The 55,820-nt window shown below is 70.0% G+C and carries 52 protein-coding genes and 2 tRNA genes (2 of these 54 cut by a window edge); 30 read left to right on the top strand and 24 right to left on the bottom strand.

Annotation, left to right across the window (positions count from 1 at the left end; translation table 11 throughout):
- Positions 1 to 945, bottom strand: partial view of a dicarboxylate/amino acid:cation symporter gene (locus FHY02_RS05805; RefSeq protein ID WP_183920886.1) — the 5' portion only. The gene continues 378 nt to the left of window position 1, outside the view; the window shows 945 of its 1,323 coding nt (coding positions 1-945); its start codon is at positions 943 to 945; the stop codon falls past the left edge of the window.
- Between the two features lie 73 nt (positions 946 to 1,018).
- Between FHY02_RS05805 and FHY02_RS05800 the strand changes: the two genes are divergently transcribed.
- A complete protein-coding gene (locus tag FHY02_RS05800) occupies positions 1,019 to 2,308 on the top strand; it encodes a Xaa-Pro peptidase family protein (protein WP_183920885.1) in 1,290 nt (429 codons plus the stop codon).
- 4 nt (positions 2,309 to 2,312) lie between these two features.
- Here FHY02_RS05800 and FHY02_RS05795 read toward each other — a convergent pair whose 3' ends face one another.
- Positions 2,313 to 3,059 carry a PEPxxWA-CTERM sorting domain-containing protein gene (locus FHY02_RS05795; protein ID WP_183920884.1) on the bottom strand — a complete coding sequence of 249 codons (747 nt, stop codon included), beginning with the start codon at positions 3,057 to 3,059 and terminating at the stop codon, positions 2,313 to 2,315.
- A gap of 159 nt (positions 3,060 to 3,218) precedes the next feature.
- On the opposite strand from FHY02_RS05795, the gene alaS reads away from it, so the two are divergent.
- From alaS to FHY02_RS23265, 4 genes are all read left to right on the top strand, one after another.
- Complete coding sequence (gene alaS, locus FHY02_RS05790) at positions 3,219 to 5,897, top strand: alanine--tRNA ligase (protein ID WP_183920883.1); 2,679 nt, start codon at positions 3,219 to 3,221, stop codon at positions 5,895 to 5,897.
- Between the two features lie 282 nt (positions 5,898 to 6,179).
- Positions 6,180 to 8,216 (top strand): S9 family peptidase, encoded by a 2,037-nt coding sequence (locus FHY02_RS05785; RefSeq protein WP_183920882.1) that lies wholly within the window; start codon positions 6,180 to 6,182, stop codon positions 8,214 to 8,216.
- A gap of 69 nt (positions 8,217 to 8,285) precedes the next feature.
- The gene (locus FHY02_RS05780) at positions 8,286 to 9,356 is read left to right on the top strand and encodes a catalase family protein (protein WP_183920881.1); all 1,071 of its coding nucleotides are present in this window, start codon (positions 8,286 to 8,288) and stop codon (positions 9,354 to 9,356) included.
- Positions 9,357 to 9,428: 72 nt separating this feature from the next.
- Positions 9,429 to 10,076, top strand: coding sequence for a methyl-accepting chemotaxis protein (locus FHY02_RS23265; RefSeq protein WP_221190038.1), 648 nt, complete (start codon positions 9,429 to 9,431; stop codon positions 10,074 to 10,076).
- A 175-nt stretch (positions 10,077 to 10,251) separates the two neighbouring features.
- Here the strand turns inward: FHY02_RS23265 and FHY02_RS05770 are convergent, their stop codons facing one another.
- The 4 genes from FHY02_RS05770 to FHY02_RS05755 all read right to left on the bottom strand — a co-directional run bounded on the left by FHY02_RS05770 (position 10,252) and on the right by FHY02_RS05755 (position 15,839).
- Positions 10,252 to 11,121: an acyl-CoA thioesterase II gene (locus tag FHY02_RS05770; protein ID WP_183920880.1), complete on the bottom strand. Its 870-nt coding sequence runs from the start codon at positions 11,119 to 11,121 to the stop codon at positions 10,252 to 10,254.
- A gap of 8 nt (positions 11,122 to 11,129) precedes the next feature.
- The gene (locus FHY02_RS05765) at positions 11,130 to 12,257 is read right to left on the bottom strand and encodes an acyl-CoA dehydrogenase family protein (protein WP_183920879.1); all 1,128 of its coding nucleotides are present in this window, start codon (positions 12,255 to 12,257) and stop codon (positions 11,130 to 11,132) included.
- A 100-nt stretch (positions 12,258 to 12,357) separates the two neighbouring features.
- On the bottom strand, positions 12,358 to 13,545 hold the full coding sequence (locus FHY02_RS05760; protein ID WP_183920878.1) for an acyl-CoA dehydrogenase family protein: 1,188 nt from the start codon (positions 13,543 to 13,545) through the stop codon (positions 12,358 to 12,360).
- Positions 13,546 to 13,820: 275 nt separating this feature from the next.
- Positions 13,821 to 15,839: a 3-hydroxyacyl-CoA dehydrogenase NAD-binding domain-containing protein gene (locus FHY02_RS05755; RefSeq protein ID WP_183920877.1), complete on the bottom strand. Its 2,019-nt coding sequence runs from the start codon at positions 15,837 to 15,839 to the stop codon at positions 13,821 to 13,823.
- Between the two features lie 262 nt (positions 15,840 to 16,101).
- Between FHY02_RS05755 and FHY02_RS05750 the strand changes: the two genes are divergently transcribed.
- The 5 genes from FHY02_RS05750 to FHY02_RS05730 all read left to right on the top strand — a co-directional run bounded on the left by FHY02_RS05750 (position 16,102) and on the right by FHY02_RS05730 (position 20,156).
- Positions 16,102 to 17,838 (top strand): class I adenylate-forming enzyme family protein, encoded by a 1,737-nt coding sequence (locus FHY02_RS05750; protein WP_183920876.1) that lies wholly within the window; start codon positions 16,102 to 16,104, stop codon positions 17,836 to 17,838.
- 24 nt (positions 17,839 to 17,862) lie between these two features.
- Positions 17,863 to 18,606: a Crp/Fnr family transcriptional regulator gene (locus tag FHY02_RS05745; RefSeq protein ID WP_409314156.1), complete on the top strand. Its 744-nt coding sequence runs from the start codon at positions 17,863 to 17,865 to the stop codon at positions 18,604 to 18,606.
- Positions 18,607 to 18,652: 46 nt separating this feature from the next.
- Entirely contained in the window at positions 18,653 to 19,873 is a 1,221-nt protein-coding gene (locus FHY02_RS05740) for an AI-2E family transporter (protein ID WP_183920875.1), read from the top strand.
- A gap of 53 nt (positions 19,874 to 19,926) precedes the next feature.
- Positions 19,927 to 20,003, top strand: a tRNA-Asp gene (locus tag FHY02_RS05735).
- Between the two features lie 76 nt (positions 20,004 to 20,079).
- Positions 20,080 to 20,156, top strand: a tRNA-Asp gene (locus FHY02_RS05730).
- A 255-nt stretch (positions 20,157 to 20,411) separates the two neighbouring features.
- On the opposite strand, the gene FHY02_RS05725 is transcribed toward FHY02_RS05730, so the two are convergent.
- From FHY02_RS05725 to FHY02_RS05710, 4 genes are all read right to left on the bottom strand, one after another.
- Entirely contained in the window at positions 20,412 to 20,618 is a 207-nt protein-coding gene (locus tag FHY02_RS05725; protein WP_183920874.1) for a DUF2842 domain-containing protein, read from the bottom strand.
- The gene (locus FHY02_RS05720; protein ID WP_183920873.1) at positions 20,615 to 21,166 is read right to left on the bottom strand and encodes a 5-formyltetrahydrofolate cyclo-ligase; all 552 of its coding nucleotides are present in this window, start codon (positions 21,164 to 21,166) and stop codon (positions 20,615 to 20,617) included. The genes FHY02_RS05725 and FHY02_RS05720 overlap by 4 nt, the downstream gene beginning before the upstream one ends.
- Before the next feature lie 186 nt (positions 21,167 to 21,352).
- Complete coding sequence (locus tag FHY02_RS05715; protein ID WP_132909244.1) at positions 21,353 to 21,658, bottom strand: cell division protein ZapA; 306 nt, start codon at positions 21,656 to 21,658, stop codon at positions 21,353 to 21,355.
- The gene (locus FHY02_RS05710) at positions 21,658 to 21,834 is read right to left on the bottom strand and encodes a hypothetical protein (RefSeq protein ID WP_183920872.1); all 177 of its coding nucleotides are present in this window, start codon (positions 21,832 to 21,834) and stop codon (positions 21,658 to 21,660) included. The genes FHY02_RS05715 and FHY02_RS05710 overlap by 1 nt, the downstream gene beginning before the upstream one ends.
- A gap of 136 nt (positions 21,835 to 21,970) precedes the next feature.
- Between FHY02_RS05710 and gap the strand changes: the two genes are divergently transcribed.
- Genes gap through FHY02_RS05695 form a run of 3 tightly spaced genes read left to right on the top strand, consistent with a single transcriptional unit; the run spans position 21,971 to position 24,630 of the window.
- Positions 21,971 to 22,972 carry a type I glyceraldehyde-3-phosphate dehydrogenase gene (gene gap / locus FHY02_RS05705; protein ID WP_183920871.1) on the top strand — a complete coding sequence of 334 codons (1,002 nt, stop codon included), beginning with the start codon at positions 21,971 to 21,973 and terminating at the stop codon, positions 22,970 to 22,972.
- A gap of 12 nt (positions 22,973 to 22,984) precedes the next feature.
- A complete protein-coding gene (locus tag FHY02_RS05700; RefSeq protein WP_183920870.1) occupies positions 22,985 to 23,515 on the top strand; it encodes an MOSC domain-containing protein in 531 nt (176 codons plus the stop codon).
- The gene (locus tag FHY02_RS05695) at positions 23,440 to 24,630 is read left to right on the top strand and encodes a phosphoglycerate kinase (RefSeq protein WP_183920869.1); all 1,191 of its coding nucleotides are present in this window, start codon (positions 23,440 to 23,442) and stop codon (positions 24,628 to 24,630) included. The genes FHY02_RS05700 and FHY02_RS05695 overlap by 76 nt, the downstream gene beginning before the upstream one ends.
- Before the next feature lie 130 nt (positions 24,631 to 24,760).
- On the opposite strand, the gene FHY02_RS05690 is transcribed toward FHY02_RS05695, so the two are convergent.
- The 4 genes from FHY02_RS05690 to FHY02_RS05675 form a co-directional block, all read right to left on the bottom strand.
- Entirely contained in the window at positions 24,761 to 25,210 is a 450-nt protein-coding gene (locus FHY02_RS05690) for a MaoC family dehydratase (RefSeq protein WP_183920868.1), read from the bottom strand.
- 66 nt (positions 25,211 to 25,276) lie between these two features.
- Positions 25,277 to 26,605 carry an ectonucleotide pyrophosphatase/phosphodiesterase gene (locus FHY02_RS05685; RefSeq protein ID WP_183920867.1) on the bottom strand — a complete coding sequence of 443 codons (1,329 nt, stop codon included), beginning with the start codon at positions 26,603 to 26,605 and terminating at the stop codon, positions 25,277 to 25,279.
- 78 nt (positions 26,606 to 26,683) lie between these two features.
- Positions 26,684 to 28,147, bottom strand: a complete 1,464-nt coding sequence (locus tag FHY02_RS05680; RefSeq protein ID WP_183920866.1) for a hypothetical protein — start codon at positions 28,145 to 28,147, stop codon at positions 26,684 to 26,686.
- A 52-nt stretch (positions 28,148 to 28,199) separates the two neighbouring features.
- A complete protein-coding gene (locus FHY02_RS05675; protein ID WP_183920865.1) occupies positions 28,200 to 28,502 on the bottom strand; it encodes a hypothetical protein in 303 nt (100 codons plus the stop codon).
- A gap of 76 nt (positions 28,503 to 28,578) precedes the next feature.
- Here FHY02_RS05675 and FHY02_RS05670 point away from each other — a divergent pair, with 76 nt between their 5' ends.
- Positions 28,579 to 28,836: a hypothetical protein gene (locus FHY02_RS05670; RefSeq protein ID WP_183920864.1), complete on the top strand. Its 258-nt coding sequence runs from the start codon at positions 28,579 to 28,581 to the stop codon at positions 28,834 to 28,836.
- Here FHY02_RS05670 and FHY02_RS05665 read toward each other — a convergent pair.
- Together FHY02_RS05665 and ychF are read right to left on the bottom strand one after the other, a co-directional pair.
- Complete coding sequence (locus FHY02_RS05665; RefSeq protein WP_183920863.1) at positions 28,803 to 29,171, bottom strand: hypothetical protein; 369 nt, start codon at positions 29,169 to 29,171, stop codon at positions 28,803 to 28,805. The genes FHY02_RS05670 and FHY02_RS05665 overlap by 34 nt on opposite strands.
- Complete coding sequence (ychF, locus tag FHY02_RS05660) at positions 29,168 to 30,268, bottom strand: redox-regulated ATPase YchF (protein WP_183920862.1); 1,101 nt, start codon at positions 30,266 to 30,268, stop codon at positions 29,168 to 29,170. Before ychF ends, FHY02_RS05665 begins: the two co-directional genes overlap by 4 nt.
- A 103-nt stretch (positions 30,269 to 30,371) precedes the next feature.
- Between ychF and FHY02_RS05655 the strand changes: the two genes are divergently transcribed.
- Both FHY02_RS05655 and FHY02_RS05650 read left to right on the top strand, forming a co-directional pair.
- Complete coding sequence (locus tag FHY02_RS05655) at positions 30,372 to 30,968, top strand: TetR/AcrR family transcriptional regulator (RefSeq protein ID WP_183920861.1); 597 nt, start codon at positions 30,372 to 30,374, stop codon at positions 30,966 to 30,968.
- A gap of 227 nt (positions 30,969 to 31,195) precedes the next feature.
- Positions 31,196 to 32,101, top strand: coding sequence for a hypothetical protein (locus FHY02_RS05650; RefSeq protein ID WP_183920860.1), 906 nt, complete (start codon positions 31,196 to 31,198; stop codon positions 32,099 to 32,101).
- A gap of 114 nt (positions 32,102 to 32,215) precedes the next feature.
- Here FHY02_RS05650 and FHY02_RS05645 read toward each other — a convergent pair whose 3' ends face one another.
- The 5 genes from FHY02_RS05645 to FHY02_RS05625 form a co-directional block, all read right to left on the bottom strand.
- Complete coding sequence (locus FHY02_RS05645) at positions 32,216 to 33,754, bottom strand: efflux transporter outer membrane subunit (protein WP_183920859.1); 1,539 nt, start codon at positions 33,752 to 33,754, stop codon at positions 32,216 to 32,218.
- Positions 33,754 to 35,334, bottom strand: a complete 1,581-nt coding sequence (locus FHY02_RS05640; RefSeq protein WP_183920858.1) for an MDR family MFS transporter — start codon at positions 35,332 to 35,334, stop codon at positions 33,754 to 33,756. Before FHY02_RS05640 ends, FHY02_RS05645 begins: the two co-directional genes overlap by 1 nt.
- 1 nt (position 35,335) lies before the next feature.
- Positions 35,336 to 36,517 carry an HlyD family secretion protein gene (locus FHY02_RS05635; protein ID WP_183920857.1) on the bottom strand — a complete coding sequence of 394 codons (1,182 nt, stop codon included), beginning with the start codon at positions 36,515 to 36,517 and terminating at the stop codon, positions 35,336 to 35,338.
- A 190-nt stretch (positions 36,518 to 36,707) separates the two neighbouring features.
- The gene (locus tag FHY02_RS05630) at positions 36,708 to 37,622 is read right to left on the bottom strand and encodes a family 43 glycosylhydrolase (protein WP_183920856.1); all 915 of its coding nucleotides are present in this window, start codon (positions 37,620 to 37,622) and stop codon (positions 36,708 to 36,710) included.
- Positions 37,619 to 38,761, bottom strand: a complete 1,143-nt coding sequence (locus FHY02_RS05625; RefSeq protein WP_183920855.1) for an endo-1,4-beta-xylanase — start codon at positions 38,759 to 38,761, stop codon at positions 37,619 to 37,621. Before FHY02_RS05625 ends, FHY02_RS05630 begins: the two co-directional genes overlap by 4 nt.
- A gap of 245 nt (positions 38,762 to 39,006) precedes the next feature.
- Between FHY02_RS05625 and FHY02_RS05620 the strand changes: the two genes are divergently transcribed.
- Positions 39,007 to 39,729: an FCD domain-containing protein gene (locus tag FHY02_RS05620; RefSeq protein ID WP_311721324.1), complete on the top strand. Its 723-nt coding sequence runs from the start codon at positions 39,007 to 39,009 to the stop codon at positions 39,727 to 39,729.
- Between the two features lie 10 nt (positions 39,730 to 39,739).
- Here the strand turns inward: FHY02_RS05620 and FHY02_RS05615 are convergent, their stop codons facing one another.
- On the bottom strand, positions 39,740 to 40,270 hold the full coding sequence (locus tag FHY02_RS05615; protein WP_183920854.1) for a molybdenum cofactor guanylyltransferase: 531 nt from the start codon (positions 40,268 to 40,270) through the stop codon (positions 39,740 to 39,742).
- Positions 40,271 to 40,496: 226 nt separating this feature from the next.
- On the opposite strand from FHY02_RS05615, the gene FHY02_RS05610 reads away from it, so the two are divergent.
- Positions 40,497 to 41,588 carry a M23 family metallopeptidase gene (locus tag FHY02_RS05610; protein ID WP_183920853.1) on the top strand — a complete coding sequence of 364 codons (1,092 nt, stop codon included), beginning with the start codon at positions 40,497 to 40,499 and terminating at the stop codon, positions 41,586 to 41,588.
- Between the two features lie 2 nt (positions 41,589 to 41,590).
- Positions 41,591 to 42,079, top strand: coding sequence for a polymer-forming cytoskeletal protein (locus FHY02_RS05605; protein ID WP_260172642.1), 489 nt, complete (start codon positions 41,591 to 41,593; stop codon positions 42,077 to 42,079).
- A 304-nt stretch (positions 42,080 to 42,383) separates the two neighbouring features.
- Here FHY02_RS05605 and purB read toward each other — a convergent pair whose 3' ends face one another.
- Together purB and radC are read right to left on the bottom strand one after the other, a co-directional pair.
- Positions 42,384 to 43,697: an adenylosuccinate lyase gene (gene purB, locus FHY02_RS05600; protein WP_183920852.1), complete on the bottom strand. Its 1,314-nt coding sequence runs from the start codon at positions 43,695 to 43,697 to the stop codon at positions 42,384 to 42,386.
- A gap of 82 nt (positions 43,698 to 43,779) precedes the next feature.
- Positions 43,780 to 44,469: a RadC family protein gene (gene radC, locus FHY02_RS05595; RefSeq protein WP_183920851.1), complete on the bottom strand. Its 690-nt coding sequence runs from the start codon at positions 44,467 to 44,469 to the stop codon at positions 43,780 to 43,782.
- A 98-nt stretch (positions 44,470 to 44,567) separates the two neighbouring features.
- Between radC and FHY02_RS05590 the strand changes: the two genes are divergently transcribed.
- From FHY02_RS05590 to recO, 11 genes are all read left to right on the top strand, one after another.
- Entirely contained in the window at positions 44,568 to 47,666 is a 3,099-nt protein-coding gene (locus FHY02_RS05590) for a YdbH domain-containing protein (protein WP_311731777.1), read from the top strand.
- Between the two features lie 8 nt (positions 47,667 to 47,674).
- A complete protein-coding gene (locus tag FHY02_RS05585; protein ID WP_132909268.1) occupies positions 47,675 to 47,863 on the top strand; it encodes a YnbE family lipoprotein in 189 nt (62 codons plus the stop codon).
- A gap of 5 nt (positions 47,864 to 47,868) precedes the next feature.
- A complete protein-coding gene (locus tag FHY02_RS05580; RefSeq protein ID WP_409322248.1) occupies positions 47,869 to 48,249 on the top strand; it encodes a YdbL family protein in 381 nt (126 codons plus the stop codon).
- Between the two features lie 162 nt (positions 48,250 to 48,411).
- Entirely contained in the window at positions 48,412 to 48,744 is a 333-nt protein-coding gene (locus tag FHY02_RS05575; protein WP_183921456.1) for an AtpZ/AtpI family protein, read from the top strand.
- Between the two features lie 28 nt (positions 48,745 to 48,772).
- Positions 48,773 to 49,561, top strand: coding sequence for a F0F1 ATP synthase subunit A (locus FHY02_RS05570; RefSeq protein ID WP_132909269.1), 789 nt, complete (start codon positions 48,773 to 48,775; stop codon positions 49,559 to 49,561).
- 41 nt (positions 49,562 to 49,602) lie between these two features.
- On the top strand, positions 49,603 to 49,830 hold the full coding sequence (locus FHY02_RS05565) for a F0F1 ATP synthase subunit C (protein ID WP_019515901.1): 228 nt from the start codon (positions 49,603 to 49,605) through the stop codon (positions 49,828 to 49,830).
- Positions 49,831 to 49,892: 62 nt separating this feature from the next.
- Positions 49,893 to 50,387, top strand: a complete 495-nt coding sequence (locus tag FHY02_RS05560) for an ATPase (protein ID WP_183920849.1) — start codon at positions 49,893 to 49,895, stop codon at positions 50,385 to 50,387.
- Positions 50,380 to 50,997 carry a hypothetical protein gene (locus FHY02_RS05555; RefSeq protein ID WP_183920848.1) on the top strand — a complete coding sequence of 206 codons (618 nt, stop codon included), beginning with the start codon at positions 50,380 to 50,382 and terminating at the stop codon, positions 50,995 to 50,997. Before FHY02_RS05560 ends, FHY02_RS05555 begins: the two co-directional genes overlap by 8 nt.
- A 381-nt stretch (positions 50,998 to 51,378) precedes the next feature.
- Positions 51,379 to 53,196: a DUF885 family protein gene (locus FHY02_RS05550; RefSeq protein ID WP_183920847.1), complete on the top strand. Its 1,818-nt coding sequence runs from the start codon at positions 51,379 to 51,381 to the stop codon at positions 53,194 to 53,196.
- A 109-nt stretch (positions 53,197 to 53,305) separates the two neighbouring features.
- Complete coding sequence (gene uvrC / locus FHY02_RS05545) at positions 53,306 to 55,225, top strand: excinuclease ABC subunit UvrC (protein WP_183920846.1); 1,920 nt, start codon at positions 53,306 to 53,308, stop codon at positions 55,223 to 55,225.
- A gap of 39 nt (positions 55,226 to 55,264) precedes the next feature.
- Positions 55,265 to 55,820, top strand: partial view of a DNA repair protein RecO gene (gene recO, locus FHY02_RS05540; protein WP_183920845.1) — the 5' portion only. It continues 176 nt past the right edge of the window; the window shows 556 of its 732 coding nt (coding positions 1-556); the start codon lies at positions 55,265 to 55,267; its stop codon lies off the right edge, out of view.

Here is a 55,820-nt window from a genome sequence, read left to right as displayed (position 1 = left end):
GTAGATCATCGACCCGTCGAGGTTGAACGAATAGCCCAGCGGCAGCACGAAGCTGGCGATCCGCGGCGGCACACCGAAGCGGTCGAGTGCCTCGAGCATGCGCGGATAGGCCGCCTCCGACGAGGCGGTGGAGAAAGCCACCAGCAGCGGCTCTCGCACGTGGCGGATCAGCGCCCCGATGCGCGAGCCCAGGAACAGGAAACCGAGACCCAGCAGCGCCGCCCACAGCACCAGCAGGGTAAGATAGAAGCTGCCCATGAAGTAGGCGAGCTGGCCGATCACGTCGGGCCCGCGCTCGGTCAGCGTGCCGGCGACCGCGGCGAACACCGCCAGCGGCGCGACGCGCATGACATAGTCGGTCACCTGCAGCATGACATGGACCAGCGCGTCGATCGCGCGCACCAAGGGCGCCGCCTTCTCGCCCACCGCGGTGATCGCGACGCCGACGAAGACCGACATCACGACGATCTGGAGGATCTCGTTCTTCGCCATCGCGTCGACCATCGAGGACGGCACGATATGGGTGAAGAAGTCCTTGAGGTTGAACGCCGCGGTCTCAAGCCCGCTGGTGCCGCCCGCGGCCGGCAGCGCGAGCCCGACGCCGACGCCGGGCCGGAGCAGGTTGACCATGATCAGCCCGAGCGTCAGCGAAAGCAGGCTGGCCGAGAGGAACCAGGCGAGGCTGCGCGCGCCGATCCGGCCGAGCGCGCGCGTGTCGCCCATCTGCGCGATGCCCGACACCAGCGTGGCGAACACCAAAGGCGCGATGATCATCTTGATCAGCCGCAGGAAGAGCGTGGTGACGATCGAGAAATAACCGGCGACCTCGGTGGCCCGTGTCGCTCCCGCGGGCGTGCCGTCGTCGAGCCACACGTTGAGCACGAGGCCCAGCACGAGGCCGAGCGCGAGCCCGACGAGGATGTAGAGGGTCAGCCGTCTGGCCATTCGTCGCTCCGGTTGATGCGCGCGCGAGGGAAGGGGATTGCGAGCACTCGGTCAAGCGCCCTAGTGCCGGCACATGACGACGCGAAGCCCTTATCGCCCCGCCCGCCGTGACGTGCTGACGGGCGGTGCCGCGCTGCTCGCCGGTACCGGGGCCGTGCCGACCGACGCTGCGGCCGCGGTGGTGCGTGCCGCCGCGCCCGATCTCGCCGCGCTGGGTGACCTCACCACCGACGCGCGCCCGATCGATGCCGCCGAGCGCGCGTCGCGGCTGGAACGAGCGCAGGCGCTGATGCGCGCGCACGGGATCGGTGCGGTGCTGATCGAGCCGGGATCGAGCCTGATCTATTTTACCGGCGTGCGGTGGGGGCGCAGCGAGCGGCTCACCGCCGCGATCCTGCCGGTCGAGGGCGAGCCGTGCATCGTCACGCCCTTCTTCGAGGAACCGTCGGTCCGCCAGACACTGGCGGTGCCGGCCGAGGTGCGCGTGTGGCAGGAAGACCAGGACCCGCTCACGACGGTCGCGGGCTTCCTGCGCGACCGCGGGCTGGCGGCGCGCCCGGTCGGCGTCGAGGAGAGCGTGCGCTATTTCGTCTACGCCGGCCTGGCGCGCGCGCTGCCGGGGGCGCGGCTGGTCAGCGCCAACCCGGTCGTGCGCGGCTGCCGCATGATCAAGACCGCCGCCGAGATCGCGCTGATGCAGCGCGCTACCGAGGTGACGCTCGCGGCCTATCGCTGGACCTATCCGCGGGTCGAGAAGGGCATGACCGGTCAGCAGATCGGCGCGCTGATGACCGCCGCGACCGAGAAGCTCGGCGGCGAACCAGAGTTCGCTCTGGCACTGATCGGCCCCGCCGCGGCGTTGCCGCACGGCAGCCGCGAGGTGATCCGGGTGGCCGATGGGCAGGTGGTGCTGATGGACTGCGGCTGCACCGTCCAGGGTTATCAGTCCGACGTGTCGCGCACCTGGGTCCACGGCAGCGCCTCGTCCGAGCAGCGGCGGGTGTGGGAGGAGGTGAAGGCGGCGCAGGCGCTCGCGTTTCGCACCGCACGGGTGGGGAGCGCGGCGGGTGCGGTCGACGATGCGGTGCGCGGCTATTACGAGCCGCTCGGCTACGGCCCGGGCTACCGCCTGCCGGGCCTCTCGCATCGCACCGGACACGGCATCGGCATGGACGGGCACGAGCCGGTCAACCTCGTCCACGGCGAGATGACCCGGCTCGCGCCGGGCATGTGCTTCTCGGACGAACCCGGCCTGTACCTGCCCGGCAAGTTCGGCGTGCGGCTGGAGGATTGCTTCCACGTCACCGCGGACGGCCCGCGCTGGTTCAGCGAGCCGCCCGAGTCGATCGAGCGGCCCGTCTGAAGCGTCAGGCAGTGGCGGGCACGCCGGTCGCGCGGCGGCGCCGGATCGCGGCGCCGGCGAGGCCGAAGCCGAGCACCATCATCGCCCAGGTCGCCGGCTCGGGCACTGCGGCGCCGACGGGCGTGTAGTCGTAGGTGAGCGTGTAGCGCACCGTGCCGCACATATCGTCGTCGTTGAACGGCGGCAGCGGCCCGTCACTCCCGAGCCGGCAGGCGCCGGAGGCGGGGATCGGCCGAACGTTGACGGGGAGGTTGGTGAAGGCCGTACCCGCCGGATCGCCGTAGAAGCCGTTGTCGAAGCCGTTAAAATAGACGCGGCGGTCGTTCACGAACGATGCCGGATCGAAGGTGGTGGAGCCCGCGCCGCTGGCACTGACCTGGAAAAAGCCGAAGTCCGAGGAGGGCCCTGAGCGGAAGGTCACGTCGCTGCTACCCGCACCGGTGATCGCGACGCTGAGGCCGGGCGTGCCGAAGTTGCTGCTGCCGAGACCCCAGCTGCTGTTGACGGTCCAGTCGACCGCCGCGGTGCTGCCGGTGAGTGAACCGGACGGGGCGGTGAGGATCCAGACACGATATTTGAGGACGCTGACGTCGAGCGTCACCTTGTTCAGGGTGCCCAGAGCGGAGTCGAAGCCCGGGATGCCGAGCATGATCGACTCGGTGTCATATTGGACGATCGTCGCCGCCGTCGCACTCAGCGGTGCGAGCGCAGCACCGCCCGCGGCGGCGAGAAGCCACTTCCGTACGTTCATGTCGTGATATCCCCCTGCTCCTGTCCAGCGGCTCTACTCATTAACCTTACATGCACAAAGAGGCTCGATCTGTCCCAGGGCGGGATCGGTCGGCACCGTTGCCGCTTTGCAACGCCCGAGGCTAGGCAGCGCCGCTCGGGGCGATTAAGTCACCCCGCCATGAGCTCGACCAGCACCACCTCGACCAACGACCTCCGTCGCTCGTTCCTCGACTATTTCGGCGGCAGCGGGCATCGCATCGTCCCTTCGGCGCCGCTGGTGCCGCAGAACGACCCGACGCTGATGTTCGTCAACGCGGGCATGGTGCCGTTCAAGAACGTCTTCACCGGGCTGGAGACGCGGCCGTACACCACCGCCACCAGCGCGCAGAAATGCGTCCGCGCCGGCGGCAAGCACAATGATCTCGACAATGTCGGCTATACCGCGCGGCATCACACCTTCTTCGAGATGCTCGGCAATTTCTCCTTCGGCGACTATTTCAAGGAGCAGGCGATCACGCATGCGTGGACGCTGCTGACCAAGGAATGGGGGCTGCCGGCCGACAAACTGACCGCCACCGTCTTCCATACCGACGATCAGGCGTTCGACCTGTGGAAGAAGATCGCCGGCCTGCCCGATCACCGCATCATCCGCATCCCCACCAAGGACAATTTCTGGGCGATGGGATCGGACGGGCCGTGCGGGCCGTGCTCCGAGATCTTCTACGACCATGGCGATCATATCCCCGGCGGCCCGCCGGGATCGCCCGACGAGGACGGTGACCGCTTCGTCGAGATCTGGAATCTCGTTTTCATGCAGTTCGTGCAGGAGGCCGACGCGATCGTCGGCGACCTGCCGCGCCCGTCGATCGACACCGGCATGGGGCTGGAGCGCGTCGCCGCGGTGATGCAGGGCGTCCATGACAATTACGACACCGACACGTTCAAGGCGCTGATCGCCGCCTCGGGCGCGCTGACCCACACCGCCACCACCGGCGACAATCAGGCGAGCCACCGCGTCATCGCCGATCACCTGCGCTGTTCGGGCTTCCTCGTCGCCGACGGCGTGCTGCCCGCCAACGAGGGCCGCGGCTATGTGCTCCGCCGGATCATGCGCCGCGCGATGCGCCACGCCCACCTGCTCGGCGCCAAGGAGCCGCTGATGCACCGGCTGGTGCCCGCGCTCGTCGCCGAGATGGGGGCGGCTTACCCGGAGCTGGTGCGCGCCCAGCCGCTGATCGAGGCGACGCTGCAGCAGGAGGAGACTCGCTTCCGCCAGACGCTGGAGAAGGGCCTTCGCCTGCTCGACGACGCCACCGGCGGGATGCGGCCGGGCGATACGCTGGCGGGCGAGACCGCGTTCAAGCTCTACGACACGTTCGGCTTTCCCTACGACCTCACCGAGGACGCGCTGCGCGCGCAGGGGTTTCGCGTCGACCGCGCCGGCTTCGACGCGGCGATGGCCGAGCAGAAGCGCGCCGCGCGCGCGGCGTGGAAGGGGTCCGGCGCCAAGGCCTCGGACGAACTGTGGTTCGACCTCGCCGACCAGTTCGGCGCGACCGAGTTCACCGGCTACGCCAGCGAGAGCGGCGAGGGCGTGGTGCTCGCGCTGGTCAAGGACGGCGTGCGGGTCGAGCGCGCCGCCGCGGGCGACCTGGTCGACGTGATCGTCAACCAGACGCCCTTCTACGGCGAGAGCGGCGGACAGGTCGGCGACGCGGGCACGCTCGCCACCGACGCGGGAGCCGCCGCGCGAGTCACCGACACGTCGAAGCAGCTTGGCAAGCTCTGGGTCCATCACGCCACGCTTGACACGGGCGAACTCGCGGTCGGCGACACGGTGCGGCTGACGGTCGACCACGCGCGGCGCGGGGCGATCCGCGCCAATCACTCCGCCACGCATCTGCTGCACGAGGCGCTGCGCCAGCGGCTCGGCGGCCACGTGGCGCAGAAGGGCTCGCTGGTCGCGCCCGAGCGGCTGCGCTTCGACGTCTCGCACCCCAGCGCGATGTCGCCCGCCGAGCTCGCCGAGGCGGAGGCTGCGGTCAACGCGCAGATCCGCGGCAACGGCGCGGTCGAGACGCGGCTGATGACCCCGGACGACGCGATCGCGATGGGCGCGATGGCGCTGTTCGGCGAGAAATACGGCGACGAGGTCCGCGTCGTGTCGATGGGCCGCGAGGCCGACGGCGCGACCTACTCGATCGAACTGTGCGGCGGCACGCACGTCGGCGCGCTCGGGGACATCGGCCTGTTCAAGATCGTGGGCGAGAGCGCGGTGTCGAGCGGCGTGCGCCGCGTCGAGGCGCTGACCGGTGAAGCGGCACGCGCGTACCTGAGCGCGCGCGACGAGACGCTGCGCGCGGTGGCGGCGTCGCTGCGCACCACGCCCGACGAGGTGCCCGCGCGAGTCACGGCGCTGCTCGACGAGCGGCGGCGGCTCGAGCGCGAACTGGCCGAGGTGAAGAAGGCGCTCGCGCTCGGCGGCGGTGCCGGCGGCGCGCCGGCGGGGCCGGAGCAGATCGGCGACATCGCCTTCGTCGGCCAGGTGCTCGACGGCTTCGACGCCAAGGGGCTGCGGGGCGCGGTCGATGAGGCGAAGCAGCGCGTCGGCTCGGGCGTGGCGGCGGTGATCGCGGTTAACGACGGGCGTGCCTCGATCGCGGTCGGGGTGACCGAGGATCTGGTGGGACGCTTCAACGCGGTCGAGCTGCTGCGCCGCGCGGTCGCGGCGCTGGGTGGGCAGGGCGGCGGCGGTCGGCCCGACATGGCGCAGGGCGGCGGACCGGATGGCTCGCAGGCGACCGAGGCGCTCGCGGCGATCCGCGCGGCGCTCGAAGGGGCAACGGCGGAGGCATAGCGGCGGTCGTGAAGAATCCGGAGCCCCGGGCGCCTCCCTACTCATTTGGGCTCCTGCGTGCGCAGGAGCACGGCGCTCTGGTCGGGGATGAGCCGCTCCCCACCTGAGCTGCCGCCCCGGCGTAAGGCGGGATCCAGTTGCGATGGACGAACTGGCTGCGCGCGACGTCACCCACCTCGACGTTCGCGGGGTTCAAGTGGCGAAGCGTCGAAGGTGTCCCACTCCACCGCTCGTCACCGCCCCGATTGTCTCAGCCGTCACCTTCTGCTGTATCGTGGCGCGATGAACCGCACCTCCGTCGCGAGTCTGCTCGCGCTCTCCGCCGCCGCGCTCGCCACTCCCGCCGCCGCGCGCCAGCTCACCATTGACGACGTCACGATGCTCAGCCGCGTCGGCGCGCCCGCCATGTCCGACGACGGCCACTGGCTGGTTTGGGCGCAGCGTGAGACCGACCTCGACGCCGACCGCGGCCGCTATGACCTGTGGCGGCTCGATCTGACCCGCGCCGGCGCCGCCCCCGAGAAGCTCGCTGCCGACCCCAAGCTAGACGAGAACGACCCGCAGGTCGTCGGCACCACCGTCTATTTCAGCGCCGACGACGCGATCTGGTCGGTGCCCGTGGCCGGCGGCACCCCGCGCCGGCTCACCGACTTCAAGGGCGGCTTCGGCGGCTTCAAGGTGGCCCCCACTGGCGACAAGCTCGTGGTCTGGGCCGACCGCAACCCCGGCGCGGCCACGCTCGAGCTGCCGATGGTGAAGAAGCGCGCCGATGCCGGCGCCGGCCGCACCTATGACCGGCTCTTCGTGCGCCACTGGGACACCTGGGCTGATGGGACCCGCTCTCAGCTGTTCGTGCTGCCGCTCACCGCGCAGGGCGCGCGGGGCAACGGGCGCTCGGTCATGGGCGGGCTGGTCGGCGACACGCCGTCCAAGCCGTTTGGCGGCGGCGAGGAAGTGAGCTGGAGCCCGGACGGTCGCACGCTCTATTTCGCGCTGCGTGAGGCGGGGCGGATCGAGCCGCTGTCGACCAATCTCGACGTCTTCCAGGTGCCCGCCGACGCCAGCGCGGCGCCGACCAACCTCACCGCCGCCAATCGCGCCACCGACACGCAGCCGAGCGTCTCCCCCGACGGTCGCACGCTCGCCTATCTCGCGATGCGGCGGCCCGGCTACGAGGCCGACCGCTACGTGCTGACGCTGCGCGATCTCGCCACCGGCCGCTCGACCTCGCTGACCGAGCGCTGGGACCGCTCGATCGGATCGCTGCGCTGGGCGCCCGACTCGCGCTCGCTCTACGTCACTGCCGAGGACACGCAGGAGAACCCTTTATGGCGCGTCGACGCGCGCAGCGGGCAGGTCACGCGGCTGACCGAGCAAGGCAACGTCGCCGCCGTGGCGGTCGGCGCCCACGGTACGGTGGTGGCGATGGATAGCCTCACCGCACCCGACGACTTCTACCGCATCACGTCCGGCCGCGCGCCGCAGCGGCTCACCAGCGTCAACGCCGCCAAGCTCGCGGGCATCGACATGCCGGCGGTCGAGCGGTTCAGCTTCAAGGGCGCCAACGACGACACCGTCTGGGGTTTTGCGGTGCGGCCGGCGGGCAGCACCGGCAAGCTGCCGATCGCCTATATGGTCCACGGCGGGCCGCAGGGATCGAGCAACAACAGCTGGTCGTATCGTTGGAACCCGGCGGTGTTCGCCGGGGCGGGTTACGCGCTGGTGGCGGTCGATTTCCACGGCTCGACCGGTTACGGCCAGGCCTTCACCGACGCGATCCGCAACAATTGGGGCGGCTGGCCGCTCGAGGACCTGCAGAAGGGGCTCGCCGCCGCGACCGCGCGATTCGACTGGATGGACGGCGGCAACGCCTGCGCGCTCGGCGCGAGCTACGGCGGCTATATGATGAACTGGATCGAGGGGCGCTGGCCCGATCGCTTCAAGTGCATCGTCCAGCACGACGGCGTCTTCGACGCGCGCGCCATGGCGTACGAGACCGAGGAACTGTGGTTCGACGAGTGGGAACATGGCGGCAAAGCCTATTTCGAGGACCCGCAGGCGTTCGAGAGGTGGAACCCGGTGAATTATGTCGATCGCTGGAAGACGCCGCAGCTGGTGATCACCGGCGAGAAGGACTTCCGTATTCCCTATACGCAGGGGCTGGCGGCGTTCACCGCGCTGCAGCGGCGTGAGATCCCGTCACGGCTGCTCGTGTTCCCGGCCGAGAACCACTGGGTGCTCAAGCCCAAGGACTCGCGCCAATGGTATCGCGAGGTGATCGGCTGGATGAACCGCTGGACGGGCCGCACGGCACAGTGACGCAGCCCGCCGGGGGAACGCGCGAGGCTAACCTGGGTTGGTAGGTGTGCCCGTCCAGGAGAGCCGACGATGTACGCTGCCCCGATCCGCTACCGCCCCGAGCTCGAGCAGGTGAAGCCCGACGAGGCGGAGACGATCGCGCAGCTCAATGCGACGTTCGACCGGATCCTGGAGACGACCAACGAGGATTACGGCCATGCCGTTCGCGCCGTCCACGCCAAGGCGCACGGCGTCCTCGAGGGAACGCTGACGATCAACGCCGACCTGCCGCCCGAGCTGGCGCAGGGGCTGTTCGCGACGCCGGGGGAGCATCGCGTGATGATGCGCCTCTCGACCAACCCCGGCGATATCCTCGACGACGCCATCTCCCTGCCGCGCGGACTGGCGATCAAGGTGTTCGACGTGGACGGCGCGCGGCTGCCCGGCGCGGAGGGGCGCACGCAGGACTTCGTGATGGTCAACGGCAAGGTTTTTCAGGCCAAGGACGCGGACAAGTTCCTCGGTAGTCTGAAGCTGCTCGCTCCGACGACCGACGCGATCGAGGGCGGGAAGAAGGCGCTGTCCGCGGTGCTGCGCGGGGTCCGCAGCGCCATTGGCGCCGTCGGTATCGAGAGCCCGGCGATCAATTCGCTCGGCGGCGCGCCCAACGTGGATCCCGTCGGCGAGACCTATTACAGCGTGACGCCGTTCCGCTACGGTGACCATGTCGCCAAGTTCAGCCTGCGGCCGATCGCGCCGGGGCTGCGCGCGCGCAAGGGCGATATCATCGACACCGACGGCGAGCGCGATGCGATCCGCCGCACCGTGCAGGAGGACCTGCGTGACACCGAGGGCGAGTGGGAGTTCCGCGTCCAGCTCGCGCGGGACGAGGCGCACCAGCCGATCGAGGATCCCACGGTCGAGTGGGACGAGGAGGAGGCGCCGTTCCACCGCGTCGGCGTGATCCGCACGCGAGCGCAGGACAGCTGGGACCCGGCACGCGTGGAGCAGGTCAACGAGCAGATGCGCTTCAGCGTGTGGACCGGGCTGGCCGCGCATCAGCCGCTCGGCAACATCAACCGCGCGCGCCGCGACACCTATCGGCATTCGGCCGACTTCCGCGCGCGAGCGAACGGCTGCCCGATCCACGAACCGGTGTGAGCGCGCGCCGGTATCATCTCGTTAACCCTGCAGACTTAACGTTAATCTCCTCAGGTGGTTGAGGAAGTACACGTGCGCGAGGGACCGTTGTGGGACGCGATCAAGCGATCGCAGCTGGTGATCGAGTTCACGCCCGATGGCACGATTACCTGGGTGAACGAGCGCTTCCTCAAGGCGATGGGCTATACCGCGCGCGAGGTGGAGGGGCGGCACCACCGCACCTTATGTCCTGCCGCCTTTGCCGCCTCGGCCGATTATGCCGCGCTGTGGCGTGCACTGGCCGAGGGCAAGCACCAGAGCGGATTGTTCGAACGCGTCGCGCGCGATGGCAGCGCCGTGTGGCTGCGCGCGGTCTATACGCCGATCACGGGCGAGAATGGCGTGGTCGAGCGGATCGTGAAGTTCGCCAGCGACGTGACCGCTGAGGTTAATCTCGCCGACGAGGTCGAGCTGCGGCTGCGCGAGAGCCAGCGTTATCGCGGCGAGGCCGAAATTGACCGTGGCAAGATGGAGACGTTGGTCGAGCAGCTCGCCGGCGTGGTCGACGCCATCGCGGGCATCGCGGCGCAGACCAACCTGCTCGCGCTCAACGCCTCGATCGAGGCGGCGCGCGCGGGCGACGCCGGACGCGGTTTCGCGGTGGTCGCGGCCGAGGTGAAGAAACTGGCCGGCGACACACAGGCGGCGACACTGCGCGCGCGGCAGATGATTGCGGCGTAGCGCGCGGGGCGTCGCTGAAGTCTGATCCCTCGACGTCGAAGCGTGCTTCGGCGAAGCCGGCACCGAGGCCCATGGAAACGGCGTTCGTGGCTCTTGGCTCCTGCTTGCGCAGGAGCCCGCTGGGGCTGCGGACGTGGTCGATCGAACTCTCATCGACCGCCTCCGACCCGATCCGCTATCGCCGCCGGATCAGCCCCTCCTGCGCCACGCTCGCGACCAATCGCCCGTCTTGCGCGTAGATCGCGCCGCGGTTGAAGCCGCGGCCGGCGCCCGACCAGGGGCTGTCCGCCGCGTACAACAGCCACTCGTCGGCCCGCACCGGCGCGTGCAGCCACAGCGCATGGTCGAGGCTGGCGGTCTGCATGCCCGGCGTGGTCCAGCTCACGCCGTGCGGCAGCATCGCCGTGCTGAGCAGCGCGGTGTCACTGGCATAGGCGAGGACCGCGCGGTGCACCGCCGCGTCGTCGCCGAGCGGCGCCACGGCGCGGAACCAGCTGTGCTGCACCGGCTCGCGCGGCGCGGGATCGGTCCAGCGCCGCGGCGCGACCGGGCGGAACTCGATCGGGCGCTCGCGCAGCAGCGACTCGCGCCAGCGCTCCGGGATCGTCTCGCGCTGCTCGATCCGCCACTCACGCTCGCTCCGCAGCGTCTCGGGCGCGGGCACGTCGGGCATCGCCGACTGGTGGTGGAAGCCGGCCTCGTCGCGCTGGAATGAAGCGGTGAGCGTCAGGATCGGCCGCTCGTCCTGCCACGCCACCACCCGCCGGGTGGCGAAGCTGGCGCCGTCGAAGTCGCGCGCGACGCGATAGTCGATCGGCGCGGCCTCCGACCCCGGCCGCATGAAATAGGCGTGGAGCGAGTGCGCGGCGCGGCCATCGACGGTGCGCTGCGCCGCCTGGAGCGCCTGTGCCACCACCTGGCCACCGAAGACTCGCCCGACACCGTCAGTGGAGCGGCGCCCGCGGAACAGGTCGACGTCGACCGCGACCACGTCGAGCAGGTCGACGAGGTCGGCGACGAGCGCGGCGAGCGTCGTCTCTGCCATCGTGCGCCTCAATAGCCCGCCGCGCGTGCAAGCCGGTCGGAGTGGTAGTGCGTGTCGCCGAACAACTCGGCGAGCACGCGCGCGCGCTTCATGTAGAAGCCGACGTCATATTCGTCGGTCATGCCGATGCCGCCATGCATCTGCACGCTCTCCTGCACCGACAGGGTCGTCGCCAGCCCGGTCATCGCCTTGGCGACCGAGACCGCCTCGTCGGCCGCGTCGCTCCCCGTGTCGAGCAGCTGCTGCGCCTTGAGCACCGCAGCGCGCGCCACCTCCATCTCGCTGTAGAGATGCGCGGCGCGATGCTGCAGCGCCTGGAAGCTGCCGATCGGCACGCCGAACTGTTTGCGCTGTTTGAGATAGCCGATCGTCATGTCCATCGCGCCGGCGCCGACGCCGACCAGCTCGGCCGCCGCGCCGGTACGCCCGGCGCGCAGCGCACGGTCGAGCACCGCGCGACCCGCGTCGACCTCACCCAGCACCGCGTCGGCGTCGACGGTGACGTCCTCTAGCGTCAGCCTTGCGGCGACGCTCGAGTCGGCGAGCCGCTCGGGCGTGGCGGTCAGCCCGGCGGCGTCGCGCGGCACCGCGAATAAGGTGATGCCGCCCGCGTCGTCGTCGCCGCCAGCGGTGCGCGCGGCGACGATCAGCACGTCGGCGACATGGCCGTGCGTGACAAACTGCTTGGCGCCGGACAGTCGGAAGCCGTTGCCGGCGCGCTCGGCGCGCAGCGCGACCCGGTCGCGGTGCTTCGCGCCCTCGTCGATGGCGAGCGCGGCGACCGTCTCGCCCGCCAGGATACCGGGGTACCAGCGCGCCGCCTGCGCGCTGCCGCGCAGCGCCTCCACTGCCGCGACCGCGGTGGTGAGAAAGGGGGAGGGTGACAGGTTGCGCCCGATCTCCTCCAGCACCACGCCGGCCTCGACATGGCCGAGCCCGAGCCCACCCTGGTCCTCGCCGATCAGGATGCCGGTGAATCCCAACTCGGCGAACTGCTTCCACAGATCGGGCGAGAAGCCGAGAGGATCGTTTGAGTCGCGTAGGCTGCGGAGGTGGGAAACGGGCGCGTGCTCGGCGACGAACTCCTTGGCGGTGTCGCGCAGCATCATCTGTTCGTCGTTGAGGTAGAGCGGCATCACATCTGGTCCCATGTTGCGGCGGACGCCGGAACTCAGGCTCCCGGCCGCACCGCGTCATCATTCTGAACTCCTGCGTTCGCAGGAGCACGGTCTCGATCTAGGCTCCCGGCAGCTCGAGGATACGCTTGGCGACGATGTTGAGCTGGATCTCGCTCGTCCCGCCCTCGATCGAATTGGCCTTGGTGCGCAGCCAGGCGCGCGCGCCGGCGCCGCCGCGCGAGCGCTCGCTCTCCCATTCCAGCGCGTCCGAGCCGCCCGCGGCCATCATCAGCTCGTGCCGCGCCTTGTTCAGCTCGGTGCCGACATATTTCATCATGCTCGGCTGCGCGGGATGCGCGCGCCCTGCCTTGAGTTCGTCGATGAAGCGCTCGGACATCGCCGCGAAGGCCTTGGCACGGACCTCAAACAAGGCGATCTGCGCGCGCAGCAGCGGGTCGGCGAGGCGGCCGTCGTGATCGAGCCCGACCGTCGCGATCGCGCCCTCCACCAGGGGGTTGCGCCCCCCGCTCGCCAGACCCATGCCGCTGATCATCTCGCGCTCGTGTCCGAGCAGGTATTTGGCGACGTCCCAGCCCTTGTTCTCGTCATGGACCCGGTTCGCCTTGGGCACCTTCACGTTGTCCATGAAGGTCTCGCAAAAGGGTGAGTAACCGCTGATCAGCAGGATCGGCTTGGTCGAGACCCCGGGCGAGTCCATGTCGAACAGCACGAAGCTGATCCCGCCCTGTTTCGACTGCTTGCTGGTGCGCACCAGACAGAAGATCCAGTCGGCCTTGTCGGCATAGCTGGTCCACACCTTCTGGCCGTTGACGATATAATGGTCACCCGCGTCCTCGGCGCTGGCGGCGAGCCCGGCCAGGTCGGAGCCGGCATTGGGCTCGGAATAGCCTTGGCACCAGCGGATCTCGCCGCGCGCGATCTGGGGCAGATGCTCCAGCTTCTGTGCCTCGGTGCCGTATTTGAGCAGCGCCGGACCGAGCATCGAGATGCCGAACGAGTTGAGTGGGTTGCGTGCGCGGATCGCGGCCATCTCCTCGCGCAGGATCTTCGTCTCCGCCGGCGAGAGCCCGCCGCCGCCATATTCCGTCGGCCAGTCGGGCACGGTCCAGCCGCGCTCGGTCATCGCAGTGAGCCAGCGCGCCTGCGGCGGGTTGGCGGCAGGGTCGTAGCGGCGGCCGCCCCAGCAGATGTCGGTGTCGGCGCGCACCGGCTCGCGCATCTCGGGCGGGCAGTTCGCGGCGAGCCACGCGCGGGTCTCGCTGCGGAAGGTGTCGAGGTCGGTCATCGCTGGGTCCTCGCGGGAGAGGTGAGGTGGGCGGCGGGGGCGGCGGTGGTGCAGTTAGAGGCGCTTACTCCGCCTCTTCCGCCCACCGGCGTCATCCCGAACTTGTTTCGGGATCCACGGTGCGGCGTACTCAGGTGCGGCGGAGCTTGCGGGACCGTGGATCCTGAAACGAGTTCAGGATGACGGCAGCGGGGAGGGGAGGGGGCACGGGCCATCGCTGGCGGCCTCTCGCCGGCGCCGCCTTTGGCCTCGCCATCGCCCGGCGGCCGCCCCGCTCACTTGATCGTGCCCTCGCGCAGGCTCTTCGCCACCGTGAAGCCGTGCTTCTCCAGCCCGGCGACGACCTTGTCATAACCCTCGGTCTCCGCCCAGAACATCGGGCCGCCGCGGTACACCGGCCAGCCGTAGCCGTAGATCCAGACGACATCGACGTCCGACGCGCGCTGCGCCTTGCCCTCCTCCAGGATCAGTGCGCCCTCGTTGACCATCGGGTAGAGCGTGCGCTCGACGATCTCCGCGTCGGTCACGGCATGCTGCGGCGTGCCGGTCCTCTCGCGCCACTCCTGGATGATCTCGGCGACGCGTGGGGAGGGGCTTGGAGTGCGCTTCTCGTCGTAATCGTAGAAGCCCGCCTGGCGTTTCTGGCCCCAGCGGCCCTCGGCGGCGAGCGCGTCGCGGACGTTCTCGATCCGGCTCGGGTCGCGGTGCCAGCCGATGTCGACGCCCGCGAGATCGGCCATCTGGAAGGGCCCCATCGGCATGCCGAACTCGGTGTGGACGCGATCGATCTGCTCGGGCGTGGCGCCCTCGAGCAGCAACTTGTTGGCCTCGACCTGGCGCGGCATCAGCATACGGTTGCCGATGAAGCCGTAGGTGACGCCCGCCACCACCGCCACCTTCCGGATCCGCTTGGCCAGCGCCATCACCGTCGCGAGCACGTCCGGCGCTGTCGCGGCGCCGCGCACCACCTCCAGCAGCTTCATCACGTTGGCGGGCGAGAAGAAGTGCATCCCCAGGACGTCCTGCGGCCGCTTCGTGCAGGCGGCGATCGCGTCGATGTCGAGATAGGAAGTGTTGGAGGCGAGGATCGCGCCCGGCTTGGCGATGCTGTCGAGGCGCGTGAAGATCTCCTTCTTGACATCCATATTCTCGTACACCGCCTCGATGACGAGGTCGCAGTCGGCGAGCGTGTCGAAGTCGAGCGTCGGCGTCAGCGCCGCCATCGCCGCCTCGACCTGCGCCGGCTTCATCCGCCCCTTGGCCACGGTCGCCTCGTAATTTTTGCGGATGACGGCGGTGCCGCGGTCGAGTGCCTCCTGCGCCATCTCGACGATCGTCACGGGGATGCCCGCGGAGAGGAAGTTCATCGCGATCCCGCCGCCCATCGTCCCCGCGCCGATCACGCCGACCCGGGCGATCGGCCGTAGCGCGGTGTCGGCGGGGACGTCGTCGATCCTTGCCGCCTGGCGCTCGGCGAAGAAGATGTGGCGCTGCGCCGCCGACTGCGTGCCGGTCATCAGCCGCATGAACGCCTGCCGCTCATAGGCGAGCCCCTCGGCGAACGGCAGTTCGGTCGCCTTGACGACGCATTCGACGTTGGCGGCCGGCGCGTCGAAGCCGCGGAAGCGACGGGCGTTTTCCTTCATGAATGCGGCGACCGCCTCCGGATCGGCCGCGACGGCCTTCTCGGCAGCGCGCGGGATCGGGCGCTTGGCCTTCACCTCATTGGCGAAGGCGAGCGCGTCGACGGCGAGACTGTCCTCGCCGACGATCCGGTCGATCAATCCCGCCTCCTGCGCGCGCTGAGCCGAGATCGGCTCGCCCTTCGCGGTCATCTCCAGCGCGAGCCGCACCCCGGCGAGTCGCGGCAGCCGCTGCGTCCCGCCCGCGCCCGGCAACAGGCCGAGCTTCACCTCGGGCGTGCCGATCTTGGCCGAGGGCACCGCGACGCGATAGTGACAGCCGAGCGCCACCTCGCAGCCGCCGCCCAGCGCGGTGCCATGGATCGCGGCGACCACCGGCTTGCCGCACGCCTCGATCATGTCGACCAGCACCGGCAGCAGCGGCTCGACCGGCGGTTTGCCGAACTCGGTGATGTCCGCGCCCGCGAAGAAGGTGCGGCCGTCGCAGCGGATCACCATCGCCGCGATCGACTGGTCCGCGGCGCCCTCCTTGATCGCTGCCTCCAACCCGATCCGCACCGCCGCGCCGAGCGCGTTCACCGGCGGGTTGTCGGACACGATGACGAGCACGTCGCCGTGGCGCTCGGTGCGGATCGGGGAAGAGGCGGTCATGCGTGCGTTGCTCCTGCGGCGGCGGTGTTGGCGCTGGTCGGAATGGGTCAGTGAAGGCGCGATAGGTCGCGGCGGTGCGTCGCACCGCAGCGTTGGATACGTCGGTGTCGTTGCGTCAAGCGTCTGGCGCATCGGCGTGTCATTGCCTTCTTGGCCATACCTTACCTTCTAACCTTTGAACGCTGTATCGCCTTGAGCGCCTCGCAAATCAACTCTAGTCTCGCTTCGCAGCGGACCCGATGTTCGAGCGACGGAGGCGGCAATGACGGTAGGGGAGGGGCAGGGCGCCGGCTGGCCGGCGCGGTCGCACGATGAGGTGCGCGCGCTGCTCACCGCGCCGGGCAGTGCCTTCGAGATGGAGACGGTGACGGTCCGCGGGGTGCCGACGCGCACGTGGAAGAACGCGCCGCCGACGCTTCGTGCGCTGCTGGAGGCGAGTCGCGGCCATGGCGAGCGGCTGATGACGATCCACGAGGACGAGCGGGTCAGCTACGCCGCGCACGCGCGGGCGGTGGCGGCGCTCGCCACCGAGCTGGCGGCGCGGGGCGTGCGCGCGGGTGACCGGGTGGCGATCGCGATGCGCAACCTGCCCGAATATCACGTGGCGCTGTTCGCCATCACCGCGCTGGGCGCGATCGCGGTCCCGCTCAATGCCTGGTGGAGTGGCGAGGAGTTGCGCTACGCGCTCGACGACTCGGGCGCCCGCATGCTGATCGTCGACGCCGAGCGCCACGAGCGGCTGATCCCGTTGTACGGGCTGCTGCGCCATCTCAGCGACGTGCTGGTGACTCGCGCCGCCGGTACGCTGGCGCTGCCGGCCGTCGCGCTGGAAGCGCTGATCGGCGCCCCCGCGCAGTGGGGATCGCTGCCCGAGCGACGGTTGCCCCCCGCCGCGCTCGCACCTGACGACCCCGCGGTGATCTTCTACACCAGCGGCACCACGGGGCGGCCCAAGGGAGCGCTCGGCACGCACCGCAATCTCACGACCAACATCATGAGCAGTGCTTATGCCGCGGCGCGTACCGCGCTGCGCCGCGGCGAGGCGCCATCGCCGTCGACGCCGCGCGTCATGCTGACGGTGATCCCGCTGTTCCACGTCACCGCTTGCTCGGCGGCGCTGATGGGCGCGGTGGCGAGCGGCTCGACCTCGATCTTCATGCGCCGCTGGGACGCGGTGCGCGCGATGGAGCTGATCGAGCGCGAGCGGGTCGCGGTGACCGGCGGCGTGCCGACGATCGCGTGGCAGTTGCTCGACCACCCCGAGCGCAATCGCTTCGATCTCTCGAGCCTCGAGTCGATCGCGTACGGTGGCGCGCCGGCGGCGCCCGAGCTGGCCAGGCGACTCCGCGCCGAGTTCGGCGTGTGGCCGCAGAACGGCTGGGGCATGACCGAGACGATGGCGACGGTGACCTCGCTGGCCGCGGAGGATTATCTCGCGCGGCCGGAGAGCGCCGGCCTGCCGGTGGCGGTCGCCGATGTGATCATCACCGACGAGCACGGCGCGCCACTACCCTCCGGCGCAGTGGGCGAGGTCCGCGCGCGCGGACCGATGGTGGTGGCGGGCTATTGGAACCGCCCCGAGGCGACCGCCGAGACCTTCGTCGGGGGATGGGTCCGCACCGGTGATGTCGGCCGGCTCGACGTGGAGGGGTTCCTCTACATCCTCGATCGCGCCAAGGATGTGGTGATCCGCGGCGGCGAGAACATCTACTCGATTGAGGTCGAGAACGTGCTCCAGGCGCATCCGGCGGTGAGCGAATGCGCGGTGATCGGCACGCCGCATCGCGTGCTTGGCGAGGAGCCGGTCGCGGTGGTGCGGTTCATCCCGGGCGCCGCAGCCGAGGAAACCGAGCTGCAGTGCTGGGTGCGCGAGCGGCTCGCCCCCTTCAAGGTACCCGCGGTGATCCGCTTCACCGCCGACCCGCTGCCGCGCAACGCCAACGGCAAGATCCTGAAGCGCGAGCTCAAGGGCTTGTTCCGGGAACGTTTCGCGGCGTAGGGCTGTTCCCTTGTGGAGCGGGGGATGGCAATGCGGGTAACACGGGACTTCCTGCGCGGGCGCGGCCGCGACACGATGAGCGAGGCGGACAAGGACATCCTCGAGCGCGCGGTCGATCGCATCGATATCTTGCCCGCGCGCACGATCGTCACGCGACGCGGCGACCGACTGCGCAACAGCACGCTGCTGCTCGAGGGCGCGATGTGCCGCTACATGGACGCGCGCGACGGCTTCCGCCAGCTCGTCGCGCTGCAGGTGCCCGGCGATTTCGTCGACCTCCACGGCTATCCGCTGCACCGGCTCGATCACGACGTCGGCACGCTGACCGAGGCGCGCATCGCGGTGATACCGCACGCCGCGATCGATTCGATCGTCGCCGACCATCCCCAGCTCGCCCGCATCCTGTGGCGCTCGACCCTGCTCGACGCCGCGCTCCACCGCGAGTGGATCTTCCGCATCGGCCGCCTCGACGCCGCGGGCCGTATCGCGCACTTCCTGCTGGAGACCTATCACCGGCTGAAGGCGACCGGTCGCGGTGACAACGGCACGTTCGAGCTGGCGCTGATCCAGCAGGATCTCGGCGAGGCCTGCGGGCTCACCAGCGTCCACGTCAACCGTACGCTGCGGCGGCTTCGCGAGGAGAAGCTGGTGGAGGCGGTGCGCGGTACGGTGACGATCCTGGACGAGAGCGGGCTGGCGCGAGTCGGCGAGTTCGACCCCGACTACCTCTACCTCGAGGAAGGACCCTGGCAGGCGGCCGCTGCCTGACGCCTGCGCGCTTTCACGCCGTCTTTCCTCTCGCTAGGTTCTCTCGATGGCCGATCTCCCGCCGCCACCGGCCCTGACGCCGGTAACGCTTCCGCCCGACGCCGCCGCTCTGTCGGCGGAGGGAGACCCGCAGGTGGTGTTGCGGCGCGACCGGCTGCTCGCCGCGCTGACGCTCACCTCGGGGATCGGGCTGATGCTCGGCCTGCCGTTCGCGCTCAAATCGGGTGCCGAGTTCTTCATGCCCACCGCCGTCGCGCTGGTGGTCGCGCTCGCGCTGATCCCGCTGCTCGAGTGGCTTGAGCGGCGGCGACTGCCGTCGGCGCTGGCGGCGCTGGTCTGTGTGCTGTTGTTCCTGCTGATCGCCAACGTCGCGCTCGCCGCGATCGTCGTGCCCGCGACCGAGTTCTTCCGGCTGCTGCCGTCGCGCATCGGGCGAATCCAGGACAATCTCGCGCCGCTGCTGGATCTCTACTCAAGCCTGGAGAAATACGCCAACCGCACGCTGCGCCAGATCGCGAGCACGCCGGTGCGCCCGTCGCCCACCGCGGCGGTGGCGCCGCCCAGCTCGATCGTCGAGCTCGCCGCCACCTCGGCGCCGGCGGTCATCATCCAGGTGTTCTACGCGATCCTGGTCGCCTTCTTCTTCCTGTCGGGCTGGACCCGCACGCGCGAGCGGATGATCACCGAGCGCGCCAGCTTCGGCGGCGCGATGGCGACCGCGCGCGTGCTGCAGGAGATGGTCGACGACGTGTCCTCCTACCTCGGCACGATCACGGTCATCAACGTCGCGCTCGGTGCGATCATCGCGGGCGCGCTTCACCTGCTCGGCATGCCCTTCCCGCTGATGTGGGGCGGGATCGTCGCGCTGCTCAACTACATTCCCTATTTCGGCCCGGTGGTGGCGGCGCTGCTGCTCGCGGTGGGCGGGCTGATGACCTTCTCCGACGTGTGGACCGCGCTGTCCGCGCCCGCGATCATGTATGGGGCGCATCTGATCGAGGCCAACGTGGTGACGCCGCTGATCGTCGGGCACCGGCTCACGATCAACCCGGTGATGATCCTGATCTCCATCTCTTTCTGGGGCTGGGTGTGGGGCACGGTGGGCGCGCTGCTGGCGGTACCGATCCTGATCATCGTACAGACGATCCTGTCGGCCGCGGGGCGCCCCGATATCGCCGGCTTCCTGTTCGAGCACGGCACGCTGACTCGCACCCGCGAGGGGCGTTCCGGCGTGCTCGCGCGGCGCGGCGAGAAAGACGCGGAATAGCCGTTGACAGCCCCCGGCGTGCCGCCTAGTTGGCGCGCCTCACGCTTCTGCAAGCGGGTGTAGCTCAGTTGGTTAGAGCGCCGGCCTGTCACGCCGGAGGTCGCGGGTTCGAGCCCCGTCACTCGCGCCACCCCTCGGGGAGGCCGCAGATCCAAGCATGACCGTCGAACGTCGCAGCGGGCCGCCTCGGCTCGACGCGACACGTTGCGGGTGTAGCTCAGTTGGTTAGAGCGCCGGCCTGTCACGCCGGAGGTCGCGGGTTCGAGCCCCGTCACTCGCGCCACGGTCGTCGCATCGCGGCGCGACGTTATTGGCCAGTCACGCCCTCCTTTTGTCCGGGACGATAGCACTCAGCCCGTCGTCCCCGCATAGGCGGGGATCCAGACGCGCGGACGGTGCGACCCTGTCGCGGACGTTAGCGTGTCTGGATTCACGCCTACGCGGGGATGACGAAGAGGGCGAGGCCGGGGCAGGCTCGAGAGCCGCGACCGGCGAGAGCGCCACTGTCCGTCACTCCCGCACCGCCGTGGCCATCACCTCACCGCCAGCGGCCGGTCTCCATCCAGCGCAGCAGCGGCTTAAGTGGCGTGATCCAGACAATGCCGGTCACCAGGTAGAACCCGAGCTGCATCAGCGCCGGCCAGCGCCCGATCACGCCGGAGAGCGACGCGATCGCCACGCACCACAGCGCGATCAGCAGCAGGATCGCGAGCATCCCCACCGGCTTGCGCCACGACGGCGTCATCGCGCCGCTCCCGCGATCCAGCCGCGCTCGGTCACGATCGCGTCGAGCGGGGCGTCCCACGGGTCAGGGGTGATCGAGTCGAGCTGCTGCACGCTCCAGGCGATACCGATGCGGAGCGCCGCGGGAAAGGCGGCGAAGGCGCGATCGTAATGGCCCGCACCCTGGCCGATTCGATTCAGCGCGGCATCGAACGCCACCAGCGGCGTGAGGACGAGGTCGGGCACGACCTCGGCGTGCGCACCATCGGGCTGGCGCAGCCCGAACGGTCCGTCAGCGAGCGCGTGGTCGGCGTCCCAGGCGAGGAAGCGGATCGGCGTCGCGCGATCGACCACATGCGGCAGCGCGAGCCGGCATCCCGCCGCGCGGGCCGCCGCCTCAAGTGCGGCGGGATCGGCTTCGCTGCCGATCGGCGCGTAGCTCGCTACCACCATCCCGGGCGCGAGCAACGCGACGAACTCATGCGGGCAGGGCAACGCCGGCACCCCCGCGGCAACGAACGACTCACGGGCCGTTCGCGCGGCAGCGCGGAGCATGCGCTTGTCGGTCATGCCGAAGAGTAAGGCGGGGTGGCGGGACCGCCGTGGCCGTTGGCCGATGTATCCACTGACGCCCAGTACGTCAGGTGGGAGTCATGTACGTCGGACCAGGATCCGGGCAGGGACAACCCCCATGGAAGATGAATAGCCTCAGGGATATTTATAAGCTCGTACCGGGCAGAACCCGCCGACCCCTATCTAGGACGTCGGCGGCGCCTGCTCAAGGGCCGCGGCGAGCTTCTCGAGCCTTTCCGACAGGCGATCGAGCGCGATACCCTCGGGCGTCTCGGGCGGGGGTGCCTCGCGCGCCTCGATCAGCGCGTCGGCGACCATCAGCGCGGCGAGCAGCATCGTGCGATTGACCCCGCCCGCGCCAGCGGCGCGACGCGCGTCCTCCCAGCGCTCGTCGATCAGCGCGGCGGCCTGCATCAGTCGCGCCTCGCCGCCGTCGCCGCAGCCCAGGTCGTAGCTCGTCTCGCCGATCCGCAGCGTCACGCGTGCCATCAGTCCTGCCCTCCGCGCGCGATGATCTCGTCGAGCGCGGCGACCGCCTCGCCCATCTTGTCGCGCAATGCTTCGTGACGACGCGCGAGCGTGGCGGCGGCGGCGAGGCGCTGCTCCAAGACGCGTTCGACGCGGGTGATGGCGGCATCGAGCCGGTCGATCGCTGGGTTGTCCATGATGAGAGGCGATAGGATCGCCCGCGCGCGCCGACAAGATGGCGTAGAGACGAGCGGATGCACCGCAGCGGTTGACGGCCGCGCGCCGTCCGGCGCAAAGACCCGCGCGACACCGAACTTACGCGGAGACAGGCGCATGACCAAGGTAGCGATCAACGGCTTCGGACGGATCGGGCGGCTGGTGGCGCGCGCGCTGATCGAGCGTGGCAGCGACCTCGAGCTGGTGGCGATCAACGATCTCGCCGACACCAAGTCGAACGCGTGGCTGTTCAGCCGCGACAGCGTCCACGGCAAATATGCGGGCACGGTCGAGGCCGACGGGCAGGACATGGTGATCGACGGCAAGCGCATCCGCGTCACCGCCGAGCGCGATCCTGCCAACCTGCCGCATAAGGAGCTCGGCGTCGACATCGTGCTGGAATGCACGGGCTTCTTCACCGATCGCGCCAGCGCGCAGAAGCATATCGACGCCGGCGCCAAGAAGGTGCTGATCTCGGCGCCTGCCAAGAACGTCGACCTCACCGTGGTGTACGGCGTGAACCACGACAAGCTCGAGGCCGGGCACACGATCGTGTCGAACGCGTCGTGCACCACCAACTGCCTCGCGCCGGTCGCCAAGGTGCTCAACGACGCGATCGGGATCGAGCGCGGGCTGATGACCACGATCCACGCTTATACCAACGACCAGAAGATCCTCGACCAGATCCACAGCGACCTGCGCCGCGCACGCGCGGCGGCGATGAACATCATCCCGACCACCACCGGCGCGGCGCGCGCGGTGGGCGAGGTGCTGCCCGAGCTGAAGGGCAAGCTGGACGGCTCCGCGATCCGCGTGCCCGTCCCCGACGGCAGCCTCGTCGACCTCACCTTCACGCCAAAGCGCGACACCAGCAAGGAAGAGGTCAACCAGCTGCTCAAGGCCGCGGCCGAGGGCGCGATGAAGGGCGTGCTGCATTATTCGGACGAGCCGCTCGTCTCGATCGACATCGTTCACACGCCCTATTCGTCGACGGTCGATAGCCTTGAGACCGCGGTGATCGACGGCAAGCTGGTGCGTGTGGTCAGCTGGTACGACAATGAGTGGGGCTTCTCCAATCGCATGGTCGACACCGCGACGGCGATGGCGAAGCTCGGCTGAGGTCGGGCGAGCGTGACGGGCGTGCTGCTCGGCATCGCGCGCCACGCCCGCTCGCGCGCGCCGGTCGAGTCGGTCGCGCGCGCCGAGGTGTCGCTCGCGCGCGGCATCCACGGCGATTTCCGCGGCGCGATGCGTGGCAAGCCGTACAAGCGCCAGGTCACGCTGATCGAGCGCGGCGACTGGGAGGCGGCAATGGAGCTGGTCGGTCACGCGATCGACTGGACCGAGCGGCGCGCCAACCTGCTGGTCGACGATCTCGACCTGCCGCAGCGCGCGGGCGCGGTGCTCCGCATCGGCGCCGACGTGCTGCTCGAGATCACGCGCGAGTGCGACCCGTGCGAGCGGATGGAAGCGCTCGCTCCCGGCCTCAAACAGGCAATGACGCCGGACTGGCGCGGCGGCGCCTGCGCGATGGTGATACAGGGCGGCACGATCGCCGTCGGTGACAGGATCAGGATCGAGGACCCATGGCCAAGTCTTTTCGAACGCTCGACGACATCGGCGACGTCGCCGGCAAGCGGGTCCTCATCCGCGAGGATCTGAACGTCCCCTTCAAGGACGGCCACGTCACCGACGACACGCGGCTGCGCGCTACGGTCGCGACCGTTGCCGAGCTCGCCGATAAGGGCGCGATCGTGCTCGTGCTGGCGCATTTCGGTCGACCCAAGGGGCAGCCCGCGCCCGAGTTCTCGCTCGCGCAGATCACCAGGCCCTACGAGAGCGTGCTCCTCCGCCCGGTGCGCTTCGTCGACTGGGCCGGTGCCGCCGAGGCGGTCGCCACGCTCCAGCCGGGCGACGTCGCGGTGCTGGAGAACACGCGCTTCTTCGCCGGCGAGGAGAAGAACGACCGCGAGACGATCGACCGCATCGCCGCGCTCGGCGACCTCTACGTCAACGACGCTTTCTCCGCCGCGCATCGCGCCCACGCCTCGACCGCGGGGCTCGCGCAAGTGCTTCCCGCCTTCGCCGGACGCGCGATGGAGGCCGAGCTCGACGCGCTCGAGAAAGCGCTCGGCGCGCCCGAGCATCCGGTCGCGGCGGTGGTCGGCGGTGCCAAGGTGTCGACCAAGCTCGACGTGCTCAAGCACCTCGTCGGCAAGGTCGATCACCTCATCATCGGCGGCGGCATGGCCAACACCTTCCTCGCCGCGCGCGGCGTGAACGTGGGCAAGAGCCTGTGCGAGCACGATCTCACCGGCACCGCCGAGGAGATCCTCGAGGCCGCCGACCGCGCCGGCTGCACCGTGCACCTGCCCTATGACGTGGTGGTGGCGACCGAGTTCCGCGCCAACCCGCCGGTGCGCACCGTCAACGTCCACGAGGTCGCCGCCGACGAGATGATCCTCGACGTCGGCCCGGCCGCGGTGGAGGCGCTGGGCGACGTGCTCAAGACCTGCCGCACGCTGGTGTGGAACGGCCCGCTCGGCGCGTTCGAGACGCCGCCGTTCGACGCCGCGACGGTGGCGCTGGCGCGCACCGCGGCGGCGCTGACCAAGGAGGGCAGCCTGGTCTCGGTCGCGGGCGGCGGCGATACCGTCGCGGCGCTCAACCAGGCCGGCGTGGCGGAGCAGTTCAGCTTCGTCTCGACAGCGGGCGGCGCCTTCCTGGAGTGGATGGAAGGCCGCGAGCTGCCGGGGGTGGCTGCGCTCCAGCGGTGAGCGTAGCGGACGCTTCGAGATGAGGCTTCGACGAACTCAGCCTCTCCTCAGCGCGAACGGATGGGAGCTACCGTTCGTGCTGAGGCGGCGCTGAGCTTGTCGAAGTGCCGTCTCGAAGCACCTGATAGAGTCACCTCGCCGGCCGCGTCGCGATCAGCGCGTTGGACACCATCGTCAGCACCGCGACGTCATGCTGGTTGAAGGCGGTGAGGCGGCTCTTGTAGATCCCCATCTCGGGCCGCGACCGCGACGCGCGCTTCTCCAAGACCTCGGTCTCGCAGCGCAGCGTGTCGCCCGGGAAGACCGGGGTGAGCCAGCGCAGCTCGTCGATGCCGGGCGATCCGAGCCCGGCCTGCTCGACCGCGCGGAGCTGCTCGACCAGCATCGCCATCACCATCGCGCAACTGTGCCAGCCGCTCGCCGAGAGCCGACCGAAATGGGTCGCCGCCGCGGCCTCGTCGGAGAGGTGGAACGGCTGGGGATCGTATTTGCGCGCGAACTCGATCACCTCGTCGCGGGTCACGGCATAATGGCCGAAGCGCGCGAGAGCGCCGACCGCGACGTCCTCGAAATACTGCATCGCGCCGTTCTCCTCTCCCGCGCTACTTCGCCATGATCGTCGCGGCGGATCAAGCCGGCGCGGCGCTCAGCGCCGCAGCACGCGGCGGAACGGCGCGTCGTCGCCATCCAGCCCGGTGCCCGCGGGCAGGCCGAGCAGGTCGCGCAGCAGCGGCGCCACGTCGGTATTGTCGAAGGTCGGCAGCCGCTGACCCGCGGCGAAGGCAGGCCCGTTGGCGATGAACAGCGCGCGCATGTCGGGCGAGTCGTTGTCATAGCCGTGCGCGCCGCGGTGAGTGGCCTCATCCGTCGCATTCTTGGCGAGGATCCATCCGCCCGCGGCGCCGTCCTCGGCCAGGCAGAGGAAGGCGGGCACGCGCGCGTTGCCGCCGTACCGGAAGCGCGGCGGCAGCGCTTCCTTGCGCCAGCAGGTCATATGCGGGTGCGGGCGCAGCAGCGCCTCTGCCACCGCGGCGTCGCGTCCCGGTACCGGCGCGAAGGTCGCATAGGGGCCGCTCTCGACCACCCGCGCGTCGGTCGGCGCGACGATCGAGTCGATGGCGATGCGTCGCTCGGGCGCGATCGGCGCCATGCCATGGTCGGAGACGATCACGAGGTTGGCAGGCTGGCCCAGCGCGGCGAGCCCGTCCACCAGGCGCCCGACGCTCGCGTCGGCCGTGGCGACCGCGGAAAGGGTACGCCGGTCGGCGGGACCATATTCGTGGCCGGCGGTGTCGACCTCGTCGAAGTAGAGCGTGACCAAGCGCGGCCGAGTGGCGGCCGGACGCCGCAACCAGTCGAGCACCGCGTCGACGCGCTGCCGATCGCTCACCGCCTCGTTATATTGCTGCCAGTCGCGCGGGCGCGCGCCGACGTCCGCGTGCGGGTGGGCGGGATCGCGCGTGCCGCCCCAGGCGACGTTCGAGCCCGGCCAGAACATCGTGGCGGTCGGGATGCCGGCGCGCTCGGCGGTGACCCACAGCGGCTCGGCAACGTTCCACCAGAACGGGTCGTCGGTCGCCATCGTGAAGGTCTCGCCCGGCCGCGCCTCGTCCTCCATCCGGTTGGCGACGATGCCGTGCCGGTCGGGCACGAAGCCCGTGACGAGCGTCCAGTGGTTGGGGAAGGTCTTGGAGGGGAAGGACGGCCGCATCGAGGCGCTAACCCCGCTCGCCGCAAGCGCCGACAGCCGCGGCGTGACGCCGCGTTCCAGGTAATCGGGGCGGAAGCCGTCGATCGAGACGAGGATCGTCACCGGCGCAGGAATAGACCTTTGCACCGGCGTCGTGGCCGCACCTTCCCGAGCAGCGAGCGGTGGGGCGGGCGCGGTCGCGGGCGACAAGGCCGGCGGCGTATAAGGATAGGCGCAGCCGCCGAGGGCGAGGAGCGCGGCGGCGAGAAGCGAACGGAGCATCATGCCGCGCGCTTACGCCGCTGCGATGACGGCGAAAAGTCTCGCGACGAGGAGAGCGCCGCGAGACGAGGATGTGCCGCGCTACAGCCCGACCGCGAACTTGGCGAACAGCGTCCAGCTCACCGGTGAGTCGCCATAGGCCGCGTCCAGCGCCGCGGGCTTGGCATAGGCCGCGACCGTTCCGCCGAGCGCGACGCCGAGCGGCCCCGCGATGGGCAGCCGGTAGGCATAGCCCGCCTCCGCCTTGGTCACGCGGAAGCGACGGTCGTGGAGCGGGTCGTCGTGATCGGGGAAGAGCTCGTCGTTGGCGACATTCTCCACCCGCACGAACAATGCGTGGCGCGGCGTCAGCTCGTACGTGGCCTCGGCGAGGAAGGCGTCGAGCACGTCGCCGGGCTGGCGGTCCTTGCGCGACCAGGCCAGCGTCGTCGCCAGCCCGGCGCGGGCATATTGCATGCTAGCGGTGGTGCGGTCCTCGTCCTCGCCGGGATGGAGCGCCTCGGGCTCCTTCAGCCGGCCGTGGCTGACCTGCAGCGCGACATAGGGCGAGGGCGTCCAGGTGCCGCGCACGCTCCACGAGTCGAGCCGCACCGGATCGAAGCCCCAGCGCCGCTCGTCGGGCTCGCGGCCCTTGAACCACGACCCTTCCAGCTGGAGCTTCGGCGCCGAGACGCCGGCGGTGAGCACGCCGTAGGTGATGTGGGTCGAGTCGAACCAGTGATGCGTGATCGGCGACATCGGCAAGTAGCGCGCCGAGCCGCGGTGCATGAAGGCACTCGGGCCCATTGCGGGCTCGCCGACGGGCGCGGCGTAGACGAACAGGCTGGTGTCGCCGCCGAGGCGATAGTCGACCCGCGCGGCCAGCTCCATGAAGAGGTCGTGCGGGTGCTGGCGGTCGACGAGCGCGCGACCGTTCGCGGTCTCGCCGGTGGCGAAGAGGTTGGGATAGCCACGCGCGCCCATCGCCGGCTCCAGGCTACCCATGCCGCGGAGCTGGAGGTGAACCCGATCGCTCAGGTCGTTGTCGGCCATCACCATCGCCATCGACTGCACATAGGCGCCGTCGCCGCCGCGGCGCCCGCCCTGGTCGGTCGCCATCGCCCAGGCATAGCCGTGCATCATCACCATCCAGCCCCCCGCGTGGAGCATGGCGCCGCGCATCGGTCCTTCGCCGGCGGGATTGCGGGCGGTGCCGCTGCCGGGCGTGTACCAGCCCGCGGCGGTGCCCATCGTCATGCCGCCCATGGCGGCACCCACGGGCGCATGGGCCAGAGCGTCGTCGGACGCGTCCCGCCATGCGGCCGACGCGGTGACCGCCGGCATAACGTGGTTCATGCCGGTGTGTCCGTGAAACGTTGGGGCAGCGTCCTGCGCTACGGCGGCATGACCCATCGCGCCGTGGTCCATCGTGTCGGCGTCGCCCGGGGCCGGGCGGGGCGCGGGCGAGGGCGTTGGTGCGGTGACGGGCGGATGGTGCTGCGCCGACGCGAGCGTCGGGCACAAGGCAGCGGCCGCGGTGGCGGCACGCAGGGTATGGCGGAACATCGATACTCTCCGATTGCAGACGTGACGGTCCGGGGCGCGACGCCCCGGTAAGTCACGCCCCGCGCGGGGGCGGCGAGAGCGGCACCAGCAGCGCGCCGGCAGTCATGCTCGCGCGCATCGGCGGTCGCTGCCGCTCGGCCGGTCGCCACGGCGACACGATTACGCCGCCCGCGAGATCGAGCGGTGGCACGCAGCCGAGGCAGTCGTGCGCGACGGCGGTGGCGGGGGCGGCGGGCCGATGCCCGTGATGCTGCATCGAGGCCGTCACCGTGGTGGAGGTCTCGTGGCACGCCGGCACGGCGCTCGCGGGGAGCGCGAGCAGTAGCGCGAGGAGGGAGACGAGCAGCCGGAGCATCGCCGCCGCCCTAGCCGGTCACACGCGCTCGCGCCAGCCGGCGGGAACGTGCGGCGCGCTGGTGCTTTGTTCCACCATGCGCACGCTTCCTCTCCTGCTCCTCCTCTCGCTGGCGGCCTGTGGTAGCGGCGGCAAGGAAGGTAGCGGCAACCAGGCCGCGCCCGCGCCGAGCCCGACCGGCCCCGCGCCCAAGACGCCCGTCATGCAGATCACGCCCGCGCCCGGTAACGCGGCGGAGTGGATGGAGCCGCGCGACGCGCCCGGCGCCCCGGCCAGCGCGCCCTATGCCAATCTGCTGGATCAGCCAGTGGTGAAGGGCCCGCCCGCCAAATAGCGGCACGTGACGATCAGCACGAAGAGGCTGAATCCTACCTGGATCGGGACCGCCGCGGCGAACGCGTCATAGCCGAGGACACGCCAGGCATAGCCGTTCACCGCCACGTCCGCCGTCATCAGCGCGCACGCCGCCACCAGGCCCACGCGTCGCTTCCATGCGAGCAGCGCGATGACCGTGAGGTCGAGCGGCAACAGCGCGTTCCAGAACATTCGAAACCCCGATGGCCCGAACTGATAGGGCCACCAGCCATGACGCAGAACGTCGGCGGCGTGGAAGGCGGCGCCGATCGCGAGACCGAGCGCCACCAGCGTGACCGGACGCGGCGACGTCACACGTTGAAGCGGAACAGCATCACGTCGCCATCGTGGACGACATATTCCTTGCCCTCCTGGCGCAGCTTGCCCGCGTCGCGCGCGCCGGCCTCGCCGCCGCAGGCGACGTAATCGTCGAACGCGATCGTCTCGGCGCGGATGAAGCCGCGCTCAAAATCGGAGTGGATCGCGCCGGCCGCCTGCGGTGCCTTGGAGCCCGCCTCGATCGTCCAGGCGCGCGCTTCCTTCGGCCCGACGGTAAAGAAGGTGAGCAGGTGGAGCAGCTCGTAGCCGGCGCGAATCACGCGCGCGAGCCCGGTCTCCTCCAGCCCCAGCTCGGACAGGAACTCGCCGCGCTCGTCGGCGGGCATGGTCGCGATCTCGGCCTCGATCGCAGCGGAGACCACCACCGCCTGCGCGCCCTCCGCCGCGGCCTTGGCGAAGACGCGCGCGGAATAATCGTTGCCCGCCGCGGCATGCTCCTCGTTCACGTTGCAGACGTACAGCACCGGCTTGGCGGTGAGCAGCTGCGCCTGGTCGAGCACGCGCACCTCTTCGGCGTCGTTGGCCTCGGTCAGCCGTGCGGGCTTGCCGTCGCGCAGCAGGTCGAGCGCGCGGCCGAGCACGACGGCGGCGAGCTTGGCCTCCTTGTCGCCCTGCTGACCCTTCTTGGCGAGGTTGGGGACGCGCTTCTCCAGGCTCTCCAGGTCGGAGAGCATCAGCTCGGTCTCGACCGTCTCGGCGTCGGCGATCGGGTCGACGCGGTTGTCGACGTGCTGGATGTCGTCATTCTCGAAGCAGCGCAGCACGTGGACGATCGCGTCCACCTCGCGGATGTTGCCGAGGAACTGGTTGCCCAGCCCCTCGCCCTTGCTGGCGCCGCGTACCAGCCCGGCGATGTCGACGAAGCCGAGCTGGGTCTCGATCACCTTGGCCGACTTGGCGATCTCGGCCAGCTTGGCGAGGCGCGGATCGGGCACGCCGACGTTGCCGACGTTCGGCTCGATCGTGCAGAACGGGTAATTGGCGGCCTGCGCCGCGGCCGTCTCGGTCAGCGCGTTGAAGAGGGTGGACTTGCCGACGTTGGGCAGGCCCACGATGCCGCAGCGGAAACCCATGGAAAGAACCTGTGTGATGGGGAAAGCGCGCCAGATAGGCGAGGGGCGCGCCGCTGGCTAGGCCATGCTTTCCCCGGCGCCGCGCAGCCTCTAACAGGAGCGCATGAGCGACGACATCAGCGTGGCGGCGGTGCGCCCCCTGCGCCGCGACGCGCAGGCGCGCCGCGACGCGCTGATCGCGGCGGCGCGGCTGTGCTTCGCGCGCGCGGGCTATTTCGTGCCGCTGGAGGATATCGCCGACGCCGCTGGCGTGGGGCGCGGCACCTTTTACCGAAATTTCAAGGACCGTATGGCGCTGGCGCTGGCGGTGTTCGAGCAGGAGATCGAGCGCATGCGCGCGCGGCTCGATCCGGCGCTGCCGCTCGACGAAGCGCTGACCCAGGTCGTCCTGGACGGTGCCGAGACCGCGACGCTGTTCGCCAGGCTCGCGCTCGACATGCCCCGCGACGGTGCCGATCGCGCCGCCTTCGACGGGTTGCGGCAGCGGCTCGAGCGATTGTTCGAGCCGATCGCCGCACGTGCCCACCGCGACGGCATGCTGGCGCCCGAGCTCGGGGCGCGCGACCTGGTGCTGGCAATGCGGATGCTAAGCGGACTGCTGCTCAAGCACAACAATGCGGCGGAGCGACGCCAGCAGGTCGACGATGCGCTGCGGCTGCTGCTGGCGGGATTACGGCCTCGATCAATATCAAGATATTAGAAGTATCTGTTCCCTTGCAATTGCCGAACTTAGTCGGTTGGGGCGGCGTCGTTGCGTCATAATGGTGAATCTGGTGGCGCGCACCCTATCCCGCACAGGCGTTGTTCTTCTATATAGTCGTACAGCTACGGAGTACCTCGCGCGGCATAGTTTGTTTCTGATGTTCGTCGACAGGCTCCGCTGTATAGTCAACCCGGCCAGGGTCGGGAGCAGATCGGGGAGCGACCATGAGCATCGTGACAGCAGTGAGTGCGGCACGGCCCGCGCAACATGTGCCGGAATATGTTGATCCTTCGGCGTTTGCGTTCGCGCGCGGCGAATGGGGGCGGGCGTCCTACGCGACCTTGCTGGAATCCCATTCGCGCCCGTCACGGTTGGCCGCCAGCGGTATGGCGGCGACGGAGTCGCCCTTGACCCACCATGATGACGGAGAGGTCAAGCGCCGTCTGGCCGTGATGGAGGAGGTAGCGGCTCGTCTCGCTAAACTCGCCGAGTCGAACCGCAGGGACCTAGCCGCGCGTGCCCTCGAGGCTCTGCGGCAGAAGCTGATGCTGCTCAAGATGCAGGCGACGGCGGCGATCCTACGCGGCGATCGCGGCGCGGCGCTCGCGCTGGCGGACGAACTCGAAGATCTTGCGCGTGCCATCACCGCGGCCGAGCGCGACTGCGCCACTGCCGGGAGTGCTGGTGTCGGCGTCATCGACTTCGTCCCGATCCTGGGCCCGCAAACACCGCACAAAGACGACGCACCGCCCTTGGCCGGCGAAGCGGCGGTGGAAATGTCTTTTCAGTCGGCGCCGTCGACTCTGGACAATCCATCGGGCGATGCGGAAGCGGTCGCGCGCGCGGCGGCCTCGGTCCGCGGCACGGGGGAGGCGCACAGTCTTCGCGAGCTCAGCACGACCCTGGTGAAGCGCTCGTCAGCGCTGCTTCCCCTGTTTGACACGAGCGATGGTCCAGACGCGGTGGCGAATGACGCCGCCAGCCTGATCCGCTCGCTGCGGCGCGCGGGTCATCGCGCCAAGCGGCGGCACGGCGAGATCGACGCCACCGCCCGTATGGATGCGAGCGCGATCGCCGCCTCGTTGGGCAAGGCGGGGCTGTTAACCATGATGGAAGTCAGCGTAGCGTGAGCGACGTCCCGGCACGCTTCCTCGAAGACAGGATGTCGGGGTCCCGTTGAGCGCTTCCCGCGCGGCGAACGATCGCGAAGGCCGAGCCTCCCTCACCCATGGCGAAATTGGCGGTCAGCCGCCTGCGTGCGGCGTGCTCGTGTCACTCTGCCCGGATCGCTCACCACTGGCAGGCGTCGAGGAAGTCGCCTCGCTCCAGCCGAGACCAAGGCTCTTCTGCACCGTGATATAGCTGTCGGTCAGCTGTGCCTTGGCCTGCGCCACCGCGATGGCCGCGGAGAGGCGCTGGCGCTCGACGTCGAGCTGATCGATGACGTTGCTCGTCCCGGCCGCGACGCGCTGGCCGTTGAGCGTCGCCGCTCGCGCGGCCGACTGTTCGGCGCGGAGCAACTGTGCATATTGCAGCCGCGTGTTGCCGAAGCGCGAGAGGCTGGTCTCGGCATCTTGCAACGCCTCGAGCACACGCTGGCGGTACTGCGCGGCGGCGACGTCGCGTTGCGCCTCGGACTGGTCGATCGCGGCGCGGGTGCGGCCGAAGTCAAGGAAGGACCAGCTCAGCATCGGTGCGACCAGCGCGGTCAGCTTGTTCGGATCGACGACGTCGCCGATGTTGGTGCCGCCGAGCCCGAAGATGCCGAGGAAGCTCAGCGACGGAAACAGCTTGGCGGTGTTGATGCCGATCTGCGCGTTGCTGGCGGCGAGCGCGCGCTCGGCCGAGCGGATGTCGGGCCGGTGCGCGATCAACGCTGCAGGATCGCCGATCGGCACCTGCGACGGCGGCAGCGGCACGGGCATGGCGGTCGTCAGTGTCTGGTCGAGCGCGCCGGGAGTCCGGCCGGTCAGTGCCGCGAGCTGGTCGAGATATTGTGCCACCTGCGCTCCGAGGGGGATGCGCTGCGCGTCGGTGCTCTCGAGCTGGTTCTGTAGCCGTTCGACCTGGAGCTGCGACGCCGCGCCGGCGGCGTAGCGCTGCTGGGTGAGCTCGAGCTGGCGCTGCTGCAACCGGCTCGACTCGGCGTTGAGTCGCACCCGCTCCTGCACGTCGCGCAGGCCGACATAGGCCTGCGCCACCTGGGCAGAGAGGCTCACCTGCGCGTCGGCCAAGTCGGCGAAGCGCTCCTCCACCGTCGCGCGTGCGCCCTCGATGCCGCGGCGGCGCGCCCCGAACAGGTCGGGCTCCCACGAGGCCGTGCCGCCGAGATTGTAGAAGTCGACTGCGCTGCTGTCCGAGCCGCCCGACGACGACTCGCCGCTTGCGTCCCCACTGCCGTCGCTGCCGCCGCCGAGCGCGGTGCCGGGCAGCCGCGCGTGGAGATAGGTCGCGCTCGGGCTGATGCTCGGCAGCTGGTTGGCGCGCTGGGTGCGCAGCCGCGCGCCGGCCTCGCGGATGCGCGCCTGCGCCGCGTCGATCGTCGGGCTGTGCGCGAGCGCGTCGTCGACCAGCGCGGTCAGCGTCGCGTCGCCGAGCCCCTCCCACCAGCGTGCCACGCCCGGCCCGGGACGGAGCGCCGGGTCCGCGGCGCGGACGAAGCTGCCGCGCTGCACCGCGTCCGCCGCGGTCGCGGGCGGGCCGTGATAGTCGGGGCCGACGGTACAGGCGCCGAGCAGGGCCAGCGGGAGCAGCGCGAGAGCGGGGAGGGGAGCGTGTCGCATCAATGTGTCGCCGCCGGAGGGGCGCCCTTGGGTAGCGGGCGGAGGAACAGGACGAGCGGCAGCACCGCCAGCGTCCCCATGCCCATGATCCAGAAGATGTCGTTATAGGTCATCACCAGCGCCTGTCCCTGGATCTGCTGGCCGAGCGCGCGCAGCGCGGTCGACCGGCCGCCCAGCGACTGCGCGGTGCCGTTCATATAATCCTGCACCATCACCGAGTTGGCGTTGAGCGTCTCCTCGATGCGGCGGCTGTGGAACCAGCTGCGCTGGTCCTGGATCACCGAGATCCCCGCCAGCGCGAAACTGCCGCCCAGGTTACGCGCCGAGTTGAACAGCCCGGAGGCGTCTCCCGCCTCGACCGGCGGCACCGAGCGCACCGCTGCTTGGCTGAGGAACAGCATCGCGAGGATCTGGCCGACGCCGCGCAGCAGCTGCGACTCGACGAAGTCGGCGCCGACCGCGTCGATCGTGAGCGTGGAGTCGAGCAGCGCCGAGGTCCCCATGATCAATAGTCCCGCGCCGACCGCAATCCGCACGTCGACGTGGCGCAGCAGGATCGGCACGATCGCCATCATGAAGAAGCTCGGGATGCCCGACAGCAGCACCACCTTGCCCGATTGCAGCGCGTTATAGTCCGCGATCGCGGCGAGGAACTGCGGGATGGCGTAGGAGGTGCCGTACAGCACGACGCCCACCACCATGCCCATGAGCGCGACCGAGCCGAACTGGCGGTCGAGCAGCAGCCGCAGCTTGATGATCGGTCGCCGCGCGAGGAACTGCCCCGCCATCAGCAGCGCGAAGCCGAGCAGCGAGATGGCGGCCATGTAGCGGATCAGCTCGGACGAGAACCATTGTTCGCGCTGGCCCTCCTCGAGAAAGACCGTGAGCCCGCCGAGTCCGAGCGCCAGACCGAGGATGCCGAGCCAGTCAGCCTCACCGATCAGGTGCAGCTGCGCCTTCTCGTGCTTCAATCCGACAAGCAGCAGCACCACCAGGATCGCGCAGATCGGCAGGTTGATGAAGAAGGCATAATGCCAGCTGATGTTCTCGGTCAGCCAGCCGCCCACCAGCGGCCCGAGCACCGGGCCGAGGATCGCGGTCATGCCGAAGGCGGAGATGCCGATCGGCTGCTGCTCGCGCGGCAGGCGCTGCGCGATGATGGTCTGCGCGGTGGGGATCATCGCGCCCCCGGTGAAGCCCTGGCCGATGCGCCCGACGATCATCTGCGGCAGCGTGTCCGCGGTGCCGCACAGCACTGAGAAGATCGTGAAGAGCACCGCCGCGATCAGCAGGAAGGTGCGCAAGCCCAGCAGCCGCGTGAGCCAGGCCGACATCGGGATGATGACGATCTCGGCGACCAGATAGGCGGTCGCCACCCAGGCGCCCTCGGTGCCGCTCGCGCCGATCTCGCCCTGGATCGTCGGCAGCGCCGAGTTGACGATCGAGATGTCGAGCGTCGCCATGAAGGCGCCGAGCGTGCCCGCCGCGACCGCCAGCCACGCCGCGAGGTCGGCGCGCTGCGGCGCGGCCTGCGCTGAGCTCGGGGAAGCGCCGCGCCGCGGCGCGGCCGCGCTCGCCACCTCAGTGCTCCCGCTGGTTGAGCTGCTGCTGACGGTCGCGCAGCCGGTCGATCTCGTCCTTGGCCGAGATCGTGTCGACCGTCGCGGTCACCGACAGGCCGGGGACGAGCAGGCGCCGCACCTCGGGGGTCGCCTCCAGCTCGATCCGCACCGGCACGCGCTGCGTGATCTTGGTGAAATTGCCCGTCGCGTTCTGCGGCGGCAGCAGCGAGAACTGCGCGCCCGTGCCCGGCGAGAAGCTGGCGACGCGGCCCTTCAGCGTGATGCCGTCGAGCGCGTCGACCTTGATCTCGACGGGCTGGCCCGGCCGCATCAGCGCCAGCTGGGTCTCCTTGAAATTGGCAGTGACGTACAAGCGGTCCAGCGGCACCAGCGACATCAGCCGCGTGCCGGTCTGCGCATATTGACCCACTTCCACCGTCTTGTCGCCGATGCGACCGTTGATCGCGGCGCGGATCAGCGTGGCCCCGACGTTGACGTTGGCCGAGGCGAGCTGCGCGCGCGCCGCCTGTGCCTGCGCCAAGCCCTGGCGGATCTGGGTCTCGTAGGACGCGACGCGGCGGCGCTGCATCTCCACCGCGGCCGCCTGAGCACGCGCCTGGTCGGCGGATTGGCGTGCGGCGAGCTCGAGCGAGGCGAGCTGCTCGCGGCTCTCCGCGCCCGACGCGGCGAGGGGACGGTAGCGCCGCACTTCGGCAGCGTCGTGCGCGGCACGTGCCTGAGCGGCGGTCAGCTGCGCCTGCGCCTGGTCGATCGCGGCATATTGTTCCTCCACCTGCGCGCGGGCGCTGTCGGCCTGCGCGTTGGCGACCGCGATCTGCGCGTTGGCCTGCGCCGCCTGAGCGCGCGAGTCGCGCGGGTCGATGCGGACCAGCGGCTGCCCGACACGGACGTCCTGATTGTCCTGCACGAACACCTCGGCGACATAGCCGGCGACGCGCGGCGCGACGACGACCATGTCGGCGCGCACCTGGGCGTCGTTGGTGTCCTGCAGATATTTCCCGTGACTCTCGTAGCGCAGGTACCAGATCGCGATCCCCGCCAGCGCGCCGAGCGCGAGCGCGATCAGGATCGTCTTGGCACGGCCGCTCAGCTTGCGCTTGGCGGGTGCCGGCTGGTCCACGTCCTTGTTGTCGGCTTCCTCCCCAGGCGTGTCATTCTGGTGCGCAGCCTGTTCCGCCATGTCGTCTCGTCCAGCAGCAGCAGGCCGCCCGCGGAGAGCATCCGCGGGCGGCCTGCGAGTCGTTGTAAGCGGACAATATGTCCGGTTGTGCCCCGTGGCAAGGGGAAGCCGTCGCGACGTAACGTGGCGGCCGGAGAAAGGTGGCGCGACGTCTCGGCTCCTTGTCGCGAGCGGACAGGAGCTGAGAAACTTAAGGCGTCATCCGGATCGGCGCGATGCGGCCGTCGCGCAGGTAGCGGATCGTCTCGATCGCGACCTGGCGTTCGCCGCGGTAGGGACCGTCGCCGCTGACATGCTCCCAGCGATGGTAGGCGATCTTCCACCGCCCATCCGCCGGATCGCGGAAGAAGCTGTGATGACCCGGCCCCTTGTAGCGCGAGTCGCTGGCGAGCAGCCGACCGCGATAGGTCCAGGGACCGGCCACATTCGGCGCGGTCTCATAGTGGACCGAATAGTCGCCGTGATCGTAGCGGCCGTGACTGTACGAGAGGTAATAGGTGCCGTCCCGCTCGTGCAGATAGGCGCCCTCGGTGAAGTCGGGCGGCTGGGTGACCGGCAGCTCGCGGGCGATCGAGACTCGGTCGGGCGCGAGCTCGAACAACCGCAGGCGCGCACCCGCGCTGCCGCCCGCGAGCAGATAGGTCCGGCCGTCACGCGGGTCGGCGAACACCGCCGGGTCGATCGCCTCGAACCCCGCGCCGCCGGTGAGCAGCGGACGTCCCGAGTCGACGAAGGGGCCGTCCGGACTAACCGCGGTGGCGACGCCGATGCGGCTCGGCGTCGGGTTCTGCGGTCCGATCGCGTAATACAGGTAGTAGCGACCGTTGGCCGCGAGCATATCGGGCGCCCAGAGGAAGTGGCGCGGCGCGCCGTCGGGCGCCCAGCGGATATCGGCGAGCGCGATCAGCGGCGGCCCGGCGCGCCAGCGGCCGCGCTCGCGCACCCAGCCGCGCAGCGTGTCGCCCCCGCCGGTCGGCAACAGGCGCACGGTGCCATGCTCGACCAGCACCGCAGGATCGGCGCCCGCGAATAGCGGGTTGTGCGCGGGCGTCGCGCAGCCGGCGAGCAGCGCGAGCGCGAGCGCGATTGGCGCGCCACGCCTCACCGCGGCGCGCCGTTGGCCTCGGTCGTCAGCCGCTTGATCAACTCGACCTCGGCTGGGCGATAGGGCGCGCCGTCGGCGCGCAGCACCTCGTGGAACCAAACCGTCGGCTCCTCATAGGTGTAGGGCTTCTTCCAGCTATCCCACGGCATGCGCGTCTGGGTCTTGCCGTCGACGAAGCCCCAGTTGAACATCGCGACCTTGAGCTTCTTGCCGAGCGGCAGCGAGCCGTCGAAGGTGGAGCCGTTGCCGCGCGCCATATACTCGCTGCACAGCACGGGCCGGCCATAGCTCGCCATCTGACGCGCGCGCTTCTCCCACTGCTCGGGCCAGTTATAGTCGTGGAAGCTCATCACGTCGGACTGCGCGACTTGAATCTTCTCGACCGCGTCGAGCGTGTCCTGCCGGTCCCAGCTCTCGCCGGTCCACAGGCCGCTGGTGAGCGGCTGGGTCGGGTCGACGCTGCGCGCCCAGTCGAACACCTGGCCGAGTAGCCCGGCGACCAGCTCGGTCTTGCGCAGGGTGGGCTTGTAGTTGCCGCCGCCCGAGTTGTTGGGCTCGTTCCACACGTCCCAGGCGGCGACGCGCTTGTCGCGCGCGAAGGTGCCGACGACGTCCTTCACATAGGCCTCGAACTTGCCATACTGGCTGGCGTCGGCGAGCCGTGCGGCGCCGGGCGCCTGCATCCAGCCGGAATTGTGCACGCCCGGGATCGGCGGGCGCTGCGGCCCGGCGACCGGGTCGGGATCCCAGCAGCTGTCGAACAGCACGAACATGACGCGGATGTGATGACGCTCGGCGATGTCGAGGAACTGCGTCATGCGTCGCTTGAGCCCTGCGGCGTCATTCTCCCACAGCATGTTATGGAGGTAGACGCGCATCACGTTCATCCCCATCGCCTGCGCCCAACCGAGCTCCTGGTCGATCTGCTGCGGGTTGAACGTGTTGGCCTGCCACATCTCGAACTGATTGATCGCGGAGCGGTTGGTGTAGTTGGCGCCGACCAGCCACGGCTGACCGCCGTACCAGCGGTTTGCCTCGTCCTTCGACCACATCGCGCGCGCGTTCGCGGGAAGCGCTCCCGCCAACCCGATCAGGGCGCCGGCGGCGGTCGCGCCGGCGAGCAGCAGGTGGCGGATCATCTCGTCTCCTCTCTTATTTTATCACGCAGGAATAAGGCCTTGCGTGGTAGATCCGCAACCTAGCCGAATGCCGGCGAGCAGAAAAGCGGTATAATCATATCAAAGCCTTGCTGATGGCGTGCATGCGACAGCCGCGTCCCGCGCTGCGCCATCCCATGCATGATTAATCTTCTCGATGCGGATAAGGTCAGCTAGTGTCGCGCGTTGGGCCGATCGGTGCCCGCGTCAGCTACGGGGCTCCGCCAGTGCAGCATGAACTCGGTCGCAACCTGACCTACGGCCTGCAGGAAGTGCTCGGGCGCGCGATCGTGGTCGGCGACTATGCCGACCGACCTTTCCCCAACGAGGCCGAGATCGTCAAGGCCCACGGCGTCAGCCGCTCGGTCACGCGCGAGGCGGTCAAGATGCTCGCGGCCAAGGGCCTGCTCGGCGCGCGTCCGAAACAAGGCACCTTCGTGCGCCCGCAGGACGCGTGGAACCTGTTCGATCCCGACGTGCTGCGCTGGCTGCTCGAGCGCAAGCTTTCGATCGAGCTGTTGCGCCAGTTCAATGAGCTGCGCATCGCGATGGAGCCCGAGGGCGCCGCGCTGGCGGCACAGCGCGCCACGGCCGAGCAGCAGGCGGCGATCAGCGCCGGGCTGGAGCGGATGCGCGCCGCCGAACGGGGCGAGGACGACACGCTCGACGCCGATCTCGCCTTCCACGTGGCGGTGCTGCGCGCCTCGAACAACCCGTTCTTCACGCGGTTGCGCGACATCGTCGAGACGGCGCTGCGGACCTCCATTCGTTTCACCAACCGGATCTCGGGCCGGTCGGCCAGCATCGCCGAACATACCGCGGTGCGCGACGCGATCCTGGCGGGCGACGCCGAGGCGGCGCGCGCGGCGATGCGCGTCCTTATCGTGAACGTGCTCACGCTGATCGACCAGGTCGAGGCCAAGGAGCGCGAGGTCGCCGCGGCGCGCTGAGCGGCGGGGCTCAGCGGCGCGCGAGCCGCGCCAGGTCGTCGGGCGTGTTGACGTTGGCCAGCGTGATGCCGGGGCAGACCGCCAACACACCGGCACCCGCCGCCCAGCGCCGGATCGAGCGCTCGCCGTCGGCGGCGAGATGCGCCACGAGCCGCTCGGCCAGCGTCACCGGCCAATAGCCGACGGTGGGCGCTTCCGCGGCATGCGCAGCCCCGCTGGCGCGGAGCGCGGCGATGAGCGACGAAGGTAGCGCGGGCGTGTCGCAGGCGGTGGTCAGCACCGCGTCGAAGCCGTTCGCCGCGGCGTACGCCAGCGCACCCGCGACGCCACCGAGCGGGCCGAGGCCAGGGTGCGGCCGGTCGGGCGCCACGGGAACAGGTGCCGATATGCGCCCGACCACCACCAGCGCAGCGACGTGCGGCGCCAGGCTCGCCAGCGCGTGGTCGAGCAGCGCGGTGCCGTCGAGCGATGCGAGCGCTTTGTCACTGCCGAACCGGCGCGCTTGGCCGCCGGCGAGGACGGCACCGAGGATTCTGGTCATGCGCCCTTGTCGCGCCCCGTGGCCTTGAGGGAAAGCGTGTTCGATTCGTCAACCACGGGAGAGTTCCCGCGCGCCGATGCGGAGTATTAGCTCGTATTTGAAGTAGTTCTCGTGAAGTCGATTGCCGGCAGCTGGCCCGTTCTGGTGAGAATCGCGCGGGACGGATTGGCTTACCGCGGGGCCGGTTGTTAGGCGCGTCGCGGGATCAACGGCGGGATGGCGTCTTTTGTCGGAGAACGGCTCGTGGCGGGCGATCGCGGCATGGTCGCGACAGACTTTCGTCGACCGCGAGTTGTTCCTCCGCTCCGACGGGCGCGTCCGCTTCACCCGGATCACGCGGCGGACGCAGCTGCGGGCCGTGGCCGCGGGCGCGCTGGTGCTTCTGATCTGGGGCGGCGGCACGCTCACCGCGGTGGTGTGGGGCCTGCGTGCGCCAGCGCCCGATCGGAGCGAGCCGCGCGTCGCGGTCCTGACACCGCCGCCCACCGTCATTCACCCGAATGCGGCGCCATCCCCTGCCGTGCCACGTGACACGGCAGCGATCCGCGAGCTGCTGCGGCGCCAGCGGTTGATCGAGCAGCTCGTCGCCTCCAAGCTGAGACAGCCGGTAGTGCGTCACGGGTTGGAGCCGCCTATACGCGAGGGCGACAAGACCTTGGGCGCGCTCGACGCGGCGCAGCAGGCGTTCGCGCGCGGGCTCGCCGGGGCGTTCGACGCCGATCGCGAGCGGCGCACCGCGGCGCTGCAAAGGCTCGGGCTCGACGGCGAGCGCCTTGCCGCACGCGGTCGGCGAGCGGAAGGAGGGCCGCTTATCCCCTGGCCCGACGACGGTACCGCGGTGCCCGCCGAGCTGGAGACGCTCGCGACCTCGGTGGTGCACTGGGCCGCGGTGGGGCAGGCGGCAGCGGCGGTGCCGTCCGGTCGCCCCACGCGCGACTCGAGCCAGACCAGCAGCTTCGGGGTGCGCGCCGATCCCTTCACCGGCCGTCCGACCTTCCATGCCGGGCTCGACTTCCGCGGCCGCTACGGCGAGCCGATCTATGCCGCGGCGGCGGGCCAGGTCAGCTTCGTCGGCGAGCGCGCGGGCTACGGCCGGCTGATCGAGATCGATCACGGCAACGGCATCGCCTCGCGCTACGGCCATCTCTCCGGCGCCGACGTTACTGTGGGCGAGCAGGTGACGCGCGGCCAGCGCATCGCGCGCATGGGTTCAACCGGCCGGTCCACCGGCACCCACGTCCATTTCGAGGTGCGCCTCCACGGGACTGCGGTGAACCCGCAGCCGTTCCTCGCCTTCGGCGACACGAAAGGAAGATGATCATGTCGATGTTCGGCAGCCGGCACGCACCGCCCCCTCCGCCGCCGCCCACGCGCGCCGCCGCGCTGGTGCCGCCCGCACCCGCGACCGGTGCCAGGCACACGCCCTTCTCGCTGATCGGCGGCGACGTCGTGGTGACGGGTAACGTCTCGGCGACGGTGGACATCCATATCGACGGTCGGATCGACGGCGATCTGGAGTGCGCCGCGCTGGTCCAGGGCGCGGAGAGCGTGATCTGCGGCAACATCGTCGCGAAGTCAGCGCGCATCGCCGGCCAGGTCGAGGGCAGCATCAACGCCGACAATCTCGTGATCGAGCGCAGCGCGCGCATCTTCGGCGACTGCCGCTACGGCACGCTGGCGGTCGAGAACGGTGCGCAGGTCGAGGGACGCTTCTCGGCGCAGAGCACGATCGTGGTGCCGCCCGAGCTCGCCGCGCCGGAAGAGGATTATGTCGCGGAGATCGAGGAGGACGAGCGCTACCTCGACTGAGCGTGCCGAGGCCCTGTCCTCCGACGCGCAGGCAGGGTGATCGGATATGACGCTCTCATCTACAGTGCGCTTGGTGCCCCGTCGTCATCCCGGACCTGATCGGGGATTTATGGTGCCGCGAAGATGACCTAGGTGTACGCGGCACGATGAGTCCGGGGGCAAGCCTCTCCTAAGCTTTTCGAAGTGCCTGGGGTGACGAGGTAGCGTTGCGTAGCTTTCCACAGACGCAAACTGCCAGTGTCTGAGGTGGAGCGGGCGAAGGGCCCCACCGGCGGGCTCATCGCCCGCCCATGGCGCCGCGATGCTAGGCGCCGAAGACGCGCGCGAAGATCGTGTCGACGTGCTTGAGGTGATAGCCCAGGTCGAACTTGTCATCGATCTCGGCCGCGGAGAGCGCCGCGGTTACCTCGGGATCGGCCTTGAGCAACTCTTGGAGCGACAAGGCCCCGTCCGACTCCCATACCCTCATCGCGTTGCGCTGCACCAGTCGATAGGCGTCCTCGCGGCTCACGCCCGCCTGGGTCAGCGCCAGCAGCACGCGCTGCGAGTGGACCAGGCCGCCCATGCGGTCGAGATTCTTCTGCATCCGCTCGGGATAGACGAGCAATTTGTCGATCACGGCGGTCAGCCGCGCGAGCGCGAAGTCGAGCGTGATCGTCGCGTCCGGCCCGATGTACCGCTCCACCGATGAGTGCGAGATGTCGCGCTCGTGCCACAGCGCCACATTCTCCAGCGCGGGCGTGACATAGCCGCGCACCATGCGCGCCAGCCCGGTCAGATTCTCGGTCAGCACCGGGTTGCGCTTGTGCGGCATCGCCGACGAGCCCTTCTGCCCCGGCGAGAAATATTCCTCCGCCTCGAGCACCTCGGTGCGCTGCAGGTGGCGTACCTCGGTGGCGACGCGCTCGATCGATCCGGCGATCACGCCCAGTGTCGCGAAGAACATGGCGTGGCGATCGCGCGGAATCACCTGGGTCGACACCGGCTCGACCGCCAGGCCGAGCGCGGCGGCGACATGCTCCTCCACGCGTGGGTCGACGTTGGCGAAGGTGCCGACCGCGCCCGAGATCGCGCAGGTGGCGATGTCCGTGCGCGCCGCGATCAGGCGGGTCTTGCAGCGGGCGAACTCGGCATAGGCCTGCGCCAGCTTGAGCCCGAAGGTGACCGGCTCGGCGTGGATGCCGTGGCTGCGCCCGATCGTCGGCGTCAGCTTGTGCTCGCGCGCGCGGCGCTCGATCACCGCCAGCAGGCGGTCGAGATCGGCGAGCAGCAGGTCGGCGGCGCGCGCGAGCTGCACCGCGAGCGTGGTGTCGAGCACGTCGGACGAGGTCATGCCCTGGTGCATGAAGCGGGCCTCGTCGCCGACCTGCTCCGCCACCCAGGTGAGGAAGGCGATCACGTCGTGCTTGGTCACGGCCTCGATCGCGTCGATCGCGGCGACGTCGATCGCGGGCTTGGTCGCCCACCACGCCCAGAGCGCGTCGGCGGCACTCTGCGGCACGACGCCGAGCTCGGCGAGCTTCTCGGTGGCGTGCGCCTCGATCTCGAACCAGATCGCGTAGCGCGCCTCGGGCGTCCAGATCGCGGTCATCTCGGGGCGGGAATAGCGGGGGATCATGCGCGCGGTCCTGGAGCGAGGCGGGAAGATGCGCGGGCGGGTAGCAGCGTGCGGCGTGGGGGGCAAATGGCGCGGCGGTCGCTCAGATCAGCCCCTGCCCGCGCAGACTCAGCTGCCCCGACCCCGCGACGATCACATGGTCGTGGACCGAGATACCGAGCGGTCGCGCCGCCGCGACGATCGCGCGCGTGATGTCGATGTCGGCGCGGCTAGGCGAGGGATCGCCCGAGGGATGGTTGTGGACCAGGATCAGCGCCGCCGCGCCGGTGTCGAGCGCGCGCTTGATCACCTCGCGCACGTGCACCGCGGCCTGGTCGATCGTCCCCTGCGCCATCACCTCGTCGCGCATGATCATGTTGCGCGTATTGAGATGGAGCACACGGAACCGTTCGATGGTGTCGTGCGCCATATCGGCATGAAGATAGTCCGCCAGCGCCTGCCAGTTCGACAGGATCGGCGCGGCGGTGGCGCGCTCCCGCAGCAGGCGGAGCGCGGTGGCGCGCGCGATGCGCAGCGCGGCGACACTCACGTCACCGAGGCCCTCCACCCGCGTCAGCGCCATCGCATCCGCGTTCATCAGGGCGTTCAGACTGCCGAAGCGACGCAGCAGCTCCTTGGCGATCGGCTTGGTATCGACGCGCCGGAGCGTGAGGCCGAGCAGATACTCGATCAACTCATAATCGTGCAGCCCGTCGGGATCGAGGAGCAACCGCTCGCGCAGCCGCTTGCGGTGGCCCTGGACGTCGCTCGCGGCGATCTCTTCGTCGACCATCGCGGGTCGCCTAGGCGAGCGCGCGATCGTGCGCAATTGCGCGCGGCAGGCGCGGCGGCCTATGCTGGCGATCGAATGACGCGCGACGGAGATCCGAGGTGACCAGCGCGCGTCGTCGCGCCCTGATCGCGGTTTCGGGACTAGCGCTCGCCGGGGGCGCGACGCTGTGGCTGTCGCGCGTGCCGATCGCGACTCGCGTGATCGATCGCGAGCTGGCGCGACGCGGTGTCGCCGGCCGCTACGCCATCGAGGACCTGGGCTTCGGCCGCCAGCGGCTGACCGGCGTGGTGATCGGCGACCCGCGCGCACCCGATCTCGTCGCCGACTGGGTCGAGACCGAGACCGACATCGGTCTCGCCGGGCCGAAGCTGGTCGGCGTGCGTGCGGGGCGCGTCCGCCTGTCGGCGCGGCTGGCAGACGGCAAGCTGTCGCTCGGCGCGATCGACCGGCTGCTGCCCGCCGGCTCGGGCGGCGGCTTCGCGCTGCCGGCGATCGACCTCGACGTCGCCGACGCACGGGTCGCGTTGTCGACGCCGCAGGGGAAGGTGGCACTTCGGCTGAACGGGCGCGGGCGGCTCGACGGCGGGTTCAGCGGTCGTCTGCTCGCCGCCGCGCCGCTGCTCGACGCGGGCGGCTGCGCGCTGCGCGGGCTCGACGCGCGCGTGTCGGTGCAGGTGGTGGACAACGCGCCACGGCTCGTCGGACCGGTCCGGGCCGCGGCACTCGACTGTGCGGACGCGCAGCTGGTCGCGCCGACCGTCACGCTCGACGCCGCGCTCTCGCCCGCGCTCGACCAATCGCGCGGCAGTGCGCGGTTGAGTGCGGCGGGGGTGACCGCGGCGGTGGGGCGGCTCGACGGGCTGGGTGGGACCGTCAGCTTCGCCGGCAACTCGCAGCGCAGCGGCGGGACGCTCGCCCTCACCGCGGCGCGGCTGCACGCGGCAACGGCGAGCGGCGGCGCGACCCGTTTCACCGGCACGTGGCGGCTCGCCGGGCGCGGCGCGACGATCGCCGGCCGGCTCGACGCCGAGGCGGTGGCGCTCGGGTCGAAAGAGCGGGCGCGGCTGCGGATCTTACGCGACGCGACGGTCAGCACGCCGCTGGCGCCGCTCGCCGACGCGCTCGCGCAGGACCTCGACACCGCGGCGCGGCGGATGCGCGTCACCGCCGATCTGGCGCTGGCGAGCGGGGCGACGACGCTTCTGACCATCGACCGCGCCGAGATTGTCGCGGCCACCGGCGCGCGCGCGGCATTCGACGAGGGCGGCATCGTGCTCGGCCATCCCGCGGGGCCGCGACTCGCCGGCCGGCTGACGCTCGGCGGCGGAGGGCTGCCCGCGACGGAGGTGCGGCTGACGCAGGCAGCGCCGGGCGCGGCGGTGGAAGGCACAGCGACGATCGCGCGCTACGCCCGACATGGCGCCGTGCTGGACCTTACCCCGCTTACCTTCTCGTCCACGCGTGATGGCGTCCGGCTTCGCACCAGCGCGACGCTGTCGGGGCCGCTTCCGGGCGGGCGCGTCGAGCGGCTCGGCCTGCCGCTCGACGCACTGCTCGGCCGCGGCGGTGGGCTGACGCTCGTGCCGGGCTGCGCGCCGCTGCGATTCGATCGTCTCGTCGTGTCGAGCCTGGCGCTCGACCGCACCGCGCTGACGCTCTGCCCGCTCACCGGCGCGCTGGTTCGGGTGACGGACGGACAAGTGAGCGGCGGGGTGCGGATCGAGCGGCTGGCGCTGCACGGTGCGCTGGGTGGTACGCCGCTGCGGCTCACGGCTGGCGACGCGCGGCTGCGGCTCGCCGATCGCGGCTTCGCGGTGAGCGACCTGATGGCGCTGATCGGCCCGCCCGATCGAGTCACCCGGATCGACGCCGCACGGCTCGACGGTGCGCTCGGCGGCGACGGCGTGACGGGGCGCTTCACCGGGGCGGGCGGCGCGATCGCCAACGTGCCGCTGGTGATGAGCGCGGCGGACGGGCGATGGCGGTTCGATGGCGGCGCCCTCGCGCTGGACGGGGCGCTCACCGTCGCCGATCAGGCCACGCCCGCGCGCTTCGAACCGCTCGCCGCGCGCGATGTCAGGCTGACCTTGCGCGACGGCGCCATCACCGCCGCGGGCACGCTCCAAGAGCCGGGGACCGGTACCAGGGTCGCCGACGTCACGATCGATCACCGGCTCGCCGCCGGCACGGGCAGCGCGCATCTCGCGGTGCCGGGGATCACCTTCGGCGACAAGCTCCAGCCCGAGAAGCTCACCCGACTCACCTTCGGGGTGATCGCGGACGTGCGCGGGACGGTGAACGGCGCGGGTGACATAACCTGGAGCCCGGACGGCGTGACCAGCACCGGGAGCTTCACCACGCCGGGCACCGATCTCGCCGCCGCGTTCGGCCCGGTCGAGGGCGTGGCGGGGACGATCCGCTTCACCGACCTGCTCGCGCTGGAGAGCGCGCCCGACCAGGTCGCGACGGTGCGCTCGATCAACCCGGGCGTGCCGGTGACCGACGGACGGATCATCTACCAGACGCTGCCGAACACGCGCGTCCGCGTCACCGAAGGGCGGTGGCCGTTCGCTGGCGGGACGCTGACGCTGGAGCCGACGCTGCTCGATTTCGGCACCGACCAGTCGCGCCGGCTGACCTTCCGCGTCGACCGGATGGACGCGGGCAAGTTCCTGCAGCAGTTCGACTTCAAGAACCTGAGCGCGACCGGCACGTTCGACGGCGTGCTGCCGATGCTGTTCGACGCGAGCGGCGGCCGGATCGAGGACGGGCGGCTGGTCGCGCGCGCTGGCGGCGGCAGCATCGCCTATCTCGGCGAGCTGACCGAGAAGGACCTTGGTTTCTGGGGCAATCTCGCCTTTCAGTCGCTGCGGTCGCTGACCTATCGCGACCTGGCGGTGGAGATGAACGGGCCGCTCGCGGGCGAGATGGTCACGGGCGTGCGCTTCGCCGGGATCCGGCAGGGGCAGGGGGCGGAGAGCAACTTCCTGCTGCGTCGCCTGACACGGCTGCCGATCCGCTTCAACATCACTATCCGCGCGCCGTTCCGCGGCCTCATCGACTCGGCGGCGAGCTTCTACGACCCGCAGCGGCTGGTAAAGCGCAACCTCCAGGCGCTGATCGAGGAGCAGAACCGCCGCGGCGGCGCCGTTCAGGCTCCCGCAAGCGCCCCCGTGACAGAACCGAAGAAGGATTGACGAACCCGATGCGCCTCCCGATCTTGACCGCGATGACGACGGCGACGCTGGTGGCGGCCACCGCGGGGTGCGTGAACATCTCCGCGCCCGACAAGCCGATCCAGATAAACCTCAACATCAACGTGACGCAGGAAGTGGTCTATCGCCTCGACAATGAGGCAAAGACATTGATCCAGCAGAACCCGGGGATCTTCTGAAGGGGATGACGATGAAGGCCTTATTGACGTTCGCCGGTGCGGTGACGCTCGCCGGCCTCTCCACCGCCGCGCTGGCGCAGCGCGATCCCGCTTACGCCGCGGCGCGCGCCGCCGGCCAGGTCGGCGAGCAGCCCGACGGCTATCTCGGCGTGGTCGGCGGCGGCAGTGCCGAGCTGCGCGCGCTGGTGAGCAACATCAACATCCAGCGCAAGGCGGCCTATACGCAGAAGGCGCAGGCCAGCGGCGCGACGGTGGAGCAGCTCGCCTTCACCAGCGGCTGCAACCTGATCGCGCAGACCCAGCCGGGCGAGAAGTACAAGGCGCCCGACGGCAGCTGGCAGACGCGCGGCGCCGGCGCGCCGCAGCGCGACTCGCGCTGCGTGTGACCCGCGATCGCGACAGGGCGCTGCGCAACCTCCGTTAACCCCGCGTCCACACAGGTTGACACCCCGGGACCCCCCGGCTAACCGGACGGCGCCTTGGCGGGGCTGCTCGCCGCTCGCGCGCACTCTCTCCTGGTCAACGAACTTCAGGGCGAGGGTGGCGGCGTGGCGGAGAACGGCCCCGGACAGGATTTCCACGACGCGGCGGACCCGCGCCTGACTTCGCTCGACGATCGGTTGAGGCAGGCGCGCCGGGACGAGGCGGTTCGCACGGGGGCTGTGCGCGACGGGGGTGATGCGGGCTATGCGCTCGGCAACCGCGTGCTCACCGCCCTCATCGGAAGTCTCGTCGGCTCGGCGCTGATCGGCTGGCTCCTCGACCGCTGGTTCGGCACGACGCCCTGGGTACTGATCGTGATGCTGTTCCTCGGGATCGGCGTGGCGTTCAGGCAGATCATTCGGTTGACGACCAAGCGTCCGGACGATCCGGGCGCTTGATCTATGTTATAGGCGCAGGGACCAGCACGTGGCGGCAGAAGGCGGCAAGATCGATCCGATGCACCAGTTCCTGATCGAGCCCGTGCTCGGTCAGCGCTGGATCGTGGGCGGCTATGACGTGTCGTTCACCAACTCCGCGCTGTGGATGGTCATCACGCTGGTCGTGCTGTGGCTGTTCATGCTCGGCGGCATGAAGCGCGAGCTCGTCCCGGGCCGCTGGCAGGCCGCGGTCGAGGGTTTCACCGGCTTCGTCCAGAACATGCTGACGTCGAACGTCGGGCCCGAGGGCAAGCGCTTCGTGCCCTATGTCTTCTCGCTGTTCATGTTCATCCTCTTCGCCAACATCCTGGGCCTGATGCCGGTCGGCATCGTGCCGGGCTGGCACCCCTTCACCGTCACCAGCCACCTGACCGTCACCGGCGTGCTGGCGATCATCAGCTTCTCGATCGTGCTGATCGTCGGCTTCGGCCGTCACGGCTTCCACTTCTTCAGCCTGTTCGTGCCGCACGGCACCCCGGCGCTGATGGTGCCGCTGATCTTCGTGGTCGAGCTGATGAGCTTCCTGGTGCGTCCCTTCTCGCTGGGCCTGCGACTGTTCGTCGCGATGACCGCGGGGCACATCCTGCTCAAGGTGCTCGCCGCCTTCGTCATCAACGGCATCAACCTCGGGCCGGGCTATGCAGTGCTGATCACCGTGCCCAGCTTCGTGCTGATGCTGGGGATCACGCTGCTGGAACTGCTGGTCGCGGCGATCCAGGCCTATGTCTTCGCGCTGCTGACCAGCGTCTATCTCAACGACGCGGTCAACCTGCACTGAGTTTTCACACCAACCTTTGTTTCTGAACGGGAGTTACTGACATGGACGCAAACGCCGCCAAGCTGCTCGGCGCCGGTCTCGCCGCGATCGGCATGGGCATCGCCGCGCTGGGCGTGGGCAACGTGTTCGCCGCCTTCCTCGAGGGCGCGCTGCGCAACCCGGGTGCCGCCGACGGCCAGCAGGGCCGCCTCTTCATCGGCTTCGCGGGTGCCGAGCTGCTCGGCCTGCTCGCCTTCGTGACGATGATCATCCTGGTGTTCGTCGCGTAAGCTCACGCCGACGGACCAGCCCCGCCCGACCACCGGGCGGGGCACAAGGATAGCGGATCACCATGCCTCAAATCAGTCAGATCGCCGCCACCTACGCCTCGCAGATCTTCTGGCTGCTCATCACTTTCGGTCTCCTGTACTTCGGGATCGGCAAGCTGATGGTGCCCAGGGTGCAGGGCGTGATGGACCTGCGTGAATCGAAGATCGCGCAGGACCTCGCGAGCGCGGAAAGCGCGCGCGTCACGGCCGACACGACCGAGGCGGCGTGGAACGCCGACATGGATGCCGCCCGAGCCGCCGCGCAGGCCGAGGTGGCCGCCGCCAAGGCGCGTGCCGCGGCCGCAGCGGAGGCGCAACTCCGCAGCGCCGACGCCGACCTCGCCGAGCGCGTCGCGCACCACGACGTCGCGGTGGCGAACGCCAAGGCGGCGGCGATGGTCAACGTCCAGACGATCGCGACCGAGGCGGCGCAGGAGCTGGTGCAGCGCCTCGCCGGCGTCGCGGTTCCCACCGAGGCCGCCAACGAGGCGGTGCGTAGGCAGCTGAACCATGGCTAACGCCCCCGCTCATCCCACCCAGGGGCCCGCCTCCGAGGGGCTGGAGTCGCACGATCTCGCCAACGGCAGCGGCTATGCCGCTTCGACCGAGCATGGCGGCGCGGGCGATCACGTCGCGCCGACCGCGCTGGGCTTCAACGACACCGGCTGGGTCGGCATTGCCGCTCTGGTGGTCCTGATCGGCATGGTGATCGTCCGCGTGCCGAAGACGATTGCGGCGATGCTCGACAAGCGCATCGGCGAGATCCGCCGCCAGCTCGACGAAGCCGCGGCGCTGCGTCGCGAGGCCGAGGCGCTGCGCGACGAATATGCCGCGCGCGCGCGCTCGGCCGAGGCCGATGCCGCCAAGATGCGCGAGAACGCGCATCATGAGGCCGCGGAGATCGTCGCCAAGGCGAAGGCCGACACCGAGCAGCTGATGGACCGCCGCGCGCGCATGGCCGAGGACAAGATCGCCGCCGCCGAGCGCGCCGCGATCGCCGAGGTACGCGCGCGGACCGCCGAGGCCGCCGCTGCCGCTGCGGCGGCGTTGATCGCCGAGCGCCACGGCGCCGAGAGCGACAAGGCGCTGGTCGACCGCGCCATCGCCGGGGTGGGGCGGCTCAACTGAGCGACGAGGGGCGTCTGGCGCGTCCCTCCGCCGCTAGCATGCTCCTGCGGGCGCAGGAGCCTGGGGCCACCAAGAGCTCGCACGCGATCCGGGGCTCCAACTTTCGCCGGAGCATGGCGGCGTCCGTGCCGGCCGAGCGCATGTCATTGGCTGCGTTCAGTGTGTGTACGCTGTATTCGTCCCCGAACCCGCGTCATCCTTGACGTTTCAGGCTTCACTGTCCCGCGAGTGCCGCGGCAGCTGAGAGCGCCGTGCCGTGGATCCTGAAACGATTTCAGGATGACGGAAGGTGGATGGTGCGAGTACGCACTTCGGTGCATCACGGCGCCTCGCTCTGCCATGACGAACCGCTCACCACCATTCCACACCCGAGGTCACCTGATGTCGCGCTCGTTCGCCGTCGCCCTGCTGCTCGCGTCCGGCGTCACCACGCCGCTGCCCGCGCTCGCCCAGGCAGTTCCCACCGCCGCCGCGCCCGGCGACTCCGCCGAGGACGCCAAGCTCAAGGCGCTGTTCGCCGCGAGCGATGAGGCCTCGCTGAAGCGCAACCCGGTCAACGCGCTGTTCCGCGGTGACCTGCGCTACGCCGACCGGCTCGGCGACCCTTTCTCCGACTCGTACATCGCCGCCGAGCGTGCCGCCGCGCAGAGCGACCTCGCCGCGCTCGCGCGGATCGACCGTACCAAACTCACCCGCACCGACCAGATCGCCTACGACGTCTTCCAGCAGCAGAGCTCGGTCAACCTGCGCGGGCTCGCGCCCGATCTCGTCGCGCTCAACATCGTTCGCCCGCTCGATCATTTCTACGGGCTGCAGACCTTCTACCCCGAGCTGGCCTCCGGGCAGGGCGCGGCGCCGTTCAACACAGTCGCCGACTATGACAACAATCTGAAGCGCAACGCGCGCTACGCCGAGCTGCTCGACCAGGCGATCACGCGCTTCCGCGAGGGCATGCGCGCGCGCATCGTCCAGCCTAAGCTGGTGGTGCGCAACATGATCGCGCAGTTTGACCATCTGCTCGAGGGCGGCGCCGCTGCCTCGCCGCTGTACGGTCCGGTCAAGACGTTCCCCACCGCGATCCCGGCGGCGGATCAGTCACGTCTTCGCGCCGCCTACACGCGCCAGATCACTGAGGTGGTCAATCCGGCGCAGCGGCGCATGCGCGACTTCCTCGAGAAAGAGTATCTGCCGGTCGCGCGCGACAGCGTCGGCCTCTCGGCGATGCCCGGCGGTGACAAGCTCTACGCCTATCTCATCGAGTCGAACACGACGCTGCCGCTTTCCGCGGAGAAGGTCCACCAACTCGGCCTCAGCGAGGTGGCGCGGATCACGCGCGCGATGGAGGCGCAGAAGGCCAAGGTCGGCTTCACCGGCTCGCTCGCCGACTTCTTCACCTTCCTCCGCGAGGACAAAAGCTTCCAGCCGTCGTCCAAGGAACAGCTGCGGCTCGGCTACGAGGCGATCGGGCGGCGGATCGACGCGCGCGTGCGCGAGCAATTCTCGCTGATTCCCAAGACCGCGCTCGAGATCCGCCCGGTGCCCGCGTTCAAGGAGAAGACCGACGCGGGCGGCTCCTACCAGTCGGGTACGCCCGACGGCTCGCGGCCGGGCGTGTTCTACTACAACACCTACGACCTCCCCGTCCGCTACATGTGGGAGATGGAGACCTTGTACCTGCACGAGGCGGTTCCGGGGCATCACTTCCAGATCAGCCTCGCGCAGGAGAATGAGTCGTTGCCGGCCTTCATGCGCTTCGGCGGCAACACTGCCTATGTCGAGGGCTGGGCGTTGTACGCCGAGACGCTGTGGCCCGAGCTGGGCATGGAGACGGACCCGTATCAGCGCATGGGTGGTCTCAACGACGAGATGCTGCGCGCGATGCGGCTGGTGGTCGATACTGGCATCCACACCAAGGGTTGGACGCGCGATCAGGCGATCGACTACATGCTCTCGCACTCGCCGATGGCGCGCACCGACGCGACCGCCGAGGTGGAGCGCTACATCGCGATCCCGGGGCAGGCGCTGGCGTACAAGATCGGGCAGCTGACGATCTCGCGGCTCAAGGCGGATGCGAAGGCGAAGCTGGGCGAGCGCTTCGACGCGCGCGCCTTCCACGCGCAGGTGCTCGACACGGGCGCGCTGCCGATGCCGGTGCTCGAGGCGAAGATCGGCGATTGGGTGAAAGGCGGGGGGAAGTAGCGGGCGGGCGGCGTTTGGTCCGCTTCCTCTTCTTCTGACTGCCGTGGGAGGCGGACGTCGCGCGCGCACCCCGTTGTCCCGCGCCACCCCAGCCCTTAGATCGCACGCGATGAACGGCAGTTACGGCCCACCCGACCGCTTCAACGAAGAGCAGGCCACCTTCACGATCCGCGGCGCCGACGCCCCCGACCTGAAGGCGGGGGAGGCGGCGATCCGCAACGTGCTCAAGACGCTGCCGCTTAAGCCCGGCGTCTATCGCATGCACGACGCCAAGGGCGACGTACTCTACGTCGGCAAGGCGCGCGCGCTGAAGAATCGCGTCGCCAATTACGTCCAGGTCGAGCGTTTGCCCAAGCGGCTCCAGCGGATGGTTTCGCAGACGCGGTCGATGACGATCGTGACGACCAACAACGAGGCCGAGGCGCTCCTGCTCGAGGCGCAGCTGATCAAGCGCTACCGGCCGGCGTACAACGTGCTGCTGCGCGACGACAAGAGCTTCCCCTTCATCCTGCTGCGCGCCGACCACGACTTCCCGCGCATCCAGAAGCACCGCGGCGCGCGTCGCGCCAAGGGCGATTATTACGGCCCCTTCGCCAGCGCGGGCAGCGTCAACAACACGCTCAACGCGCTGCAGAAGCTGTTCCTGCTGCGGAGCTGCACCGACGGCTTCTTCAAGACACGCGACCGGCCGTGCCTGCTGTACCAGATCAAGCGCTGCTCGGCGCCGTGCGTCGGCCGCATCGACCCCGCGGGCTATGCCGATCTGGTTGGCGACGCCAAGAAGTTCCTCGCCGGCAAGGCCACCGACGTCCAGGCCAAGCTGGGCGCGCAGATGCAGGCGGCGGCCGAGAACATGGACTTCGAGCTGGCCGCGGTGCTGCGCGACCGGCTCAAGGCGCTCACCTTCATTCAGGGGACGCAGTTCATCAATGCGGAGGGGGTGGGCGACGCCGACATCTTCGCGCTCGCCAGCCACGAGGGGCTGATCGGGATCGAGGCCTTCTTCATCCGCGGCGGCCAGAACTGGGGTCACCGCAGCTTCTTCCCCGCGCACACCACCGAGGTGCCCGAGGACGAGGTGCTCACCCAGTTCATGATGCAATTCTACGAGGAGGTGCCGCCCGCGCGCACCATCCTGATCGATCGCGTGCTGCCCGAGGCCGAGCTGCTGACCCAGGCCCTGTGCGAGCAGGCCGGGCGCAAGGTGGAGTTGACCGTGCCCCAGCGCGGCGTGCGCAAGCGGCTGCTCGATCAGGCGAGCCGCAACGCAAAGGAAGCGCTGGAGCGCCGCCTCGCCGAGAGCACGACGCAGGCGCGACTGCATCGCGAGCTGGCCGAGCTGTTCGAGCTGGGCGACTCGCCCGACCGGATCGAAGTCTACGACAACAGCCACATCCAGGGCACCAACGCGCTCGGCGCGATGGTGGTCGCGGGGCCGGAGGGATTCCGTAAGGGCCAGTATCGCAAGTTCAACATCAAGCAGGCTGCGACCGACGACGATTACGCGATGATGCGCGAGGTGCTTCAGCGCCGCTTCGCGCGCGCGTTGGAGGAGGACCCGGACCGCGACGGCGAGGCCTGGCCCGACCTGGTGCTGCTCGACGGCGGCCGCGGCCAGCTCAACGCCGCCAAGGCGGTGCTGGAGGATCTCGGGATCGAGGACGTGTGCCTCGTCGGCGTGGCGAAGGGGCCGCACCACGGCCGCGAGGGGCGCGAGGTGTTCCACCTGATGGACGGGCGCGAGCTGACGCTGCCGGTCAACTCGCCGTTGCTCTTCTATCTTCAGCGGCTGCGCGACGAGGTTCACCGCTTCGCCATCGGCGCGCATCGCGCCAAGCGCGCCAAGGCGATCGGCGCCAGCCCGCTCGACGAGGTCCCCGGCATCGGCCCGGCGCGCAAGAAGGCGCTGCTGATGCATTTCGGCACCGGCCGCGCGGTGCGCAACGCCAGCCTGGAGGACCTGCGCAAGGCGCCGGGGGTGAGCGCGGCGGTGGCGCAGCAGGTCTACGACTTCTATCACGCGCGCTAGGGGCTGTCGGCGGCGCACACGGCGGCCTATCTCGCTGTCATGCACCTCGCCGCCGACGCTCTGGTCCTCTCCGCCCGCGCGCACGGCGAGCATGGCGCGGTGGTGCGCGGCTTCACCCGCGACGACGGGGTGCGCCCCGGCTACGTCCGCGGCGGGCACTCGCGTCGGCTGCGCCCATCGCTTCAGCCCGGCAACGTCGTCCGCGGCGACTGGCGCGCGCGCAGCGACGATCAGCTCGCCGCGCTCACCGTCGAGCTGGTGCATAGCCGCGCGCCGCTGTTCGCCCAGCCGTTGCCTGCCGCGGCGATCGAGTGGCTGTGCGCGCTCACCGCGGGCGCCTTGCCCGAGGCGCAGCCCTATCCGCGGCTGCACGACGCGCTCGCCGCTGTGTTCGACGCGATCGAAGCGGCGCCGAGCGCGCAGGGCTGGGCCGGCAGCGTCGCCCGCTACGAGCTGCTGCTGCTCGCCGAGCTCGGCTTCGGGCTCGACCTGAGCGGCTGCACTGTCACCGGCGCGCGCGACGATCTGACCTATGTCAGCCCGCGCAGCGGCGCCGCGGTGAGCCGCGCCGGCGCGCTCGGTTACGAAGCGCGAC

The organism is Sphingomonas sp. BK069, from assembly GCF_014193405.1.
In the GTDB taxonomy this organism is placed as follows: domain Bacteria; phylum Pseudomonadota; class Alphaproteobacteria; order Sphingomonadales; family Sphingomonadaceae; genus Sphingomonas.
Note: the sequence above shows the minus strand (reverse complement) of the source record. Positions and strands in the feature narration are given on the sequence as shown.

Excerpts from the sequence above, each read along its gene's own strand:
- FHY02_RS05645 (WP_183920859.1), bottom strand. The coding sequence starts at position 33,754 with ATGCGACACGCTCCCCTCCCCGCTCTCGCGCTGCTCCCGCTGGCCCTG.
- FHY02_RS05680 (WP_183920866.1), bottom strand. The coding sequence starts at position 28,147 with ATGTTCCGCCATACCCTGCGTGCCGCCACCGCGGCCGCTGCCTTGTGC.
- FHY02_RS05780 (WP_183920881.1), top strand. The coding sequence starts at position 8,286 with ATGTACGCTGCCCCGATCCGCTACCGCCCCGAGCTCGAGCAGGTGAAG.
- FHY02_RS05745 (WP_409314156.1), top strand. The coding sequence starts at position 17,863 with ATGGCAATGCGGGTAACACGGGACTTCCTGCGCGGGCGCGGCCGCGAC.
- FHY02_RS05650 (WP_183920860.1), top strand. The coding sequence starts at position 31,196 with ATGAGCATCGTGACAGCAGTGAGTGCGGCACGGCCCGCGCAACATGTG.
- FHY02_RS05720 (WP_183920873.1), bottom strand. The coding sequence starts at position 21,166 with ATGACCGACAAGCGCATGCTCCGCGCTGCCGCGCGAACGGCCCGTGAG.
- FHY02_RS05710 (WP_183920872.1), bottom strand. The coding sequence starts at position 21,834 with ATGGACAACCCAGCGATCGACCGGCTCGATGCCGCCATCACCCGCGTC.
- FHY02_RS05685 (WP_183920867.1), bottom strand. The coding sequence starts at position 26,605 with ATGATGCTCCGTTCGCTTCTCGCCGCCGCGCTCCTCGCCCTCGGCGGC.
- FHY02_RS05565 (WP_019515901.1), top strand. The coding sequence starts at position 49,603 with ATGGACGCAAACGCCGCCAAGCTGCTCGGCGCCGGTCTCGCCGCGATC.
- ychF (WP_183920862.1), bottom strand. The coding sequence starts at position 30,268 with ATGGGTTTCCGCTGCGGCATCGTGGGCCTGCCCAACGTCGGCAAGTCC.
- FHY02_RS05755 (WP_183920877.1), bottom strand. The coding sequence starts at position 15,839 with ATGACCGCCTCTTCCCCGATCCGCACCGAGCGCCACGGCGACGTGCTC.
- FHY02_RS05560 (WP_183920849.1), top strand. The coding sequence starts at position 49,893 with ATGCCTCAAATCAGTCAGATCGCCGCCACCTACGCCTCGCAGATCTTC.
- uvrC (WP_183920846.1), top strand. The coding sequence starts at position 53,306 with ATGAACGGCAGTTACGGCCCACCCGACCGCTTCAACGAAGAGCAGGCC.
- FHY02_RS05725 (WP_183920874.1), bottom strand. The coding sequence starts at position 20,618 with ATGACGCCGTCGTGGCGCAAGCCGGTGGGGATGCTCGCGATCCTGCTG.
- FHY02_RS05585 (WP_132909268.1), top strand. The coding sequence starts at position 47,675 with ATGCGCCTCCCGATCTTGACCGCGATGACGACGGCGACGCTGGTGGCG.
- alaS (WP_183920883.1), top strand. The coding sequence starts at position 3,219 with ATGAGCTCGACCAGCACCACCTCGACCAACGACCTCCGTCGCTCGTTC.
- FHY02_RS05555 (WP_183920848.1), top strand. The coding sequence starts at position 50,380 with ATGGCTAACGCCCCCGCTCATCCCACCCAGGGGCCCGCCTCCGAGGGG.
- FHY02_RS05760 (WP_183920878.1), bottom strand. The coding sequence starts at position 13,545 with ATGACCGACCTCGACACCTTCCGCAGCGAGACCCGCGCGTGGCTCGCC.
- FHY02_RS05635 (WP_183920857.1), bottom strand. The coding sequence starts at position 36,517 with ATGGCGGAACAGGCTGCGCACCAGAATGACACGCCTGGGGAGGAAGCC.
- FHY02_RS05550 (WP_183920847.1), top strand. The coding sequence starts at position 51,379 with ATGTCGCGCTCGTTCGCCGTCGCCCTGCTGCTCGCGTCCGGCGTCACC.
- FHY02_RS05715 (WP_132909244.1), bottom strand. The coding sequence starts at position 21,658 with ATGGCACGCGTGACGCTGCGGATCGGCGAGACGAGCTACGACCTGGGC.
- FHY02_RS05580 (WP_409322248.1), top strand. The coding sequence starts at position 47,869 with ATGACGATGAAGGCCTTATTGACGTTCGCCGGTGCGGTGACGCTCGCC.
- purB (WP_183920852.1), bottom strand. The coding sequence starts at position 43,697 with ATGATCCCCCGCTATTCCCGCCCCGAGATGACCGCGATCTGGACGCCC.
- FHY02_RS05750 (WP_183920876.1), top strand. The coding sequence starts at position 16,102 with ATGACGGTAGGGGAGGGGCAGGGCGCCGGCTGGCCGGCGCGGTCGCAC.
- FHY02_RS05770 (WP_183920880.1), bottom strand. The coding sequence starts at position 11,121 with ATGGCAGAGACGACGCTCGCCGCGCTCGTCGCCGACCTCGTCGACCTG.
- FHY02_RS05605 (WP_260172642.1), top strand. The coding sequence starts at position 41,591 with ATGTCGATGTTCGGCAGCCGGCACGCACCGCCCCCTCCGCCGCCGCCC.
- FHY02_RS05615 (WP_183920854.1), bottom strand. The coding sequence starts at position 40,270 with ATGACCAGAATCCTCGGTGCCGTCCTCGCCGGCGGCCAAGCGCGCCGG.
- FHY02_RS05670 (WP_183920864.1), top strand. The coding sequence starts at position 28,579 with ATGCGCACGCTTCCTCTCCTGCTCCTCCTCTCGCTGGCGGCCTGTGGT.
- FHY02_RS05795 (WP_183920884.1), bottom strand. The coding sequence starts at position 3,059 with ATGAACGTACGGAAGTGGCTTCTCGCCGCCGCGGGCGGTGCTGCGCTC.
- gap (WP_183920871.1), top strand. The coding sequence starts at position 21,971 with ATGACCAAGGTAGCGATCAACGGCTTCGGACGGATCGGGCGGCTGGTG.
- FHY02_RS05625 (WP_183920855.1), bottom strand. The coding sequence starts at position 38,761 with ATGATCCGCCACCTGCTGCTCGCCGGCGCGACCGCCGCCGGCGCCCTG.
- radC (WP_183920851.1), bottom strand. The coding sequence starts at position 44,469 with ATGGTCGACGAAGAGATCGCCGCGAGCGACGTCCAGGGCCACCGCAAG.
- FHY02_RS05690 (WP_183920868.1), bottom strand. The coding sequence starts at position 25,210 with ATGCAGTATTTCGAGGACGTCGCGGTCGGCGCTCTCGCGCGCTTCGGC.
- FHY02_RS05785 (WP_183920882.1), top strand. The coding sequence starts at position 6,180 with ATGAACCGCACCTCCGTCGCGAGTCTGCTCGCGCTCTCCGCCGCCGCG.
- FHY02_RS05675 (WP_183920865.1), bottom strand. The coding sequence starts at position 28,502 with ATGCTCCGGCTGCTCGTCTCCCTCCTCGCGCTACTGCTCGCGCTCCCC.
- FHY02_RS05695 (WP_183920869.1), top strand. The coding sequence starts at position 23,440 with ATGGCCAAGTCTTTTCGAACGCTCGACGACATCGGCGACGTCGCCGGC.
- FHY02_RS05765 (WP_183920879.1), bottom strand. The coding sequence starts at position 12,257 with ATGCCGCTCTACCTCAACGACGAACAGATGATGCTGCGCGACACCGCC.
- FHY02_RS05740 (WP_183920875.1), top strand. The coding sequence starts at position 18,653 with ATGGCCGATCTCCCGCCGCCACCGGCCCTGACGCCGGTAACGCTTCCG.
- FHY02_RS05800 (WP_183920885.1), top strand. The coding sequence starts at position 1,019 with ATGACGACGCGAAGCCCTTATCGCCCCGCCCGCCGTGACGTGCTGACG.
- FHY02_RS05655 (WP_183920861.1), top strand. The coding sequence starts at position 30,372 with ATGAGCGACGACATCAGCGTGGCGGCGGTGCGCCCCCTGCGCCGCGAC.